The organism is Brucella thiophenivorans (assembly GCF_002252445.1).
Classification (GTDB): domain Bacteria; phylum Pseudomonadota; class Alphaproteobacteria; order Rhizobiales; family Rhizobiaceae; genus Brucella; species Brucella thiophenivorans.
In genome coordinates this window covers 1-51,726 of the sequence record NZ_NNRJ01000065.1, presented here as the reverse complement: position 1 = coordinate 51,726, position 51,726 = coordinate 1, and the positions used below count along the sequence as shown (strand labels likewise).

Sequence of the window (51,726 nt, the reverse complement as noted above, 5' to 3'; positions counted from 1 at the left end):
ACGCTTCTAACTGACTGAAAACTTTGCGACACAACCCCGCTCCATGGAGAATATTACCACAGTTGGGCTCGATTTGGCCAAATCCGTTTTTCAGGTTCACGGTATTACCGAAGAAGGAGCCGTGATCGTGCGCCGGGCACTGCGTCGTTCACAGGTGCTGAACTTCTTTCGCAAGTTGCAGCCTTGCCTCGTGGGCATGGAAGCCTGTGGCAGTGCGCATTATTGGGCTCAGGAAATCCAGGCCTTGGGGCATACGGTTCGGCTGATGCCGCCGGTTTACGTGAAGGCCTATCTCAAACGCAACAAAACTGACGCGGCAGATGCCGAAGCGATCTGCGAAGCAGTTACGCGGCCCACCATGCGCTATGTTCCGGTAAAAACGCGGGATGAACAATCTGCCGGAATGGTGCTCAAGGCACGCGATTTGCTCATTCGTCAACGTACCCAGACGATCAATGCCTTAAGAGCTCACCTCGCCGAACTGGGTATCGTCAGGGCGACCGGTCTGGTCGTAATAATGAGCCTTGCTGCGATAGTACGCGACAACAATGAGAAAAGATGAGAGCGCTCGACGCCTGACGACCATTCCAGGCGTCGGTCCGATTATCGCCGCGACGGTTCCAGCAGTTGTACCAGATCCCACCGGTTTCCGAACCGGGCGAGATTTTGCTGCCTGGATTGGTTTAACCCCACGTACGCATTCCCGCGGAGGCAAAGAGCGGATAGGGTCGATCTCAAAGCGTGGTAACCAGCAACTTCGAACACTACTTGTCGCTGGAGCGACGTCAGTCCTCAAGCTCGCTCGTCGTGGCCTCCAGCCATCACCATGGATAGCGGCCATGATGTTACGCCGCCCGTTCAAAGTTATCGCGGTCGCACTCGCAAACAAGATCGCTCGCATTATCTGGGCGCTTCTTGTTCGTGGCGACACCTATCGAGGAGAGAAGATGATCGAACAGCCCTAGAGATACGAATTTCCGACCGACCAGTCGGAAAGGCAGGCAAGATGCCAATTGTGATGACCCAACGGGACGATATCCCGAAGCAACTCAGACCGTAATATAGCAGGCGCGTCATAACGCGAGAAGCTGATTAGGCGATTTGCTCCGCGGATCTCATCGTGGCCATGGCTGAAAGGCCAGAAAACAGGACGGACATATGACTGCACCGTCCTTATTTGGGAAATGCACGATGAAAGATCTTGCCAAGCGGGCCGTTCCACATATGCTATATTGGGACGGTACCGGGCTGGTGATGGCTTACAAACGGCTGGAGGATACGAGCTTCACCTGGCCTGCCGTCAGAGACGGATTGATGACGTTGAACCATGCGCAGTTCGAGGCGCTTTTTTCCGGGCTCGACTGGCGCAAAGTCAAGGCTCTGGAAGTCAGAACGCCAGCTGCGGCAGAATGAATCAAGTATCTGGATTTACGTGTTTTTACGGGGTTCTGATGGTATCTTTGGCCTATGCAGATTACTCCCGCCCTTGATCTTTCAGCCAATCCTGCCGCGCAACGCGCGGCGGTTCTGGCATTGATGGAAGAGGTTGCGGTGCTGAAGGATATCACTCGGCGGCAAGAGCATCTGATCGCCGAACTCAACCACGCTTTGCATGGAAAACGGTCTGAAAAGCTGTCAGAAGACGAGCGGCAGTTAGCATTCGAGGATCTGTCCATCGCGCTCGCGGAAGTCGAGGCAGAGAAAGAAGCGCGCTCCAATAAAGCGAGCGACGGAACGACGAGGCCAGCTCCCAGACGCACCATCGGCAATTTGCCTGCTACATTGCCGCGTATTGAAGCGATTATCGAACCGGACAGCCTGATTTGCCCCTGCGGGTGTGGCGTGCTGCATAAGATCGGTGAAGATCGCAGCGAGCGTCTCGACATCGTGCCGGCGCAGTTACGCGTCATCGTTACCGTCCGCCCGAAATATGCCTGCCGGATTTGTACCGACGGGGTGACCCAAGCAAGTGCTCCGGCGCACGTGATCTCCGGTGGTCTGCCCACGGAAGCAACGCTGGCCCATGTCCTGGTCAGCAAGTATGCGGATCATTTGCCATTGTATCGCCAGAGCCAGATACTGGCACGGGCAGGTCTTGATCTGCACCGCGCCGTTCTGGCTGATTGGGTCGGCAAGGCTGCGTTCCACCTGAAACCGGTGGTCGACCGACTGGCCGCTCATCTGAAGCGGTCTGGCAAGCTGTTTATGGATGAAACCACCGCCGCGGTGCTGGATCCGGGGCGTGGGACAACGAAGACCGGATATTTGTGGGCACTGGCCCGCGATGACAGGCCATGGGGCTGCGAGGACCCGCCCGGTGTAGTCTATTTCTACGCCCCAGGTCGCGCGGGTGAGAATGCCGAAGTCTTCCTGAGCGGTTTTGACGGCATTCTGCAGGTCGATGGCTATCAGGGGTACAATCGGCTGACCAAACTTTCTCGAAAGGGTGGCAGTCCCATTCGGGTGGCCTATTGCTGGGCGCATGCAAGGCTCAAGCTGAAGGAGGTCTTCGACCGCGACGGCTCTGAGATCGCTGCCGAAGGCCTGCGCCGGATTGCGGAGTTCTACGCTATCGAGGCTGATATACGCGGCATCTCACCTGGCCAGCGCCTGTCTGCCCGCCAGACCCGCACCGCGCCCCTGGTCGCCGCCTTCCGTGAATGGCTTCAGACACAGCGTTGCAAGGTATCCGCCAAATCCCGTCTGGGAGAAAAGCTCACCTATATCCATAACCAATGGGAAGGCCTGCAAACCTTCTTAACGGATGGGAGCGTAGAGATCGACTCCAACAGGGTTGAAAACCTTATCCGGCCTATCGCTCTCAATCGCAAGAATGCGCTCTTTGCAGGTCACGACGAAGGCGGCATCGCTTGGGGCCGCATCGCTTCGCTGATCGAAACCTGCAAAATCAACGATGTCGAACCCTTTGCTTATCTCAAAGCAACACTCACTGCTATCGCAGCCGGGCATCCCCAAAGCTGCCTCGACGACCTGCTCCCATAGAACTTTAATACGTCAAGCTAAGAAACATGTGCAACGCAGCGAACGCTTACGCAAAGACTTGAAATGGCGATTGATTGTCGTTGGCGAATTGGTTCTTGCGGATCATGTGAGCCACTTCGATCCCTGCAATGGCTGTGGCGGAATGGAATGCCTTGAAGCCCATCATCGGTTGGGTGATCCGCTTGATAAACCTGTGGTCGTGTTTAAGGATATTGTTGAGATATTTGATCTGGCGGATTTCAATGATCTCGCGGTACCGCTGATTTTCAGGATTGTGTTAACAGCCTGCAGCCCGGCCAGATTGACTCCGCTCTTGTCAATGACAACCTTCTCCGGAACGCCATCGGTTACGATCACCTTTTTGAAAACCCGACGCGAAGCAGCCAGATCCCGCCGCTCTTACAACCTGAAATCAAGGGTTTGGCCGTAGCGATCTGCGATGAGTAGCGAACGACCCAACGGTTCAAAGTCGTATGGTCGACAGTGATACCTCGTTCAGCTAAAATTTCCTAAAGGTCGCGGTAGGAAACCGGATAGCGCAAGTAAAAGAAAACGGCGTGAAGGATGACAGTTTTAGGAAAATGTGCTCCTTTGAAATCGACCGTCATCAGAATCTGCCTTATTCAATTCTACGCAATAACTGTGACATAGCTCAGCAGATGTGAAAATTTGCAACACAACCTTTCAGGGACGTGTAGGAAATTACACGTCCCGTCAAAAACTTATAGATAAAGCGCAGATCAAGATGAATTTACTGTCACATGAGATATCGAAGCACCGTATCTTTCCATTCCCGATGACAGATTAATTTTTCATCCTCGAATGCCTCCAGCTTAGCTTCCAGATAAAAATTTTCAGCATCACAAGTCATATTGGTAGTAAGATCAATTCGCGTCATCCAGCCTTCCCGACCAAGAGTGAATGATTGCACGATGCGGCCCTGTGCACTGAGGGGGTCGTGGTCATTAATCAACATTTCACGCGTGAGCGAATGGTCAACAAGTGTGTCAATGTCGTCAAATCGGAAGATACCTTCACCAAACACACCACCTTTCCCATCAGCAACATAGCTCGTGTCGCCTGTTATCAGGTCTTGAGTAGCTCGTCGGCTTAAAAAGCCGTCCTCAATCATTGTTTGCGGTGTGCTTACTCCGTGGATCGGAGGGGAAAAAGACACTTCATCGTCTTTCGTGTCTATTCTGCGTACTGGCAGGGAAAGTTTGCTGATGCCGCCGCGAAGTGTCAAGGTTGCATGATAGGGCGCTGGCCATGCGATAGGCCAATAACTCGTTGAGATTGAAATTCGGATGCGGTGCCCCTTTTTGAACAGATGCCCGCAGTCATTAAGCTTAATCGTTGTGTCCTCAAATTTTCCGATATTAAGCGACTGAGGGGCCTGATGTCCGTTGCGATGTGTAAGGTTCATCAACTGATAGCTAACTCTTGATACGCTCCCATCAGGATGAACATCATTAAGACGGACACAAATCTGGGCGACGGGACTGTCTGAAGCCAATGTGAGTTGCAAATCAGGTGCGCCAAGTACTTCAAAATCTTCAGCTATGATTGCTGAATCGAAAACCAGTGATCCTGCGTCGTCGACTCTTTGATCTCCCGGCCTATCGCCATCGCAACCCGCACCCATCCAGTCCCCTGCGGATTTGCCTGTACTCATCGGCGAACGGATTGACAATTCGCAGGTCTCCTGCGGTCGGTCGGCGAGGTTTCCGCAAGCTGATAGATAAAAATCGCATTTAGCGATTGATGCCGATGGCCAACGCGCTTCGCTAACCCAACGGCCGCTTGCCTCATGTCTTGTCCCTGTCGGCTTATGAGGTGCTTCGACATATGCACGCAACATCGGCTCATCCATGATGCCCGTTTCATGACCTTTTAGGAAGTGATCCCAGAAACGCACGGCCTCTTGCAAAAAACCTATTGCCGGTGTCGGTATGCCATCATGCGGATAAATGTGTGCCCAAGGTCCCACTATTGCAAGGCGCGGGCCTGATAGCTTTTCCAGTACTCTGAACACGGCGTTGGTGTAGCTATCGGCCCATCCACTAATGGCAAGCACAGGTACTTTTACAGCACTGTAGTCTTCGCAAATAGACCCGTGTTTCCAAAAGTCGTCGTAGGTTTGGTGCTCAAGCCAAAGATGTTGAAAATGAGGTAATTGTTCCAATCGTTCATGCCAGCGCCTACGCCAGTCATCTCCGATGATTTCAGGGTCAATGGCGCGGGATTGAAAGGCCATCATGATCGACCCCCACCACAAATTGTCATTCAGCAAGCATCCGCCCATATAATGAACGTCATCTGTAAAGCGATTATCCGTGAAACATACCGGTAATATAGCTTTGAGTGCAGGGGGCTGAAGAGCGGCCACCTGGAGGCAATTAAACCCCCCCCATGATTTGCCCATCATACCGACATTGCCAGAGCACCAATCCTGATTTGCTATCCAGGCTATTACCTCCAAAGCATCAATTTGCTCCTGCGGAAGATATTCGTCACGCATAATACCATCGGAGTCACCTGATCCACGCATATCCACCCGAATGGCGACATAGCCCTGTTTGGCAAAATAACCATGCATGGGCTCGTCGCGCTCGCGTGTTCCATCGCGCTTGCGATATGGAATATATTCAAGAATGGCTGGTACGGGATTGATCTCAGCATCTTCAGGCATCCAGATACGAGCAGCCAGTTTGCAGCCATCACTCATTTCGATCCAAATATTCTCTTCGATCTTTATTGGCACGGGTCTACTCTTTCAGACATTAGAAACTAAAGGAAAATGGCAGGTGTAGCTGCCGTGTTGCGCTGTTTGCACACGCTCAGGCACCTCGGATTTGCAGCGATCCTGCGTAAAAGGGCATCGGGTGTGGAACTCACAACCGCTCGGTCTGGCCAAAAGACTGGGAACCTCTGCGGGCAACATGATGCGTTTCGAAAGGTCTGCATGCCGGCCAGGATGCGATGACAACAGGGCGGCGGTATATGGATGGTGAGGAAACTTATGGATCTGAGCGGTCAACCCTTGCTCGACCAATCGCCCCAGATACATGACTGCCATGCGCTCACTCACCCGTTTTACGACTGCCAGATTATGTGTGATTATAAGAACTGACAGACCGAATTTATCGCGCAAATCACGTAAAAGATTAAGAACTTCACCTTGGACCGAGACATCAAGACCGGCAGTTGGTTCATCCGCGATGATGAGTTTAGGATCAAGGGCCAGAGAACGTGCAACGCCAATACGTCGTGCCTGCCCGCCGGAAAGCTGATGCGGATAGCGATTGGCAAACTCTAAAGGCAATCCCACGAGTGAGAGCAGTCGCCGCACTTCGGCACGTAAATTGACACCTTTAATGCCGTGAATGCGGAATGGCTCGGCCAACAGGCTGCCGACTTTCATTCGCGGACTAAGCGATCCTGTTGGGTCTTGAAACATCATTGAAATATCGCGCCGAACAGACTTCATTTGTCGATCCGAAAACCCCGAAATATCCTGTTGTAGAAAGCGTACACTTCCAGATGACAGTTTTTGAAGGCCAACAATAGAACGCGCCAAAGTGGTTTTGCCAGAACCACTTTCCCCAACGAGAGCCATTATTTCACCTTCATCCATAGAAAGTGAAGCATCAGCGACACCTTCAATGTAATGAGGTTTTCCGCTTAATCGAGAGAGCAATCCGCCGGTGCGAAACCGCACGGTGACATTGTCGACACTGAGAAGACTGCTCATAGTCTGTCTCCTTCATCAGCAAAACGGCAACGCGCTACACGTCCAGGCGCAGGTCGTATCACAGGCGGTTTTCCAATAAGGCAATCTGAAATTACAAGATCACAGCGTGAAGCAAAAATGCACCCATGAGGCCGGTTCCGCAGGTCGGGAATCTCTCCGGCTATGGTGTTCAAACGCAGACTGATATCATCCTCCCACGCTGGATCGCACTCAAGCAGCATTCGTGTGTAGGGGTGACGAGGATCATCGAAAACAGCCGATACATGGCCTTTTTCGACAACTTCTCCGGCATACATAATGATTACTTGCTCGCACAGTTCAGAAATCACACCGAGATGGTGAGAAATGAAGAGAATGGCGCAATTCATTTCTGACTGAATATCCCGCAGCATTTCGATTGTCGCCAATTCAAGCGTTGCATCAAGTGCCGTGGTCGGCTCATCAGCAATTAAAAGCTGGGGTTCCAACAACAAGGCCATTGCAATCGCAATGCGCTGCTTCATCCCGCCTGAGAACTCATGAGGGTACTGGCGCAATCGGCTCTCTGCGTCGGGCATACGTACTTTTTGTAGCATAGCGACAGAACGTTTATCTTTCTGCCGGCTACTGGCTTGCAAACGATACTGAATATCCCGCATTTGTTGGCCAATTGTGCGGACGGGATTGAGCGCGTTCATCGGATCCTGAAAGACCACCGAAATATCAACGCCTCTTATCGACGTCATCTCAGTCGCATTTTTCTTTCGCAGATCTCCAAGCCCCTTGAAGAGAAGTTGACCGTTGCGGATATGTCCATTCGAAGGCAAGAGCCCCAATATGGCATTGATAAGGGTTGACTTCCCACAACCGGATTCCCCCACAATCCCTATAATCGAGCCGGGTGGCACATCGAAAGAAACATTGCGCAGTGCCTCGACCACACCATACGCTGTTCCAAAATCGACCGAAAGATCGCGTACTGATAAGATATTATCGTTCTGTATCATCTGGATTTCGATCGCGGATCAAAGATATCGCGCATCGCCTCGCCAAGAAAAGTAAACCCTAGGGTTGCCACAATTATGGGCAGCCCACCGGCGATCGCCGGCCATGGTGTTTCACGGATGTAAGTAAAGCCATCGTTCAGCATCGATCCCCATGAGGGAATTGAAGGAGGCATACCTAGTCCCAAAAAGCTCATCCCCGCTTCGATGCCGATAACAACCGGAATGTCCATGGAAGCCAGAATAAGGACCGGACCAATTACATTGGGAAGTATGTGTATGAACAGAATTCTCATGGAACCTGCCCCCATAGACCTTTCAGCAATTATAAATTCACTTGATTTCAAGGAAAGTGTCTGAGTGCGAACTATTCTCGCATAGGCTGGAGCACTAACCAAAACAACGATTGTAATAATGGCCTCCGCACTCGCCCCGAAGAGTGAAACATAAGCAAGGGCTAGCATCACAGTTGGAAACGATTTGATAGTATCAAAAACGACGAGAAGGACGTTATCCAGCCATTGTGGAGCATAACCTGAGATTAAGCCCAAAACGATACCGATTATTAGCGAGATCGTCGTTGCAGAGAGTGCAACCAGAAGTGCCGCCCGTCCGCCATAGAGCATGCGTGCAAATAAATCGCGCCCCAGATGATCTGTCCCCAACAGATGGCTCATGCCAGGGCTAGCGAACCGCTCCCGTATTGAAATTGCGCCGGGTTCATATGCAGACAAATAGGGTGCAAATATCACTGCGAGAACCACAACAGCTACAAGAATAAAACCTGCAATGCCCAACGGTTCGCCAGCAAGATGATAACGGAAAGTGCGCCAGTATGAATGTTGTTCTCTAGCGGCGGGTATAGGAGTCACGGACACGGGGATCGAGCCCTCCTGTAATTAGATCGGCGACAAGGTTTGCCAACACGAAGAAAATAGTGGTCAACAGGAGACCGCCTGTAACCAATGGAATGTTGCGCGCGATGATGGCATCATAAACAAGCTTGCCTATCCCCGGGCGTGCAAACACAATTTCAATGAATACAGCGCTGGATATCAATTGCCCAATGCCAATGCCCAACAAGGTGATGGTGGGCAGTATGGCGATACGTAGCGCATAATTATAAATTACCGTGCGCTCACGGAGGCCGAGACCACGGGCGGTGCGAATATGCGACTCGCTCAGGACATCGAGCATGGAAGCCCGCACCATACGTGCGAGGTATCCCACCCATCCAATACCGATTGCGAGCGACGGCAAAATCAGATGGCGTATAACGGAAAGCGGATCATCATATTGGCCCGCACCAACAGCCGGCAACCATCGTAAATGAACAGCAAAGAGCAGAAGCGTATAGATCGCAACAACAAAAGATGGAATGGCGATAAACGAGACAGAAAGCACCCCGACGACGCGATCAAAAAGTGAACCTGGACGTGCGGCTGCCATCGTGCCAAGTGGAATACCGAGAAGAATTGACCATATCATACCAGCCACTATCAGAAGCAAGGTATGTGGCAACTGTTCCATCAGGATTGTAAGCACCGGACGGTTTGATAAAACCTCTTGCCCGAGATCACCCTGCACGGCTGCACTGACAAAATTTAGAAACTGTTGCCAGAGTGGCAGGTCCAGTCCCATTTTCAAGCGAAAAGCTGCCAGCATGTCCTGCGATGCCCGCGGACCCAGCGCGACACGCGCTGGGTCTCCTGGAACGACGTGGATCATAGCAAAGAGCAGGCCTGTTGCGACGATCACAATAAGAGCCGCGAGTACACAGCGCCGAAGCGTGTAACCCATCATGATCAAGCCTTTCTGAAGGCAGGATACAACACTGTTCCAGCCGGCGTGAGGCCTGGCTCAACATCAATCCGCGTCAAAATACCGCGAACTTCATGGGTGAGGAAAATATAGCAACCGGATTCGTCCATCAAATCCTGCATCTCTTTATAAATTTGATCGCGTTTGGCTCGATCAAACTCAACGATACCCTTTTCGTGGAGGCGTCCGAATTCCGGTGAAATCCAACGTTCCCAATTCCAAATTCCAACCTGCTCAGGCACGAACCATAAAGTGGCCCAGCTCGGATCAGGCTCCATGGAAAAGCGGGTTATATACATCTGCATGGTTTTCCAGGTCTCGCCCGCTTCTTCCGAGCCGATTGACCAGAAACTACCGGAGTCATGTTGGTTGATTTTAAGATCGATCCCGATAGCAGCGAGGTTTGCCTGAATTATCTGCGCTGCGGCGAGGTATTCACTTGTTGCTAGAATATCGATAGAAAGCGGAATATTTATACCTCCAGCTTCGTCAATAAGCTGTTTGGCTTTTTCAGGGTCGTAGTCATAACGCACATAATCACGATTGCCGGGAAGACCCGGTGCTATGATGCCATATGAAATTTCAGCCCCGCCTAGAGTGTAGGCATCGACAACCATTTCTCTATCAATAGCATGCTGCATCGCACGCCTGATTTTTGGATCATTAAATGGCTCGGCGTCCTGATTAATCCCCATCCAGACATAGCTGAGCGGAGGCTTTTCGATCAGTCTCGCATTATCTGGCAAGTTATCTCGAAGTCTTGAAACCGAGCCTGACGATGCGATTGTGAAATCCAGATCGCCCGCTTCAAAAGCACGTTCTGCGGACGCTGAATCTTCGATCGGCAGGATCTCAATGCGGTCATAGGCGGGTTTGTCACCTTTCCAGTCCGCATTAATCTCCAGGATCGTACGCTGTTTTGGCTTCCATTCTTTAAGCATATACGGCCCGCTTTGACCGGGGGGGGTTGTTTCGAAGCGCCCACCTACGGCTTCGACCGCTTTCTTCGACAAGATAATGCCGCTGGTGCCCGGCAAGGTGGAATTCCAAAGCGGAGCAAAAGGCTTTTTCAAATGAATGAGACCAGACAATTTGTCTTTAACCTCTACATGATCAAGCAAGGCCCAGTCATCTTTATAGGGCGAATCCATTTTCGGGTCGGCAATTCTCTCGATAGAAAACTTTACGTCCTCAGCAGTCGCTTGCCCAAATCCGTCTGAAAACTGAATGTCATCGCGCAACGTAAAACGAATTGTTTTGTCATCAAGTTGGTCAATGCTGCTGGCGCCCATAGGCTGCCAACCCCAGTCGTCACCCGATTTGCGCATGACAAGTCCTGAAAAAATGCAGCGCGCAATATCAGCATCGGGTTCAGAAACACGGTAAGCAGGATCAAGCACCTGTAGATCACCATAGGATCTGAGAACTAAAGTTCCACCTGGCCTGGCAAATCCGTCCTTTGGCCAAATAAGCGTTGCAATTGACGCAGCGCCGACAGTTTTAAGCATTGTTCTGCGTGAGAGAGTATAGGACATAATAATAAGGTTCCCAAATGTTGATTTTAGTTCGACGTTGCTTTTGCGGCCCCGCTTAACTGTCAAAGGCAATCTTAGCCGGTCAGTTTGTGTGGTAGACACTGACGGCGTGAAACCCTCAGTTCAGTGATGCCGCGATGCTGCAATCGCATTTTGGGAACATAAGTCCCACGTTAGAAAGCAAGTTACAATTAAACGAGTTTATATGTTTTTACGCTATTTTGTGCTAATTGAATTGCAAAGATAATTTTATCGCTCAACGAAATCCGGAGTCCGTTCGTCCAATGCCTCATCCCGTGGCCAGAAACTTACGTTACATATGCGCCCAGGAAGGCTCGGTGTCCCACGTTTGCCGGAGCCTTGGATTTAATCGCCAGCAGTTTGCACGCTACATTCAAGGCAAAAGCTTGCCATCGGCGCGCAACATGATCAGAATATGCGAGTATTTTCAGATAGATGAGGATAGCTTAGCGCTACCTCATAATGAATTTCTCATGCGCCTTCGGGCCAGCCATCCTGTTTCTCCAGCCGTCGCGCCCAATTCGCCTTTTTATTTGCTTCCGGGTTCTGGACGCCAGTTACGCAGCTTAATTGGTACCTATCATGCCCATTATCTGTCACCTTCGAGGCCCGGACGTATAATCAAAGCCCTAGTGCAGTTTGCAGAACATGACGGGCGGTTCACATCCCGTACAATCGAGAGATTGCGTGATCCCCACACGGGTAAAATGCTGACAGCTCGCTACGAAGGCATTTTCTCGGAACGCGACAATAATATTTTTGTTATTGAATGGGGACGCTCGACAGGCGATATATCGGAGACAATAATCTCACCGCTTTACCGCAATTTGCCCAATTATCTGAATGGCATGACCCTTGGTCTTTCATGGCGTACCAAGGGTCCATTTGCCACGCGCACTATCTGGAGCCGCATTCCCATGAAGGTCAGTGCACGCGATGCGATTTCTCAATGTGGATCTTTTCGGCCAGACAGTCGGGCGCTTGATGAGACAACACGGCGGTTCTTCCAAGATCTCGAAACACGAACCCTACACCTCTTACACCAGGACGATTGAATCATGTTGCGTAATGATCCTGCAACAAAGATTGAAATCTGCGGATAAGAGGTTGTGAATCCAGTTTACTTCCGGTGGCCTCTAGGAGAATTTCATCGCGATTGTAACGTCTACCATGGCACCAGACATTCTTATTCAACCACTCAAAAAGCGGTCGATAATCAGCATTCTGAATGGCGAGTTCGATAGAACCGTCGCGACATGCTGCCTCATAAAGTTGTGCCGCTGCGATGTTTCCGATGGTATAAGTACAAAAAGATCCGAACGCGCCGGCCCCCCAATGCATATCCTGTAATACGCCGTCGCGATCATTTTCCGGCTCAAAACCAAACATTGTTTTCATTCCGGAGGCCCATGCATCGCGAATGTCGCGTACTTCAAGGGTCCGCTCCATAAGTCGTCGCTCAATATCTACTCGGAGCGCGATGTGTAAATCATAACTAAGTTCGTCCGCATTAGTCCGGATAAGTCCTGGACGCACTATATTAACGGCGTGCCAAAGTTGCTCTGGCGTAACATTCTCTAGCTGCTCAGGAAAGAATTCGCGCGCTTTGCTTAAATGTAGCTCCCAAAAAGGTAAGGACCGCCCAATCTGGTTTTCCCATAAACGTGATTGAGATTCATGCATTCCAAGGCTGGTTCCTCCGCTTGCCAGAAGCACTATCAGATTGGTATCAAAGATTCCGCGCACGAATTTGTTCGATATGTTCTGTTCGTAGAGGCCGTGCCCCGTTTCGTGGAGCAATGAGAAAATGCTGTCCTCGGGAGAGTATTCATCAAACCGAATTGTAAGTCGGACATCTTGGCGCGTGAATGAATATTCGCAAGGATGGGTCGCCGTATCGAGGCGGCCACGGCTGAAATCATATCCGACAGACTGAGCTAATTCGCGAGCAAGCGCGCGCTGGCCTTCCAAGGGGAAATAATGTTGCAAAAATGATTTATCTGGTGTGGGCATTTGCTGAACATGTACAAGTGCACGCGTGCTTTCAGTCACTAAATTGTTGAGCAGCTTCACCAGTTCTTCAGTCTTTTGACCTGGCTCGTGCAAATCCAGAATGGCATCATAAGGATGATCGGTGTAGCCAACACACTCAGCTAACTCGCGGTTCAGATCCACAGTTTCAATTAATATAGGTTCGAAGCTTTCATAATCATTTGTTGCACGTGCATGGGCCCAAACGTCTTGACCAAGAGAACCAAGTTCTGCCATTCGTGCTAATAATTTTTCCGGCATATTCACATGCCAAGCCAATGCAGTTACGACTTGCTTCAAGGCTGCATATTCGTCCGATAGACAATCCGTCACTTCTAATTGGGCGGCATCCACCAGTAATTTCGTCTCTTTGGAAAGCAAAAGATTACGGGCCTGAATTGTCAGCGTTGAAATCTGCCTTGCACGATTTTCCGATCCGCCGACGGGCATTTGAGTGCGTGCGTCCCAATCTAAGACTGAGCGCGCACACGCCAAATCATTAATCTGAGCAATATGCATGCTAAGCTTTTGAAAGGCACTGAAATGCAAGCCTGTTTTCCTTCCCTGCGTGTGAGTCGATCTCAAGAAATTTATTTATTATGGTGCAGTTTTAAACGAATTCTCTTTCGAAAAGACTCAAAGTATTTTTATAGTGTTGGCAATTATGATTCAGCGACAATCATACAATGCAATATTTTCGACACAACAGTTAACCACATTGCCACGTTGAATTAGCACAACCTCAACGACCTTGTGGATATAAAGTGGCTTATCTAACAAAATACGTTCTCGCTTAATGAATAGTCCTAGAGTTCTCTACAAGTAGGACTACAAAATTGGTCTCATGATATTTAGCTTGATAGAAAGGCGCTTAGAAATGCCGTAAGGTTTTCTCCAAGCGTATCCGAAAGATATCCCCCTTCCTGAACAATAACGGTCGGCAAATTTATGCTGCCGCAAGCCTCCCCAATCCGGGAGAATCCATCCTTGGTGACAGTCAAGCCACCAAAGGGATCTTCAGACGACGCATCAAGTCCCAATGCTATTACCAGTGCATCAGGTTGAAATGCATAAATGCGAGCGATAGCCATTTTTAGTGCATCCAGAAAAACATCGTCGCCCGATCCCAAACTCAGCGGAATATTCAGATTATAGCCAAGCCCCTCACCTTCTCCGCGTTCGCAGGCATGTCCCCAGAAAAACGGATAAAATGATGTTGGGTCAACATGGACTGATAATGTGAGAACGTCCTTACGATTATAAAATACGCCCTGCGTTCCATTCCCGTGATGCAAATCTACATCAAGTATAGCGACGCGTTCACATGTCTGACGCAACTGTTGGGCAGCAATTGCCGAATTGTTTAAGAAGCAGAAGCCTCCCGCCATGTCATTGAATGCGTGATGGCCCGGCGGGCGACAAAGCGCATAAGCACAGCCGCTGCCACTCTGGACGTGACGCGCAGCTTCAACCGCAGTTTGTGCGCTCCAATAAGCCGAATTCCAGGTGTCACCGGATATTGGGCATGACGTATCTGCCATGTGATAGCCAGCGCGCCCCAGCCACGAAAGAGGATAAGAAATGTCACGCCTAGAAGGATGAATATTGGGGATCACCTCGTCTGCCGCACCTGGAAATTTGCGCCATTCATCGTGAATATTCTGCAAAAAATGGATATATTCTGGCGTGTGGATCGCCGAAATCGGCCCCATTCCATAATCAGCAGGCTCTTTTGGCGTTAGACCTGCAGACTTTGCGCCCACTAATAATCGATCAATACGCTCTGGAACTTCGGGGTTTTGCTTACGGGTGCCTGCGGATAGAAAGTGGCGCGGATCATGGTAACGTTGAGCTTCAGAGAAGATAAAATTCATCGATCAAGCCTGATAATAGTGTCAATTACATGCGAGAAAGTGCGGGGCAAGGCATACCAAACCATTAAAAAATTGCTTTCTAATTTTCAGATTTTGGAATCAATGCACAATCACGACCGCGTATAGCCGCATTTAATACGCAGTCTTTTTTGAACGGCACACGATCAATTGTGTTGAGTGCCTCATAGGTTTTGCCGCCGGAATCGAGAAAATAGCGCGCAATCTGACCTTGATAATCGACATCTGTCACGCGGGCTGACAGTTGCAGAATATCGTCTTCAAGTGGCGTCGGAGCGTCGTTTTCTGTGAGATAAAGTCGTTCGGCACGGATCACGACCAATGCCTCGTCTCCCTCACAAAGCGCCCCACATCGCGCAACCTCAATTGGCAGTGTTCCAATTCCTTCAATATCAGCCATGAAGTGCGATCCACGTTTTTCGACTATTCGGGCAGGCACAAGATTTGAGTTGCCCAGAAAATTGGCCACAAACTCAGTTCTGGGTTGATTATATACTTCTTCAGGCTCGCCGACTTGTTCCACATAGCCTTTCCGCATCACCACAATTCGATCAGACATCGCCAGCGCTTCTGCCTGATCATGCGTCACGAATACTGTGGTGATGCCCAGCTCTGATTGGATTCGCTTAAGTTCAACGCGCATATTCTCGCGAAGATTAGCGTCAAGCGCAGAAAGCGGTTCATCGAGTAGCAATACATCCGGCTCAATCACAATCGCACGGGCTAGCGCGATGCGTTGCTGCTGGCCCCCGGATAATTGTGCCGGAAACCGTTCTGCAACATCCGGTAACTGCACAAGTTCTAGCGCGTCACGGACCTTCCGCACAATCTCAGCTTTAGCGATGTTGCGATATCTGAGTCCAAAAGCAACATTATCGAAAATTGTTCTATGCGGAAACAATGCATAGTTCTGAAAGACAATGCCAAGATTACGCCGATGGATAGGTGTGGTCGTGACATCCTTGCTCTTAATTTTGATGAGGCCAGAGCTTGGCGAAAGTAGTCCAGCGATCATACGCAATGTCGTTGTCTTGCCGCAGCCAGAGGGGCCAAGCAAGGTCACGAAACTTCCTTCTTCGATCTCCAGACTGATTTCGTGCACAGCAGTCACATCACCGAAATGCTTTACGAGTTTATTGAGTTCAACAGCAACTTGAGGTGTATTCAACGCGATACTCGCTTGATCTTGGTTCTACGGGAAAACATCAGCGGTGACGGAGCTTGCTGCCCCGCCCGTTGCATTCAGTCAGAGCGCATCCCGAAAAGTGTGAAACGGTTTTCGGACTAAGATGCGCGATAAAATATATCGTTAGATCGAAAAGCCCTCTAATAACCCGCCTCGACACGACTATAGGCTTTTGACCATTTGGCTTCATTTTCGTTCCAATAGTCCGGATTAAAGAAATTGAGCGACGTCAACTTTCCTTCGGGATCGAAGGCTGGCAGCGTCGGCACCACTTTTCCAAGATCAACTTTTTGCGGATCAAGCGCCGGTGGATAGCTTTGACCTTCTGCAACCGCAATTGCGACCTCCGGTTCCAGCATGAAGTTCAACAACTCCTCGCACGCCTCCATCGGACTTCCTTTCAAGACAAAGAGGCACTCCTGCCAGCCAAGCCCGCCCTCCGGATCAAGGTAGCCCAGATCATGGCCCTGATCCTGCAAAGCACGAATACGTCCGGACCAGCCCTCCGTTGCGTAAATTTCGTTTCCAGCCAAAAGGCTCATCAGCTCAGCGCCCGAACTCCAATACTTAAGGACGTTGTCTCGGCTGGTACGAACGCTATTCCACATGATATCTTCGTCTTGGATATCGTTTGGATCCTGCCCGGTTTGCAAAGCGGCGTACCAGATCCGGGTTTTCCATTCGCTCCAGCCACCGAGCTTACCTTTATAGGCCGTATCAATAAGAAGCTTTGCGCCTTTTTCTCTGGCCTCTTCATCGGAAATGTGTTTCCGGTTGTAAGCAATGCTGGTGGTACCATAATTGTAGGGGACGGCGGATAGTTTACCGCCTGTTATTGGGCGCAGCGCGTCCTGCAATCGAACAATGACATTTGCAAGATTTGGAATGTTCGCCTCGTTGATTTCCGAGGCCAGTCCTTGCTGTTTGTAGCGGGCATAATCGAAAACGCCGGAAAGATGTGCAATGTTAAACTCGCCCTGACGTCCGGCCTTCACCCGAGCCAGATATTCATCTGCACCGCCAAATGTTCCATCCACAACCTGAATTTCGGTCTTTTCAGTATAGGGCGCAAATGCATATTTCCGGAAGGCATCGGAAACTACCCCGCCCCAACCATCAAAGCGAACTTCATCGGGTTTGGCGGCGAATGCATAGCCGACAAAGGGTTTGCCCATTACGCCTAATGCTGCGGCAGATGCACCTATCAAACCTAAAAATGTACGACGCTTGATATCGCCATGGCGATACCGATCCAACAAGCGTTCGTACCGTTTCGTATCATCCATTGATATTCCCCTTTTTCGCTTTTTATTTAACAATTCTATTTCGATAAGAGCATCGTCGACAAAACGACTTACATCCATTCGTCTAACTCAGCAGAATTCAAACCCGCTAATTTCGCCGCATTGCCAGCCAACGTGCGAAAGCGAGGCCAATCACCGGAAGAGTGACAGTCACGATTATCATCACCGTTCCCAGCGCATTTATTTCTGGTGAAATCGAGTTGCGAAGCATTGCAAAAATCTGGGTGGGTACGGTCTCAATCCCCCCCGGCTTCCAAAACAAAGTGCCAGTCACATCATCGAATGAAATCGTGAAAGCAAATAAAAGCCCAGCAAAAACTGCAGGCATTAGCAATGGCAGAGTGATAACGAAAAAAGTTTGAATCGGTCCTGCGCCAAGGCTCATAGCCGCTTCTTCATACTCGCGCTTGATGCTTGCAAGCCGTGCCTGAACTACAAGGAGAACGAAAGGCAGCGTAAACACGACATGGCCCAAGAGAAGCAACGGAAAGCTCTTTGGCAGATCCAGCCACCTCAGAAACAGTAGTAAGGCAACCGCAAGAACCACTTCCGGCACTAAAATCGGAGCAATCAGCAGAGTTGTTATGCCCTCTTTACCCTTAAAGCGGTATCGAACGAGACTAAGCGCGGCAAGTACACCGAGAGTAGTCGATATAATTGCAGTCAATGATGCCAGCAGGAGCGAAACCCGAAAGGCACGCATGATCGCGTCATTTTCCCATAGACGGATAAACCAGCGCAGGCTTAACCCTTCAATCGGAAACGTGCCGAACTGGTTCGCGTTAAATGCCAGCAGCACAACAACGACGATCGGCAAGAACATGAAAAGATAAACAGCGATTGTATAGAGCCGAAGCCAGAATGATGTTGTCATTGCGGCCTCACTGAAAAGTTTTTGCAAGCTGGCCAATGCCAACCAAGCGATTATAAATGACAACGACAACGCTCAGAACAATGAGCAGGATGATGGAAAGTGCGGAGCCCAACGGCCAATCGAGCTGCGTGATGACAGCATCAAAAACCAGATTGGCAAACATGGCATCACGCGGACCGCCGAGGATAGCTGGTGTAATATAGGTTCCAGCACTCAACACAAAACAAAGCAACCCACCTGCGGCCAAACCTGGCAGAGATAGCGGCAAAGTTATTTCCCGAAACGCTTGAAAGCTCGTTGAGCCAAGTGAACGCGCTGCATCGACAAAATTACGATCAATGGCTTCAACACTTACATACACATTGAGTATCATGAATGGCAGCAGGTAATGCACTAGGCCGAGAATGACCGTCGCCTCATTATAGAGCAGGCGCACCGGCTCATTGATCAGTCCCACCCAGAGCAGCACAGAGTTAATTGCCCCGCCAGCACCAAGAATATTGATCCAGGACATAGTCCGGATAATGTAGCTGATCCAGAATGGAAGTATAAGCAACAACAGTAACAACGGCTTATAACGACTCTTCGACGTGGCAATGTAATATGCCGGTGCATACCCTAATATTGCACAAACGACCGTCGTCAGAAATGCGATACGCAGTGTCTTGAAGAGTATGTCTCTGTAGAATGGGTCCGTTAAGACCTCGCTCCAGTTGTCGAGATAAAAGCCAACCGCATCCGTCCCCGTACTTGTGCGTAGCCAGAATGAATAGACGATGATGAACCCGACAGGTATGACGAGCAACAATGCGACCGTTGTTAAGGCCGGCGTTAATAAGGCCCATGGACGCATCCAAGAAACGCGGTCCTGCATATTTCAGATTTCCCCCACATGTGGTTGTGGTTAATTCAACTTGCATTGTGATATGAAACCGGGTCATTTTCAAAATAGATAATGAAAATGTTTGCCATAGATTCAGAGAATGCCATGTTTTCCGCTGAACCCTCCTCATCCAACCGTATCAAAAAGCTTCCCTGGGAACTTGATTGGAATTTGCTGCGGACTTTTATTGTCATCGTGGAAGAGAGGGGTATCACAGCGGCAGCAAACCGCTTGAGACTTAAACAGCCTACTGTATCCAACGCTTTGAAAAGACTAGAAGACAGACTTCAAAAACGATTGATTGATCGTGCAATGGGCCGATTTGAAGTTACAGCTGCTGGCCTGCTTCTATATAAAGAAGCGGTTGGAATATTCGGGAGTGTTTCCCGACTTGATGTTCTCATCCGTGACATGAAAGAGGAGATAACCGGGCATGTCACCATTGCTCTAGCCAGCTATGTGGTCTCTCCAATTTTTGATGAAGTACTCGAAAATTTCCATCGCGAAAATCCTGAAGTGACATTCAGCATAGAAGTCATGACAAGCAGTGTCGTGACAACGAGCGTTTTCCAAAAGCAAGCGAGTATCGGGATTTGCCTCGTTCACAAGCAGCATGATAAACTCGAATATGTGAGACTTTTTCGTGAATATTTCGGCTTCTTTTGTGGACCGTCTCACCGCCTCTACGGACTTTCCGATCTGAAGCTAAAGGATCTGCGTGGAGAGGCTTCAGTATCATTTAAAACTGATATGCTGACAGACGCCTTGCGACCGGTAGCTATTTTGCGTGAAGAAGCTCAACTAAATTCACGGATTACTGGAATGTCGGCAAATGCTGAAGAGGTTCGACGGATGATCGTCGCAGGATTAGGGATAGGAGCGCTGCCTCTTCACGTTGCTCAACCCGATGTTGATGGAAACCTTCTCTGGCGGCTGCCACCATATGAAAGTCCCCCAGCAATTGACATTTATGTGGTTCATAATCCCGACACGACTCTTAATCGCGCAGAACAAAAATTTCTGTCCGCGTTGCATCAACGGATTAGTGAAGTTCCCCTCGGTCAGAGAGATTATAAATAACTGCCTTGCGTTACTTTTGCGTGAGGGTGCGCTAAGTGTTTAAAACACAAAAATTCAATTGTATTGAAATCCCAAATGCAGAGCGAAAAGACTGTGGTTCCGCGCCAACCACATCAATTCGATACAACCAGTCTGATGACTAGGTGAATCTTCCATACTAATAACGTCGTTAGGTCGCATTTGCTTCAAGAGCGCATTATCGACACACGCTAATGCATCACCGTCTAACCCGCACGCCCCCTCAGCGGTTCTCTCAATCATCTTCCGTGACTCCGGACTGGCACTCAACAATGAGACGGCACTATGTATTTAACTTATCCAATCTTTCAATTCTACTTCAGCTCGCTCCAGAGCGCTATAATTTAGGAGCTTGCGCAGAAGGGCAACGGTCACGGCACGCGAGCGCAGGTTGAAACTGCCTTCGCTTGGTTCACCTTTTTCTTGGTAGACGCCCAGCTTTTCATAAAGTTGCTGTAATCTGTTCTGAACACTTCTAAGCGACAGGTTGCGTCGGCGTGCAATTACGCGGTCCGTCAACCCAAGAGCAATATCAATCAGAATTTCATATTCGCTTTCGCTGAAACCGTTAGCATGGCCAAGGCTCTTTTGCTGCAAGCCGCGCACTTCGCGATCAATGACGCATTGCGCTTCGACAAAAATACTGCGCAATGCCAGCCGCAACTTATCATCGGAAGCCGATTTAAGTACATAGCCATAGGCTGCTCCTTCCGGCACGATGCGCGAAACACCACGCACATAGGCTTCATCGGCATAATTCGACCAGAACAAGATGCGCGTTTCAGGATTTTCCTTCCAGATGGTGCGCGCAGCTTCAATACCATTGCGCCCGCTCATTTGCAGATCCATCACAATATGCGCGGCGCGATGCATACGCGCCAGCTTCTCTCCCGCTGAACCATTTTCCGCTTCCAGGACATCGCTGCATTCTGGCAATGCAGCACGAATTGCTTCAACCAGATAGGTGCGATGCAACGGATCATCTTCCACGATCAAAACCTGCATCTTACCCTCCATTGCACTCACATATTTCGGGCGGCAGATGGACCGTCACGCTCGTGCCACTGCCTTCCGTATTTTTTCTGATAACAAAACTCGCGGATATGAGACGTGACCTTGTGCGCATATTATCAATGCCATGTCCGATGCGTTGCGCCTGACGATCCATACCAATACCGTCATCAATGACTTCGACCAGCAGACGCCCACCTTTGTCCCTGAGCCGGACCCGGATTTCTCCGGCAAGTGCATGACGGATTGCATTGTTGATAGCTTCCTGCACAATACGGAAAAGCGAGGTCGCGACCGTATCTTCAAGCCTATCGGTCATTCCGTCGCTCTGGTCCTCCAGAAACCATTCAATCGCAGCGCCGCTTTCGCGGATCGAACGGTCAAGATGGTTTTCCGTAGCCTGCGCGAAGCCGAAAAGCTGAAGCACGGAAGGTTTCGCCTCTTCGATGATCTGACGTAAATCTTGCATACAATGCTGCAAGCCACGAAAGAGGGGTTCAAGCTGTTCGCCCGAAAGATCTGGTACGCGCGTCAGCCGCTCCACATGACGCGCAAGACGTGTAAGATCAGCGAGCGTCTGATCATGCAAGTCCATACCAATGCGATGGCGTTCCGTCTCCAGCGCCTCGGTGAGTTTCAGTGCACCAAAGCGCAAACCTTCTTCACGCGCACGCGCTTCCGTCTCGACAATCGCCGAGCGCTTGGCTTGTTCTGCCGCACGGATTGCAAAGAAATAAGGTGCCAGAAGATCGGCAATTGATTGAGCTTTTTCCACGTCGCGCATCGAATAGCTGCTTGTTTGCAGGCTTGAACAACTCAGTGCGCCAATAATGTCGCCCTGTGCTTTCAGTGGCACATGCAACCGGCCTTTAAGATCATGCTCGATGATTGGCGTCGAAAACGCGCCGTCAAAATGAAACCGCGGGTCGGTCCGCGCATCATCGGTGAGCAGATATTCAGCTTCACCCGACAAAACCGTACGGATAGGACTTCCAGACAGAAGAGCCGGCGGGTTTCGGCTCCATGCTGTCTCAATTCCGCTTTCATAGGCGATGTGAAACTTGCCATCGACCATCTTGATACAAACATCGAGATGGTCATAAGGCAGAATGTGATTAATCTCGGCAGCAACAGCCTGAATGATGGAATCAAAATCAAGCTGGCCAGCCAGCAATCTGGTGATATTCAGATAATGGTCCAGCAGGCGCGCAGGCGCTAATTCCAGCAAGCGACTCTCCTCCTCAAGACAGATTGCTAAGTCTAATAATACGCCGCTTCTCCACCGGCGTGTCTTGCGGGATCCCGCAATTTTGCTGCGTTAAATCGCATGTCGATTGCTTTGATCAGCCTTCACAGCGCAGCGCATTTATTTCATTCTCGCTTGACCAGAAAATTGTCCGCAACACAACACAAAAATGTCTTGGGCGGGCTGGTGTCGTTGAGGAGCGACGGTACGGGAGGTTTCGTGCCACATTCAGATTCAGACAAACCGACGCGTTTTGCTGCGCTGCGGACAAATATTTTCAACTGGGAGGAATGGAAATGAAGCTTGGGAAAATTCTTTTGGCGTCTGCCGCGCTTGCTGCACTGATGGCAAGCGGAAGTGCATTTGCTGACACATCGTTGAAAAAGATTGCTTTCTCCAACAATTATGCCGGCAACTCATGGCGTCAGGCGATGTTGCAGAGTTGGTATAAGGTGACCAAGGAAGCCGTAAGCGCAGGCGCAGTTTCTGCAGCCGATGCTTTCACCACCGCTGAAAATCAGGCCACCGAGCAGGCAGCGCAAATCCAGAATATGATTTTACAGGGCTATGATGCGATTGTCGTTAACGCTGCTTCACCAACAGCATTGAATGGCGCAATCAAGGAAGCCTGTGATGCGGGTATTACCGTTGTTTCGTTCGATGGTATCGTGACCGAGCCTTGCGCGTGGCGCATTGCGGTTGACTTCAAAGCCATGGGCGAAGGTCAGGTTGAATATCTCGCAAAGCGTCTGCCAGAAGGCGGCAATCTACTCGAAATTCGCGGCCTTGCAGGTGTGTCGGTCGATGATCAAATCCATGCAGGCATCGAAGAAGGCGTCAAGAAACATCCAAACTTCAAGATCGTCGGTTCGGTCCATGGGGACTGGGCAGCTGACGTTGCACAGCGTGCAGTCGCAGGCATTCTGCCAAGCCTGCCGAAGATCGACGCCGTGGTAACCCAGGGTGGTGACGGTTATGGTGCTTCACAGGCATTTGCCGCTGCAAAGCGCGAAACTCCGATCATCATCATGGGCAACCGTGAAGACGAACTGCAGTGGTGGAAGCAGCAGAAAGACGCCAACGGTTACGAAACAATGTCGGTTTCGATCGCGCCGGGCGTTTCCACACTCGCTTTCTGGGTCGCTCAGCAGATTCTGGATGGTAAGGACGTGAAAAAGGATCTCGTCGTTCCATTCCTGAGTGTTAGCCAAGACACGCTCGACGAGGAACTTGGTAACACCCAGAAGGGTGGCGTTGCGAATGTCGAATATTCGCTTGAAGACGCGCAGAAGGTCATCGCGGAAGCGAAGTAACCTTTCTCCTAGGGGGTGGACATTTCCTGTGTCCGCCCCTCCCTTATCTCCAATACAGTTCGGATGTATGTCTCATTCAATCGACAACGGCGAGGTCGTCGCCGCACGCAATATTTGCGTGCAGTTTGGTGCTGTTAAGGCACTGGATGGCGCTGAACTCGTGATCCATCAAGGTGAATGTGTCGGACTTGTCGGCCACAATGGCGCAGGCAAATCCACCATCGTCAACGTCATCAATGGTGGTCTCAGCCCGCATGAAGGCAGCCTCTCCTATCATGGCGAAGAGGGCCATGGCGTGGTGACGGCGCGTAAGCACGGCATCCGCTGCGTGTTTCAGGAGCTGTCGCTTTTCGCCAATCTGACAATTGCCGAAAATGTGCGCATTATGCAGCGCGACCTTACGGGCGCGAACTGGCGCGGTAAGGCTGTTGATCTCATTGCAAAAAAGCTCAGCGAGATTTTTCCCGGTCACAAGATTGATTGCTCTGCAACAGTCGATGAACTAGCTATCGCCGAACGGCAGATGGTGGAAATCGCCATCAATTTTACCGCCCCCAGCACCGCACCGAAGCTTGTTATTCTTGACGAACCCACGTCATCGCTTGATGCAGGCATTGCTGCACAGCTGATGGCCTATGTCCGTCGCTTTGTCGGCACAGGTGGTTCGGTGATCCTCATTTCGCATATGCTTGGCGAAATCCTCTCAACATCAGACCGTATTGTCGTGATGAAAGACGGCAAGGTTGTCGCCAATCGCGCCGCAAGTGAATTTACCAATCGTAGCCTTGTCACAGCTATGGGCAGCGTCGAACGTGAAAAAGCGACGCGCAGCGTGGCAAAAGCCGACACGACGGGCCCAGCTGTTCTCTCTACAAAAAAGCGCCCCCTTGACAGCAAGCCGTTTCAAGCTTTCAAGGGCGAAGTTATCGGCCTAGCTGGGCTTGCCGGTCATGGTCAGACGAAAATGCTGCTTGATCTTTATTATGCACGTCGGCCGAACTGGTTGCTTGCGCGCAATTGCGAAATCGCCTTCGTGGCCGGTGATCGCAGCCTTAATGGCACGTTTCCGCTCTGGAGCATCCTGCACAATCTCACAATTGGTTCGCTTGATCGCCTCTCATCGCTGAAGCTTGTCGATCAATCGCGCGAGAATCAGATTGGCGGGCAGTGGAAAGACAAGATCCAGATCCGCACACCGGATATGGGCAATCGCATCCTTTCGCTTTCCGGCGGCAATCAGCAGAAAGTTCTTTTTGCCCGTGCGCTTGCCACCACTGCCAACGCCATTTTGATGGACGATCCCATGCGCGGCGTGGATGTAGGCACCAAGCAAGAAGTCTATGAAATCCTGCGCCATGAAGCTGAAAATGGCCGAACCTTTGTCTGGTATTCCACCGAAATGGACGAGATCGAACTATGTGATCGTGTCTATGTCTTCCGTGAGGGTGCAATCGTGACAGAATTGGTCGGCGACGAAATCACGGAAAAGAACGTGCTTGCTGCATCCTTTGAGGGAGGACACGAATAATGCGTCTCTCCGCTTCATCTCTACGCCTGCTTACGCCGGTTTTCTCGCTCGTGTTACTGCTGGGCGCTGTTTTCTACATGCAGCCGCGTGCCATGAGCTATACCGGCCTCAATCTTCTGTTTAATCTAGCCGTGCCGATTGCCCTCGCAACCATTGCGCAGATGCTCATCATGGCGGTCAACGATCTCGACCTTTCGATGGGAACCTTTGTAAGCTTCGTGGTCTGTGTGGCCGCGACCTATCTCAATACCGATCCAATCATCGGCGTTCTGATCTTGGGTGCTGCAATCGCGACTTATGCTGCACTGGGTGCTATTATTCACCTGCGCAATTTGCCATCTATTGTGGTCACACTCGGTATGAGTTTTGTCTGGGGTGGATTGGCCGTGTTGTTGCTACCATCGCCCGGTGGTCAGGCACCTGACTGGGCGCGTTGGATCATGACAACGAAGCCCCCATTTGTGCCGATGGCTATTGTCGCAAGCATTCTCATTGCCGTCGTGACCCATTTCATCGTCATGCGTACAACATTTGGTGTGCTGATGCGTGGCGCAGGCGGCAATGGCCGTTCCATCGAACGTGCAGGCTGGTCTGTCACCACAATCCGTGCCGGAACCTATGCGCTTGCAGCTTTCTTTGCAGTGCTTGCAGGTATCGCGCTTGTCGGTCTCACCACCTCGGCAGATGCAAATATTGCGCTGCGCTATACGCTGCTCTCCATTGCCGGTGTCATTCTTGGTGGTGGTGAATTTGTTGGCGGGCGCATTTCGCCTATTGGTGCTGTCATAGGCGCGCTGACGCTTACACTTGCAGGTTCATTCCTCTCCTTTATGCGTATCTCACCTGATTGGCAGATCGGTGCGCAGGGCGGAATCCTCATTCTGGTGCTGGCACTCCGCCTCTTCCTCAACCGTCTCGACCGCAAGGGGAAAAAGCAATGAGCGCTGTCTCCGTTCTCACAAGCCGGCCATGGATCTGGTCGTTTATCGCCACTATTGCGGTCTGGATCATCACCGTAGCATTTACCGGTGGCGCGGGTGCCGCAGGGCTTTCTCATGCGGCCTTCACCTTCGCATCGTTCTCGGTGATTGTCGGCCTCGGGCAGATGTTCGTCATCACGCTCGGACCCGGTAATATTGATCTCTCGGTTCCGGCTACCATGACGCTTGCTGCAACATTGGCTTTAAAACTGATGGACACGCAGGACGGGATGGTGCTGGTAGGCCTCGCTGTTGCACTCCTGATCGGCCTTGGTATCGGCATTTGCAATTATGCACTGATCAAGCTGCTGCGTATCCCGCCAATTATCGCGACCCTTTCGATGAGCTTCCTGATCCAATCTACGGCTATCTGGAGCAATCGTGGTCTGCGCGTAAAGCCACCAGAAGTTCTGGCACAGTTCACCACCTCGTCTGTCTTTGGCGTTCCCAATGTGGCAATCGTCGCGCTGCTCCTCTCGGTCTTAGGCTGGGTGCTTCTCAAGAAGAGCATTTATGGTCGCTGGATTTCAGCAATCGGACAGAACCCGTTTGCCGCGCGCATGGCAGGCATTCCGGTTGATGGAACACGCTTCGTCACCTATCTGCTCTGTGCGGTTCTGGCTTCGCTCTGTGGCTTCCTGCTTGCCTGCTTCTCGGGCGGCGCAGCGCTCAACATGGGTACAGAATATCTTCTGATGTCTATTGCAGTCGTCATAATTGGCGGGACGGCGGTTGCAGGCGGCGATTCCAATATCCCCGGCATCTGGGGTGCGGCACTCTTCATGTTCCTCATCGTATCGATGCTTAACACCTATGGTTTTGGCGCCGGTGTTCGTCTGGTCTTGACAGGGCTAACCATCATTGCGGTGATTTTCTTGGCGAGCAGCCGCAGGCCACAGCGTTAAAAAGGCATTCCCGGAGTAATTTCTTTGTCTCAGAATAATTCAATTTATGAAGTCCACGACGAACGCTTTAAACATCTGATCATATCAAGCGCCGATCTCGATGAACTTTACAGCGATTGTCGCTGGGCCGAAGGTCCGGTCTGGTTTGGTGATCTGAATTGCCTCCTATGGAGCGACATTCCCAACCAACGTATTTTGCGCTGGGTGCCGGATGGAGGCGTATCGATTTTCCGTCAACCTTCGAATTTTGCCAATGGCAATACGCGCGATCGTGAGGGAAGGCTTGTTTCCTGTGAACATGGCGGACGCCGTGTCACTCGTACTGAATTGGATGGTAGCATCACAGTGCTTGCCGACAGCTATCAGGGCAAAAAACTCAACGCACCCAATGACGTTATCGTGCACTCGGACGGTTCCGTCTGGTTCACCGATCCGACATACGGGATCATGGGTGATTATGAAGGCTACAAAGCAGAGCCTGAACAGCCGACCCGCAATGTCTATCGTCTTGATACGAAAAGCGGCGAACTGACGGCGGTGATAACCGACTTCCGTCAGCCGAACGGCTTAGCCTTTTCACCAGATGAAACAAGGCTTTTTGTGGCCGACAGCGCCTTTAGCCACGATGAAAAAGCACCGCGCCATATCCGTGTTTTTGACCTGATCGACGGCGGCAATCGCTTGACCGGCGGTAAGATTTTTTGCACGATTGATAATGGCCTGCCGGACGGCTTCCGTTTTGATACAGACGGCAATCTCTGGACAAGCGCGGGCGATGGTGTGCACTGCTTTTCACCGGAAGGAAAACTTCTGGGCAAAATTAAAACGCCGCAAACCGTCGCCAATGTCACGTTTGGCGGCGTGCGTAGAAATCGACTTTTCATCACAGCGACCAAATCGCTGTATGCGATCTATCTCACCGCATCAGGCATATGAAAACAAACCCTATGATTCTCATTGCAAGAAAACTGGAAAAGCTATCCGAAGTGCATCATGCCTATGGTGAAGGATCAATTTGTAGATATCGGCTCCTACCAAACCGTAGTTATTGGTTTCCCGATCTGGGGAATCACAGCACCGCCAGTAATCCCGTCGTTCCTTTCAATGCATGATCTTTCAGGCAAGCTCATCATTCCGTTCATCACTCATGGCGGTTACGGCTTGGGCAACAGCTTAAGTTTGATCGGCCAACATTCTCAGGGCGCGGAACTTGTCGAAGGGTTTTCAATGGAAGCCCCCACAAGAGCGTCTGACAATCAAGCAGGTTATGGGATGGCTCGATGCTCTTCGTGACTAGAGGTGAAGAATAGGTTACTGCGGAGTCGAGCAGATCGCAAAAACCCATGTGGCATGATGGTGGCGATATCCCTATGAGTGCCACAAGCATTTTGTAAATGTGTTGGTGTCAGACTACGGCGTGTGATTGACTGGCAATGAATACATCGCCCAATTACAGGGGCCATTGGTTCATATCCCTTCAAGTGTTTTACAGACCATGTTGTCGACGGTAAGGAACACCTGCGAATCTCGACTGCTTACAAGCATATCTTCAGGCATTATATAATCGGCTCACTGCCGCTATTTAAGGCGATGGACCAATCCAGACATCTATTCAGCAATATTTGTTAGCCTTTCCGGAGTACCGCCTTAACCCGGTTGCTCAATACGGCCTTATCAGATGGCGAAAATGACCTTGACCGCGCGGATATCGATCGTTCACAAGATGTCGCATAGGTTAGAACTTCAGGAATATCTCTGGAAGTTTTAAGCCAAGCCTTAAGGACGTTGTCATGCATGAAATCATCTGCCCTCATTGTAACAAAGCTTTTAAGATCGATGAGGCCGGATATGCGGACATCCTGAAGCAGGTTCGTGACGGTGATTTCGAAAAGCAACTGCATGATCGTTTGGAATTGGCCGAACAGGACAAGCGCAAAGCAGTTGAACTGGCACAGGCTAAGGTCGCCAGTGAATTGCAGAAAACTACTTCTGCTAAGAATTTTGAAATCCAGGAATTGCGCGCAAAGCTTGATGCAGGTGAAGTAGCGCGGAAACTTGCGGTCGCAGAGGCTTTGAGTGAGATCGAAAAGCAGCGCGACAAGCTGGTGAACGAACTTGATAACGCTAAACGCGATCAGGAAGCGATGTCCAAATTAGCCGAGGCCAAGCTCAGTTCTGAATTACAGAAAGCTGCATCAGCGAAGGATGCCGAGATCCAGAGCCTGAAGGCGAGGATCGACGCGGGGGAGCTTTCCCAGAAACTCGCAGTCACTCAGGCGGTCACTGCGATTGAAAAAGAGCGCGAAGAGCTGAAGAACGGTCTTTCTCGGGTAGAGCTCGAAAAGAAGCTGGCTGAAACAGCTCTTAAAGACAAATATGAAACACAGCTCCGTGATCGCGATGACGCGATTGAACGTTTGAGGGATATGAAGGCGAAGCTGTCGACAAAGATGATCGGCGAAACACTCGAACAACACTGTGCCACCGAGTTTGACCGTCTTCGGGCGACCGCTTTCCCGCGCGCTTATTTTGAAAAAGACAATGACGCGCGCAACGGTAGCAAGGGGGACTTTATCTTCCGCGATGTCGATGACGGAGAGTCTGAAATCGTTTCTATCATGTTCGAGATGAAGAATGAGAACGACGAGACCGCTACCAAAAAGAAGAATGAAGATTTTTTCAAAGAGTTAGACAAGGATCGCAGCGCTAAGGGTTGTGAATATGCAGTGTTGGTTTCATTGCTGGAACCAGAGAGCGAACTCTACAACACAGGAATCGTAGACGTATCTCATCGTTATCCGAAAATGTACGTGGTACGTCCGCAATTTTTCATCCCAATCATCACGCTACTACGAAATGCGGCGATGAATTCGCTGAAATACAAGACAGAGTTGGCACTGGTGAAAGCGCAAAACGTTGACATCACCAACTTTGAATCTCAGCTCGACGATTTCAAATCAGCGTTCGGGCGAAACTGGCGTCTGGCTTCCGACGGTTTTGAAGAAGCAATCAAGCGTATCGACGAAGCAATCAAAGATTTGGAAAAGACGAAAGAAGCGCTTCACAAGTCAGCCAACAATCTTCGGCTTGCAAATGACAAGGCTGAGGACCTGACTGTCAAGCGCCTCACACGTGGTAATCCGACCATGGCTGTGAAATTTGCTGAACTCCAGTCCGGAGTCACGGAAGGTGATTGAGAGAGCCGCCGATTCTTGACTGCTATCCGCCAATATCATCCTTTGTAATTTCATGACCATTTCGCGGGATTAGCAGACATTACGCAAGTTCACGGAGTACTTCTTCCGGCTTAAACGGCTTAAACGGCTTACATCCAGTGACCGAAAATGCTTAATAGCAAAAATGACACAACCTACACTCGACCAGATCGAACAACTTGCTGTTGCGTTTGAGCGATTTACCCGCCGCTTCAAGGTCGCGGAGGCTGCGGCAGCGATGCAAAATTCGCTCAACGCCCTAGACATTCAGGCGCTCATTTACATCGATGAGCATCCTGGCTGTAATTTGGGAGATGTTGCTCGGCACCTCCAGGTGGCTCTGACAACAATGTCGTCTTCAGTCGACCGGTTGGTTCGTCGGGAGATAATTGAACGGCAGCGGCCCGAGACGAACCGCAGATCGGTTGCCTTATTTCTTACCGATAAGGGGCATCAAGTAGTTGCAGGCTATATTGGTGGATATCGGGCTTCTTGCAAGGCAATGCTTGAGGCGCTCGATCCGTCTGACCAGACCAGTTTTTTGCGACTGACGCAGCAAATTGCAAATTACGACATTTGAATAATACGAAATTCGTAATATACCCCTGTCATCGAAACGATCAAGGACTTTCCGATGACATACACATCGCCTATCGCTCTCATTACCGGAGCAAATAAAGGGATTGGTCTCGCCATTGCGCGGCAACTAGGCAAAGCCGGACATATTGTTTGGTTGGGTTGTCGGAACATTTCAGGCGGTGAGAAGGCCGCTCGCGAACTGCGTGACAATGGGGTTGATGCTCGTGCTGTACAAGTTGATGTTACAGACGGTGTAAGTGTTTCCAACGCCGTAAAAGCTGTCGAGAGTGAGGCAGGCCGTCTGGACGTATTGGTCAACAACGCTGGCCTCATGTTCGGCTCACCGCCTTCACTTGCCGAGGAGTCAATTGATGAGATGCGGCGAATGTTCGATACTAACGTATTAGGGGTGATGCGGGTCACTCAAGCTTTCTTGCCATTGTTGCGCAAATCCAGGGCTGCCCGGATCGTGATGATGAGCAGTGGCCTTAGTTCGTTGACAGATGCCCTCGACATGCGGAGCGAAACGTGGACGGTTGGCTTTGGCGGGTATTGCGCCTCCAAAACAGCATTGAACATGCTGACCGTCAAGCTCGCGAAGGAGTTGGATCGGGAAGGGATCAAAGTGAACGCAGTGGACCCTGGTCTAACGTCGACCGACATGACAGGAAACGGACTCGGGCATTCTCCTGAAGAGGGTGCACGCCCTGCTGTAGCTCTGGCAACAACACACGCATATGGGCCCACAGCAGGTTTCTATGCTTGCACGTCATCGGGAGAAATCATTCAAAAGAGCTGGTGATACCTGTCTTGCCATACTAAGAGGCGCCGCCGCTAGTTCGGCGTCTCATTCATTTTACTGACACCTGTGCGTCGCTGTGGCTGGATGGTGAACTTGTCCGGATGCATGATCTCATTTTGCATGACGCGGGGCGCGATCTTCGTTCCTCCAGTCACGCTCTGACCATTGCCCGTGATGTGTTGCAGACCCGCCGACGCATTGTAGAGCAGGTGCCAGACTGGGCGCTCAGCCCGAACGGCTTGCGCAGTTAGGAACAGGCGGAGCAAGCGTGCCCTACATCTGTGCGCATCTGTCTTATGCAGCGTGACGATAAATCAAAGCTGGTAAATCGCGTAATCGCATCCGCAATCCGAAGCCACCTCAGTCAGACCGGACAACGCTCCAATAAGTTATATAAGTTCTTTGTCGATAAAACATTTAATAATTACAATTATTTCGATATAAACAATCCTGTGACGAGCACATAATTGACTGACGGCGTTTAATCAATGTGCAAAAGAAATTATCAATGAAAGTTTAAATGATGAAAAAAAGAAAATCTTTTAAAATTATATCTTTGAATGTATTGATATTATCTTCATTGTACTCGAATGCGTTTGCTAGTTATGGTTTTTATGTTGGAAAAAATCTGACTGAAGATGGATCTGTACTGATTGGCGGTACAGGTGAGGAAGTTTCTGGACATTGGTTGACTGTTGTGCCAGCTAAAGACCATCCTAAAGGTGCGACAATGTCTGTAGGAGCAACTGATAAGGCCTATATGCCAGGCAAACTCATTGAAATTCCTCAGGTTCCTGAAACTTTCAAATACATAAACATGAATTATAGCGATTTCGAAGGCTTTCCAGCACCGCTGACTAATGGTGGTTTGAACGAGTACGGCGTTGCAGTGCGGGATATCTGGTCGAACTCACGCGACGAACTGGTTGAAATGACACCAAACCCGCAAACGGGTCCACAATACAGCGATCTGGCACGCATTGCTTTGGAGCGTGCTAAAACGGCGCGTGAAGCCGTCGAGATTATCGGCGATCTTATCAATAAGCATGGTTATACGACTTACGGCGGTAACTCGCACCTGACTGCCGATAAGAATGAAGGTTGGGTAGTGTTGCAGTTCGCGGGCGGCAAAGGCTTATGGGTCGCTGAGCGCTTAGGTCCAGATGATGTGCGCGTTTCATATCCTGGTTATATTGGCGATATTCCAGCCGACATCACTGACAACAAGGACTACATGGCTTCCCCGAATTTTTATGATTTCGCCATCGAGCAGGGTTGGTGGAAACGTGATGGCGATAAACCGTTTAATGTTCATGCCGTCTATAGCGAACAAGACCGCCCTATGCGAACCGGTCAAAAGCACTGGACAATTGAAACCGTGGAAAAAGAACTCCACGATATGGCGCCGGTCACACTGAAAAAAATGATGAAACTGGTCCGTGATCCGCGTGTATCAACTGAGCGTTCCGGTTATGGTGAAGTTGCTCAGCTGCGTGATACAACGCATTCAGGTTTGAATTTGCTGTGGGTTGCACCAACAGGTTCGGTGACAGCGCCCTTTGTGCCTTACCATATAGGTATCAACAAGGTCATGCCAGAATATGGCATTCATCGATACCTGTTTCGCGATGCTGGTTCCACTTTCCTGAATGCCGAATATCAGTCGCAGGAAGCGACACAGTTTGCGGGACGCTTGTTTAAGCGGATTATGTACCATGCGTGCGCAAATCCAGAAACATTCATGCCTGAAATAACCCAAGCCCTTGAAGCCTTCGAAGCTAAGCAAATCGATGACATTCCTGAAGTTCAGGCGACAGCTGACATCCTTTACACGGCTGAAAAGCCCGAGCTGGCTTCTAAATATTTGACCGATTACAGCGTTAGTCAGTCAGAACGAGCATTAGATCTTGGTGAAGCACTGCTTGCGTCAATCGAAGCGCGTTCGAAACTCCTCTACGGCATTGAAACCGCTGAAGGCACTGCTATCAATGCTGAAGGTACTGACATGCCATGCCGTAAAAAGTAAATTCCACCAACCGAACAATACATTAAAACTGATGCACGGACCTTTTGACGGTTCGTGCATTCTTAGCTTTCGTCAAAAAGTCGAACGATTAGTCTCAACATCTGGTTCGTAAATTAAACTACAGCTTTTTAGACGTTCGTTAGCTTCACTCTCATAGATCAACGCGTACTATTGAACGAAAACGCATAACTTGGATTCAAGAACGGTCGTAAAGCAGCCGAAATCAAGGTTCCAAAATACCAGGGATTTCCGTAGTTCAGTACAGAGATATTTTCATGGGTTTGTTGGCGGTTTAGTAAGAGGATTTTCAAGAAGCCATAACCAGTTCTGTGCGGGCGTTGAGCTGCGGATGCCAATACTCGGAGGTTTTTTTGCAAGTCCATAGTCATTGCTGAGCTAAGTTCTGCGCCTACTTTGGCAAAGCTACCCCAAGTGCACTATTCACGCTCATTAAAATATTCTTGATTGGCAATCAGTACGTCGGCCAATGATAGGGACGAGTGGATCTTATCGCTCCAAGGCGGAAAATGCGGTGACTTGGTGCATACAGAAATTTTCTATAGACTATGTAATTCATATGAATTACAAATAAGCTTTAAGTTGGAGAAACTTATGGCTTCTAACGCACTCGTTCAAACTCGCATTGATGCCGAAGTTAGAGATCGTGCCTCTGCGGTGCTTGAAAGTATGGGTCTTACGGTGTCGGACGTAGTTCGTATCTTACTCACACGGACGGCGAATGAGGGGGCATTACCGCTCGAACTTATATCAGGCAGCGAAGCGCACGATGCTTGGTTTCGCAGCAAGGTTCTTGAAGCGCTTCGCGACACGCGACCCGACGTGCCGGATGATGAAGTCACGGCTCATTTCGAAAGACGACGGGCGGCAGCGCGCCTTAAAGCAGCGGCGCTCAAGTCGTGAAGCTCACCTGGTCCGCATTTGCGTTATCAGATCGAGACGCCATCTTCACTTTCATTGAGGCGGAGAATCCCTCATCTGCAATCTTGGTCGACGAACGGATAGTCGCGGCTGCTCGTCGCTTAATTGATTTTCCGGCGAGTGGTCGGGTTGGCAGAATTGCCGGGACGCGGGAACTGGTGATAAACGGTACCCCATACGTCGTGGCTTATGCTGTAACACAATCGGCCGTTCGTATCCTCCGCGTACTTCATGGCGCACGGGAATGGCCAGATATGATTCCTACGAGCTAAGCTTCAAACTTTATTTCTGGGATCAACGGGGCGCCAATTCGCTTCTCTCCAAGATAGACGGGCGATATTGCCGTTGAGGAGGGCAATCAGCAAGAATCTTGGCTGGTTATCAATGTTGTCACCCGGTTGAATAATTGAACGGTAGAGTTCAAAACCCGTGAAACGCCATATCGAGCGCGGATACGATCTCGTCATGTGAAGCAGAAAGGTTTGTGACTGGGTTCTTTAATACCGGCACCGGAATTGCCGACATAAACTGTGTGACCAACACATGCTCGTCTCCTTCAATCTCGAAGCTCGGATTGAGCCGCTTCGCCGGGATGGGAGCCATCGCTTTAAGAATTAGAGGCTTTTCCATACTCGACCGAGGCTAAAGCGGGTTTCCAATGATGTCTTGTGGCTGTACTAGGTGTGTTATATCGAGCAATCTGATGGGTTATACGCATGCGCCTTCAGTCTCCATGGACTCCTCGTCTTTCAGATAATGGCAATACCCCCGCAAACAGGCTGGTAGAAGCTTTGTCAGAAGACATTCTCTCGGGGCATTTGCTTGGCGGCGACAGACTTCCTGCCCATCGGGATTTGGCCTGGAAACTGAACCTCGGAGTAGGCACAGTTACGAAAGCCTATGCGATGCTTGAGCGGCGCGGATTGGCGCGCAGTATAAAGGGCAGTGGTACATTCGTCGCCGTCTTTGAATCACGAAAGGGCCCTGCAATTGATTTCTCGGTCAATCGCTTGCCCGTTATGTTAAGTGATAGACTGTTGGCTGGTACACTTTCTGCAATTTCAAGAAAAATAAATTCAGCCCACGTCAATCTTTATCCCCCACCTGCAGGCCACGATGAGCATCGGCGTTTGTTGGCACGCTGGCTCGAAACCCTGAGCATTGAGGCGGAAGCAAAGAGGATCATATTAGCTGGAAGCGGGCAGCAGGCACTGTGGCTTGCTTTCGATATTCTGTGCGGTGGCAATGGATTGATTGTCACAGAACGTCTCAGCTATTCGGGAGCTATTGCACTTGCGCGCTATCGCGGCCATCCAATGCGGAGCGTTAATATTGATGACCAGGGTATGGTGCCGGATGATCTCGATCGTGTGCTATGCGAAGAAGAGAACAGCGGGCGCCGTCGCCTTGTTTATCTAACCCCTACGCTCCATAATCCTACGACGATTTCTATGGGAGCAAACCGGCGAAAGGAAATTGTGGACGTCTGCAATAAGCGAAACGTCCCGATTGTCGAAGATGGTGTCTATACACTGGGCGCCTCTCCCAATCTTCCTCCACTCGTCACCCTGGCACCGGATCGCGTCTTTCATGTAACGAGCCTCTCCAAGTCACTCAGTCCAGGATTGCGACTGGGCGTTCTGGTGTTGCCTTCAGGCTGGGAGGAATATGCCGAGGAAGCCTTACGTGCGCTGCCACTGTCTTCTTCGCCAGTAGACTATGCGCTTCTTGAAGAGTGGTTTACCAGTGGAGTTATGGAAACGGTGAGGGGCACTTTGCGTGCCGAGGCGCGGCAAAGAGCAAAACTGTCCCGGTCATTCTTCGATAACAGGACAATCATGACCGATGACTGTGCTTTTCATGCGTGGCTGCCAATGCCTCATACGGAAGCCGAAGCCTTCGAAAAGGCAGCGGCTACGCTTGGCGTTGTTGTTACAGAGCCGGACGCCGTGCGCGCTGATCGAAACGATAATGCGACGGGTATCCGGCTATGTCTGGGCGGGCTTGGTATGGAAGACCTCACCACAGGTCTAACATTGCTCTCGCGGTTGAAAATAGGGGATCATTCTTAGAAATAGACGTTACTCTGTAATTCCTAACAGCCCTTAAATCGGTCTCACCATTTAAAGCTGGAAGATACCATAACCTCTCTGCCATCTCCGTAAAGACACTTTGCAAATTCGCAAATAGCGTATTCTTCCTTGAAGAGGTTTGTGGCATTCAATGACAAGGTAATGTTTTTGGTCACTTCATAGCGAACCATTGCATCGACAAGCGTGTAGCCTGGTATTGGCTTATCTATGCCTGATGCGCTGGTCGATCCGGTGTATCGTACACCACCTCCAACGATCAGTCCGTCGATGCCCAACTGAGTTACATCATAAGTCATCCAGAGAGCAGCCTGATGATAGGGTGTGTTTTCACTGCGTTGGCCAAGTTCCAAAAGTTCTTCACTCTTGGTGATCCGGGCATCTGTGTATGAATATGAGCCCACCATGGTCAGATAATCAGTCAGCTCGGCTTTGGCTTCAAGCTCAAATCCACGCGCACGCCGCTGACCGATCTGTGTGAGCTCATCTGCGAGTGTACGGGTGACGATATTGTTCTGATCAAGCTGATAGACGGCTGCGCTGAACAACATATTCGTGCCGGGCGGCTGATAACGAATGCCGGCCTCAATCTGTTCTCCCGTCATAGGAGAGAAATTCATGTCTTCGACATATTCAGCCACAGAAATCGGGAAGAAGGATTGTGCATAACTCACATAGGGAGCCAGTCCATTCTCAGCTTCGTAAACCACCCCAGCGCGCCAAGTTGTTTTTTCAGAATTGCGGCTGATCGACTGGTTGTTCGCGTGATAGCCGAAATCCTGATCAGCCCAGTCGTGTCTTACGCCAAGCAGTACGTTCCAGCGTTCATCAAAGGTGATTTTGTCTTGCAGATAAATACCATGCTGTACGGTTGTTGTTTTCGCACCACGGTTACGAGCAGGGTCACGATTTACTGTGAAGCTTGCACCATAGACGGGATTGTTCAGGTCGATTGATGGAGCAGCTGCGCGAAAATTATCTGAATCATATGTTGTGTCGTAAAAGTCATAACCGACGAGCAATGAATGTGAGAGTGGACCTGTATCCACATCGAATGCAACATTCATATCATGTGTGAAGCCCTTCGCACGATCATGACGGTCGCTGTACTGGCGAGCCAGTATGCCTGTCTGTGCGACCTGATTAACGGCCTCGGCGCTCGTCTGGGCCATCATATAACGCCAGTCCAGGTCGGATTCGTAATAGCGTGATTTTGCCGAGAACCGAATATCATTGTCGAAACGATGGGTAAATTCGTAGCCCAGCGCACCCATATTAGTTTTCATCCGGTCATAGTCCGGCTCGCCAATAAAAGTGTCGCGGTCGAGGATGAATGGGCCATTACCGATGCCTTCCACAATCTCGTAGGGTAAGGCAGCGGGGAAACGTGTGCTGGTCTTCTGGTAGAAGCCAAGCATGGTCAGCGATGTGTCTTCATCAGGCTTCCATTCCAAAGCCGGGGCGATATAGATGCGGTCATTGTTCATGTATTCGACGTTGGTGTCGCTGTCGCGACCAAGAAAAGTCAAACGATATGACAATGTGTCGGTTATGGCATCGCTGAAATCTGCAGTAAGCTGTTTACGGTTATGAAGCCCGCCCTGAACCGAGACTTCACGCAGAGTCTCGGATGTCGGGCGTTTGCTGACGCCATTCACAAAGCCGCCCGGCGAAAGCTGGCCATAAAGAACCGAAGCCGCACCGCGTACAACATCGACGCGTTCAAGACCAAATGGCTCCTGCGTACCATCATAAGAGTTGTTCTGCAGCCTCATCCCGTCGCGCAGCATCCCACCGGTACCCGATTCGACGTCGAATCCACGAATTCTGAACCGGTCAGCGACGCGCGAGAATGGGCCGGGCTGTGCCGTGAAACTTGGTGTATAAGCAAGCACGTCAGCAAGAGTTTGCGCTTCGCGATCTTTGATTTCGGTAGCTGAGACTACCGACACTGATTGGGGCGTAAGCAGGATAGGTGTATCCGTTTTCGTGCCACTGCTGCTGACCTTAGCCACATATCCCTTAACAGATTCGGTTGAGCTGGCGTTATCCTGCACGACAATCGTTTGTAGCTGAATTCCAGCATTCGTTTCCTGTGCTGAAACACTGCTGGCTGCAAGCGCCATCATCGCGCAAGCGAGTGGAATGCTATATGGCAATGCTGACATGTAGGGCAGCCTGCCGATATTCGATTTCAGATGGTTTACCGGCATAGAATTCCCCAATAGCGATGCATGAATTAGTGGAGGCTGGGAGGCCGTCGCATAAACATGACAAGTACAGTCAACAAAGATATGCTCTCGCTATCATGTGATTCACTTTGAATAAATTAAAAAAGTGTCACAACACACTAATTGCAGCGCGCTCACTGTCGCGCGGATGATATGACGCGATTGGAAGAGCCTGTCAGAGCCGCTTCTTACAATTGCGCACGGAGTGCTGGCTATGTTCGAAATGAAGCGAGTGAACGTTTATCGTGGCACTCAGCATATTCTCCATGACATTGATCTGAAAATTCTTCCGGGGCGTTTTACCGCTTTGATCGGGCCGAACGGCTCTGGCAAGTCAACGCTTCTGAGCAGCATGGCGAACACGGTCGCGATACAAAGCGGTCATGTAGAGCTTGGATCTAAGCAGCTTGTTTCATACTCGAGACGCGAACTGGCCCGGCAAATGGCGTTCTTGCCGCAACATGTCCATACGCCGGTCGGAATGAGTGTGCGTGAACTACTTGCACAGGGACGGTTTCCGTGGAGAAGCTGGCTCGGTGGCTGGTCAAGTGAAGACGAAGACGCTGTCTCGCGTGCCGTTGCACTTTGCGGCATTGAACAACTCATCGACAGACCATTGCAGAGCCTTTCAGGTGGCCAGTTGCAGCGGGCATGGATTGCAATGACTTTGGTTCAGGATACACCAGTTATTCTGCTCGACGAGCCAACGACATTTCTGGACGTTGCAAACCAGTTAAGCCTGCTTGATCTGCTGTCGGTCTTGCGCGATGCAGGACGCACAGTGGTTGCAATCCTTCACGACCTCAATCAGGCGGCACGTTATGCAGATCAACTTGTCATGCTGAAAGATGGGCGGGTGGTCGCAGAAGGCGCGACACAGCACGTTTTCAATGTGCCTAATATAGATAAAGTGTTTTCGGTGCGATCAAGAATGCTGGATGATCCGGAAACGGGAATTGCAATGTGCATTGCTTCTTCCTGGGCGTGAAGGGTAGATCCTTTGTCAGTTTATCTGCGTTCTTTTCAGTTCCTCGTCCTTTTTGTGCTGCTAATCGTGGCTGCAATCCTTCATCTGAAGTTCGGTGCGCGTCAGCTTGACTGGAGCGTGGTCTGGCAAGCACTTGTCGCCTATGTTCCGGCAGACCCATTGCATAATATCGTGATGGAAATGCGCATGCCTCGTTTGATCAGTGCTGTAATCGTCGGTGCAACCCTCGGTCTTGCAGGCGCGTTAATGCAGGCGGTCAGTGAAAACCCGCTTGCAGATCCTGGGCTGATGGGGGTGAACAGTGGTGCTGCCTTCTTTGTCGTTTTCGGTTTGCTTGTGCTCCCCGGTAATACGCTTGCCATGATACCGCTTCTCGCCTTTGCGGGGGCGATTGTTGCAGCAGCGATCGTTCTTCTGAACAGCGGATCGGACCCCAATCCGGTTCGCCTCGTTTTGTCTGGTGTGATGGTTGCGGCCCTGTTCAGTGCCCTGACCTCTATGGTTCTTTTGCTTGACCAGCAGGGGCTTGAAACTTTGCGGCGCTGGCTTGTTGGTTCGCTTGCTTTTGACAGTTCAGTGGCCCGCTGGCAGACTTTTCCATTGATCCTTCTCGCTGGATGCGTTGCAGTAGCGAACATTCCCGCACTTAATCTCCATCGATTGGGATCGCAATCGGCGGCGCTGATGGGGCTGAATGTATTGAGGATGCGGCTTTCATCACTTCTGGCGATCGTGCTTCTGGCCGGATCATCTGTTGCAATAGCTGGTCCTATTGGCTTTGTCGGTCTTATTGCTCCGCATATTGGGCGTATTTTTTTCGGTAATGACTATCGGTTCCTCGTCCCCGCAGCACCTCTGATAGGTGCGCTGCTTATTGTTACCGGTGACATCGTATCACGCACGGCATTGCGTCCACTGGAGATCAATACGGGTATTGTGACTGCCATTGTGGGCGGGCCCATTTTTATTGCTCTCGTTCTGGGAAGAGTGAAATAATGGCAGTGCAAACCCATATCACCAATTACACCCGCAATCGGTTTTCGCGTGGCCGGTTCATTCTGATTGCTGCCGCTGTGTTTCTTGTTATAGCCGGATTATTGGCAATAACGCTCGGCAGCTATCCTGTTGTACTAACTGAAATAATCGAGGCAGTTATAGCGCCCCAAAGCACTGATAGTATTTTGCGTAACATCGTGTTTCACACGCGTCTGCCACGCATATTGCTTGCCATTTTTTCTGGTATGGCGATGGCTCTTGCCGGAGTGATATTACAGGTACTGACACGCAATTCACTGGCTGCACCCGGATTGGTGGGGGTTGAGGCAGGGGCTGGTATCACAGTGCTGACTGCGCTCATTCTCTGGCCATCTGCGCTGGCTGTCGAGCTTTATCCGCTCGCGGCTTTGCTTGGTGGGCTGCTGGTTGCGTTGTTTGTTATCGCTCTTGCCTGGAACAAAGGGGTTTCGCCCTTGCGTCTCATTCTGGTAGGTGTTGGTGTAACAGCGATGCTCAGTGCATTAGCAGACCTGCTTATCACCTACGGTCGGATCGAGCATGTTGAATCGGCTTTGCTCTGGCTTGCAGGCAGTCTGCATAGGGCAGGGTGGGAAAATGTGCGGGGGCAATTTTTGTGGCTGCTTCTTTCCGGTGTTCCCATATTGTTGTTTTCCAGCCAGTTTGATCTGTTTCAGCTTGGAAACGCGGTTGCAGCAAGTCGCGGCCTGAATGTTGCGCGCTTTCAGATCATCGCACTTTTGCTGAGTGTGATGCTCACTGCTTCTGCGGTCGCGAACGTTGGTACAATGAGCTTTATTGGCCTCTTAGCCCCTCATGCTGCAAGGCTTCTGGTAGGGGAAAGGCATAGATTGCTTTTGCCTCTGTCTTCATTGATTGGCGCAAGTATTGTGCTTGTCAGTGACACAATCGGCCGAACCGTTTTCGCCCCGCTTCAGATTCCGGCGGGACTTGTGGTTGCAGTGATTGGCGCGCCCTATCTTCTTTATCTGCTGTCGCGAAAAGGAACGACCCGATGACCAGAACAGCGTCAGCTTTGTTTATTCTTATATGCAGTTTCGGCTTTGTTGTTAGTGTTCATGCAGAAGAAACAAGAACATTTACCAATCGTTTCGGCTCGGTTGAGGTGCCAGTTCACCCACGCTGTGTGGTGTCATTGCACGATTTCAGTCTGACAACGCAGTTGCTGGAATTTGGGGTTGTGCCTTGTGGTTCATCGGGCCGCAAGCGCTTGCTTGCGGATACAATTTATAGGGGGGCATCGCAGAGATACGATACGTCAGAAATCCAATATATCGGAACACATCAGGCTCCTGATATTGAAACAATTGCGGCATTGAAGCCAGACCTGATCGTAGGGTTGTCTTATCACGCAGCGCTTCGCGATAAGCTTTCAGCAATTACGCCCGTTGTACTGCTGCCTTTACGTGAAGAAGGCATATTAACCTATTCAGAGCAATTGGCTGATCTTGTTGGTAAGCGTCATCGCTATGATGAATTACATCGGGAATATCAGGATATAGTCGGTGAATTCGGAAGGCGCGTAGAGAAACCCGCTTCAATCACAGTGACACCGATGGAGATCTATCGCGACGGTTTCAGGATTATCGGGCGTGGTGGCATGGAACAGGTGATAAAAGATTTTGGTCTTGGTCATGTTCCCGCTTATGAGAATAGCGAAAGCGATATACCCTATAGCTTAGAACGCCTTTCCGACTTTGACAGTGATATCATCATCGACACTTACGAAGAAATGCTCGACGAAGAGGCAGAAATGCGCGCCTTCCGGTCGACTGTCCAGTGGCGCAATCTGTTTGCTGTTCGTAATCGTCAATTTCTGTATTTTAATCGTAGTCGCTACGGCGAAACGATGGAAGGCCTGATTGGTTCTGCGACTTTGCTTCTATCGCATATCGGCGAGCGGGAAATCCTCCGGCAGAAGCCTTAATAGGTTGTCAGGTCAACGGCGTAATTGAAACTGCACTCCAGCGTTCAACCTGATCCCTATTGCCGTCTGGCTCTAGCGTGCTGCAGCGTGTATTGACGTCAAACTGATCCAGCCTCAATTTGATCAGCAACTGTTGAGATTGAGTTGAGGCAATAATCTCAGCTTCAACTTCATTCGTGTTCCCTGCTTTGCGCTCAAGAACAACTTTCTCCTGTGGTCCAATCTCATTCCAAAATGAAAGCGCGGCGTGCTCGGCGACCTGTTCAAAGGCGTCGAGTTCAGGATTGCCTCTGTAAGCAGGCAGGAATGGAACGCCTTTGCTAAGGCATGACAGGAAATCGGAAACGTCTTTTGGTTCGAGACGGCCATATCTGGCGCGCTGTGGTAAAACGAGCAGCGACGCGGCAAAGCGACATCCGCCGATGTGCGTTGACTGTAGAACCCGGAAAACTGTCGGGTCTGCCTGATCACGCAGCGCTTTCCAGGTAGCAAAGCCATAACGTGCGCAGCAGGGATCCTGCTTTCCATCTGTACAGCACAGGATGGTAATGCGCTCATCGCGCTCTCCGCAGAGTTTACCTCCCGATGCCAGAACCAGCAATTGCTCGGTTAGGATGTCAGTCGTGGCTATTCTTAAAATAATGTTGTCGCATGAGAGAGCGATCTCATCTCCCTCTACGAGAGCCACATGGATACCAGCCTGATTGGCAGTCATCATTGCCTGAGAAAGTGCTTTGGACATGTCAAACGCATTCGTTCTTGGAACACGCCAGTGGCGTCGGGGCCAATGGAGGAGCGCGTAACGTGGCGCGGTCCCACCAGCCCCCAGCATAGGCTCACCACGTTCCAGACAGACGTCGCGACAAAATTTATGAGAACTCATTTTTAGCCAAGTTGTAAAAGTTCCTCACACGGCCGACGGTTGGGTAATCCAAAAGACACGATTGAGCTGTTCATACACATTCATTGTGCTTTGTCGCAACGATTAACCAACAGACATCTGAAAACGGTTAGTACTAGTCGCGAATTTCTGACTGGCACTCTGAAACCTTCGCCCGAAGTCTTTACCAAGAAGGGCGGGTTTCTGGCTATGGCAATTGGCTTTGTATTATATTGGCTGAAATGTAATAGGAAGCATTCTATTAGTTTCTGCATAGGCACTACGAGACACGTAGCCACACGATATTGCAGAGAATACTATAAACTTATTTTAGCCAAATCTTCAGCCATCTTTAGTTGAAGCCAGTCGCATATATCCAAGATCATGGCAGAACTTGCTTTGTGTTTAGGAACGATAAGACGGTGCATTCGCCCAGTCTTAAGTGGTTTACTTGAGGCAGCAACAAGCATTTTTTCGTTAAGGGCGCTTGCAATTACGCTGATCCAGCCCAGAGCAACGCCTTTGCCTTGAGTTGCGGCCTGCAAAATCACTGCATAGTCAGAAAACTGGTTCCACGTCCCGACTTCGCCGGTATTGAGAACGGTTTCACTTAGGAAGGGAGACCACTGGTCTCGTTTATGGTCGATTAAATGCAAAAACACTTGTTGTGACAGAGAGGCTATATCATCCACAGCGCCGCACCGTGCTAAATATTGCGGGCTGCAAACAGGCATGATGATTTCTGGCGCAAAATCCCATATCGCATAACGGGGATCATTATCTTCGACGATACGGGTGGCTATGTCGACGTCATTTGTGATCTCTCGCATCATTCCTGAAGCAAGCTCAAACCTTAAATCGACGTTGGGAAAAGCCTCGTTAAAGTCACCGAGCCTTGGAATAAGCCAGTGGGTTGCGAACGAGCTGGACATCGACATTGTTACAGATCGTTTACCTGCATTTTCCTTAATTCTTTTAATAACATTACCCATAGATGTCATGTTCTCACGCACAGAAGCAACTAAGAGTTGCCCTTCACGTGTGACGATCAATCCTTTGGAGTGGCGCTCAAAAAGCTGAAAACCTAACTCATCCTCTAATTGCGCAATAATTCTGCTTATGGATGGTTGGGTAACGTTAAATTCGACGGCGGCGCCTGTGAAGCTTCCATGTCTGGCCGCAGCTTCAAATACGAGCAGTGCGCGAGGTGATGGGATCATACGAGATAGAATTTCTGTCATGCGCTCAGCGTATATCATGAATACGTTTTTTCAAGCTACACAACATTAAATTTTCATTGAGAATAGAGCTAGGCAGGCTCCCTATAGGGTACTCACCCAAAACTGGCATGTTTGATTGTCATAATCAGAATGCAGTTCGGAGTTGCTACTGAATTTGAATGGAGCAAGTCCGTGAGTGTCGTGTCGATGACTGAACTGTCCCAGGACGCCGTGATAAACCGCGATCCGCTGTTGCAGCCTTTCCGATTAAAAAATCTGGTTTTGAAAAACCGTATCATCAGCACGTCACACGCATCCATGATGGATGATGGAGGAATGCCTCTTGAGCGCTATCAGCGCTATCATGAAGAGAAGGCAAAAGGCGGAGTTGCGATGACAATGATCGGCGGCTCCGCTATGTCCTCACGTGATTCCAGTTGGGGTGGTGGTCAGCTCAACGTACATTCTGACATTATCATCCCTCATCTGACAGCAATGGCCGAGAGAATTCATAAACACGGCTGCGCAATCATGTCTCAGGTTTCACACTTGGGCCGACGCGCTACGGCTTTCACGAGCGCTTGGTTGCCTGTCGTAGCACCATCACGTATTCGCGAAACGCGAAACCGCAATTTTCCGCGAGAAATGGATCAATACGACATCAAGCGGATAATTGCGGATTATGCGGAAGCCGCTCGCCGTTGCCGTGATTCAGGACTTGATGGAATTGAAACCGTAACTGGCGGCCATCTGATTGGTCAGTTTCTTTCGCCTCTCACGAATACGCGTTCTGATGATTTTGGCGGCTCTTTGCGCAACAGAGCCCGTTTTGGCATTATGGTTCACGAGGCAATCCGGGAAGCTGTGGGTGACGATTTTATTGTTGGTATAAGACTTGTTATCGACGAAGGCGGTGCAGGCGGCCTGACTGCAGAAGATTGCGCGAAGATTGCCGAAATTTTCGAAGAAGAAGGCCAAATTGATTACTTCAATAGTGTTTATGGCCGTATGGACTCCGATCTCTTTTTATCTGAACACAATATGCCCGGTCTCTTTCAAAAAAGCGCTCCATTTTTGAAAGAAGTGGAAGCATTTCGCGGCGCGGTAAAATTGCCACTTATACATGCGGCAGGTGTCCGTGATGTAGCGACAGCCCGGCATGCCATACGCGAGAACATTGTCGACCTCATTGGAATGACGCGTGCGCACATAGCGGACCCGCAAATTGTGAACAAAATTCTGAGGGGAGAAGAAGACCGTATTCGTCCGTGTGTTGGCGCATCTTACTGCCTTTATAAAAAGGTGCACTGTGTGCATAACCCGTCGAGCGGACGCGAAACCATTTTGCCGCACGAATTAGTCAAAGCGGAAATAATTAAGAAGGTGGTTATTATCGGTGGTGGGCCCGCAGGCTTAGAAGCAGCGCGAGTCTGTGCGGAACGCGGCCATGAGGTTGTGCTTTTTGAGGCAGCTTCTGAGTTGGGTGGCCAGATACGAATTGCGGCAGCGGCACATGAGCGCCGCGATCTCCTTGGTATTGTTGATTGGCGTACTGAGGAACTTGATCGTCTTGGTGTTGATGTACGTCTTAATTCCTATGTCGAAGAAAGTGATGTGCTTAGCGAAAATCCAGACGTGATTATCGTAGCAACGGGTGGCATTCCCGACACCGAATTTATTGAAGGTGGCGATCTCTGCACCAGTTTATGGGATATCCTGACCTCGGCAGTACCTGCCGCTGATGATATATTGATTTATGATGGAACGGGACGCCAGGCCCCCGCGTCCTGCGCACTCAACCTTGTCTCTAAAGGCAAGAAGATTCATTACGCTATGCTTGATGAAATGCTCGCGTTTGAAATGTCATATACCGACAAGTCTGGCTATCGTAAGAAGTTCGCTGAGCTCAACATTCCGAGAACCGTCGATGTTCGACTTATCAAAGTTGAGCGAAAAGATAATGGTTTGCGCGCTCATTTCCAGAATGAACTCACAGATGAACTGACAACCCGTGATGCGAAGCAGATTGTGGTCGATAATGGCACGCTACCTCTGGCTGATATGTTCATGGCGTTAAGAGATCAGGCATCAAACCTCGGTGAGACGCATTTCGACAGTGTCGTAGCGGCAAACGCCAATGCCATTTTGTCGAAAGATGCTTTCGAAATACACCGCATTGGCGACGCTATTTCCAGCCGAGATATATATTCTGCAATTCAGGATGCATTTCGGCTTAGCGTCTCGCTATAAACTTCAAAACAAAAAGAGAGGGTGAATTAGATATGTCGAAATTTGAAACGTCTTATGAGAATTTAAGTGTAAATGATAAGATCAAACTTGATCAAGATTTACGTTCGGGAGCATCTCGTCGCGATGTTCTGAAAATGCTTCTCGCGTCAGGTTTGGCTGCGACGGCTGCAGGTTCGATAGTGACGAACGCCACGCGTGCATATGCTCAAACACCTAAAAAGGGTGGTAAGGTTCGCGTCGCGACTTATGCCAGCAGTACAGCTGATACGCTTGATCCGGCTCGCGCTATCTTTAACATTGATTATATCCGTGTAAACAGTCTCTATAGTGGGCTTACACGTCTTGATGATACACTAACGCCACAAATGGAACTCGCTGAATCTTTTGAAACGAATGACGCTAAGAAGTGGGTTATCAAATTACGTAAGGGTGCGACATTCCACGATGGCTCAGATTTCACCGCCGACGATGTTGTGTTTTCATTGCAGCGGCATAAAGACCCTGCAACTGCGTCAAGCGGGAAATCTGTTGTTGACCAGATAAAGTCGATAACAAAGACCAGCGACTACGAAGTTACAATCGAATTAAATGCGCCGAACGCCGATCTACCTGCGCTTTTGGGAACCACGGCATTCTTGATCGTAAAAAATGGCACTGATAATTTCAACAAGGGTATTGGCACCGGTGCGTTTAAGTTAACAGAGTTTAGTCCCGGCACCCGCTCGCTTATGGTCGCTAACGAGAATTACTGGAAGCAAGGCAGCGGTCCTTATGTTGACCAGATTGAAATTTTCGCAATTCAGGATGAAACTGCACGCCTCAATGCATTGCTCGCTGGCGATGTGGACATTATCGCCAATGTAAATCCGCGTGCGACGACACAAGTAACCGGTGCAGGGCATCAACTTCTTCGTACGGTCGCAGGGCAGTATACAAACCTTATCATTCGTCTTGATCAGGATCCTGGCGTAAACTTCAATTTTGTCCAGGCAATGAAGCACCTTGTCAATCGCGACCTTATCAATAAGGCGGTATTTCGCGGTTTTGGGCAAGCGGGCAACGATCAACCAATTTCCCCATCAAGCCGCTTTTATCGCAAGGACTTGATGCCTACTGCCTACGATCCTGAAAAAGCAAAATCGCTTCTTGCTGACGCTGGACTTATTGGCAAGGCCATCCCAATTGTAGCTTCGACTGCGGCACAACAATCTGTAGAAATAGCTATGGTATTGCAACAAGCCGCCAGTCAGATTGGTCTTACGCTTGATGTTCAGCGCGTGCCTTCGGATGGTTATTGGTCAAATTACTGGAATAAAGCGCCAATATGTTTTGGGAATATCAATCCACGTCCTACGCCTGATGCAATGTTTTCGCAGTTCTATAAATCGGACGCGGCATGGAATGAGAGTAAGTTTAAAGATGAGAAATTCGATGCCTTGCTAACTGAAGCACGAGGCATTACGGATGACGCCAAGCGCATGGATATTTACGGCGAATTGCAGGGCATAATCAGCACTAAAGCCGGAACAATTATTCCTAGTTTCTACGAAGGCCTTGATGCGCACAATTCAAAGGTCAAAGGTATCCGCCCGATGCCGAGTGGAAATTTGATGGGTAATTCGTTTGCTGAGTACATCTGGTTAGATGAAGCTTGAGGCCTGAGAGATAGCTGCTCGGACTTATAACGCCCTTCAGTTTCAAACCAAATCGGGAACACTTCATCAGAGCCAGTAGATATCTAATTCTCATCTGGTGTCGTGTTGGTCGGCAACATAAGATTTATGTTGCCGACGTTTGATGTTGACACATTTAATTTGAATATTCGAGGTTTGTCATGAAATCTGTCATCGTCAAACCACTCGCTAAACGCCTCGTCGTTGCATTCTTTACGCTGCTCATTGTTGCGTTCACTATTTTCTTTGCAACAGCGATGCTTCCTGGTGATGTGGCTGAAATTCTTCTGGGGCAGGCAGCTACACCGGAGGCTGTTGCCGGACTTCGTCACGCCATGAACCTCGATCAGCCAGCGTTCTTGCGCTTTCTTTATTGGCTGGGAAATCTTTTGACCGGCGATCTTGGTGTATCCTATGCCAATAATGTGCCGATTTCTGATCTCATTGGTAACCGGCTCGTTAATTCGTTGAAGCTTGCCGGTGTGACGGCGGCGATTTCGGTTCCGATTGCATTGTTTCTCGGTATCACTGCCGCCATCATGCGCGGCACGATCTATGACCGGGTTGTTTCCATCATCACAATCTCGGTCATTTCGGTGCCTGAATTCATGGTCGCGACCATCGCCGTGATCGTGTTTGCTGTTTATCTTGGCTGGTTACCAGCACTGTCGATGGCCAATGAGGTGACATCGTTCTGGGGGCTTCTCAAGGTTTTTGCGATGCCGGTTATTACTTTGAGTTTTGTGATTTCAGCACAGATGATCCGCATGACACGTGCAGCCGTACTTGAAACGCTCAACACACCTTATGTTGAAATGGCGCTTCTCAAAGGCGCATCGCGCTCGCGCATGGTGATGGTTCATGCATTGCCAAATGCGCTTGGACCAATCGTCAATGCGGTAGCACTTTCATTGTCCTATCTGCTGGGCGGTGTCATCATTGTCGAAACCATCTTCAATTATCCCGGCATAGCCAAGCTGATGCTTGATGCGGTTGCAACGCGCGATCTTCCTCTGATCCAGACCTGCGCGATGATCTTCTGCTTTGGCTATCTCCTGCTCATTACGATAGCGGACATTATCGCCATCGTTTCCAACCCGAGGCTGCGATAATCATGACCGTTTCCGTTTCAAGTCAGCGAAAATCAAAGTCTCCGCGCTTCGGATATCGGGTTAATCTGGTTGGCACTGTGTCCTTCCTGATTATCTTTGGCTGGGCGCTCGTTGCGATATTTGCACCGTGGATTGCACCGCATCCTATTGGCGAGATTGTGGACTTCGACTTCTTCGGCCCGATGAGTGCGCAGTTCCCGCTGGGGACAGATTATCTTGGTCGCGATATGCTCTCGCGCATCATTTATGGCGCGCGCTTTACCGTTGGCATTTCGCTGGCGGCGGTGGTTCTCGCCTGCTTTTTCGGTGTAACACTCGGCATGATGGCAGCGGTTATCGGCGGTTGGTTCGATTCAGCGCTTAGCCGCTTTCTCGATGCCTTAACATCCATTCCAAGTAAGATTCTGGCACTTGTGATTGTCGCGGGCGTTGGCTCGTCCATTCCGATCCTGATCATCACCATGGCAGTTATCTATACGCCCGGTAGCTATCGCTTTGCGCGTGCACTGGCGATTAACATCAACACCATGGATTATGTGACGGTCGCCCGCGCTCGGGGTGAAAAGATCGGTTACCTTATTCGTTCGGAGATTCTGCCGGGGATTATCGGCCCGGTTCTGGCCGACTTTGGTCTTCGCTTTGTCTTTATCGTGCTGCTTCTGTCGAGCATGTCGTTCCTTGGTCTTGGTGTGCAGCCGCCATTTGCCGATTGGGGTGCTTTGGTAAAGGAAAACATTGGTGGTCTGTCCTTTGCAGCTCCTGCCGTTGTGTTTCCGTCTATCGCGATTGCAAGTCTCACGATCAGCGTCAATCTGCTGATCGATAATCTACCGCAGAAGATCCGCGACAGGAGTGAATGAATGAGCAATCTTGTTGAGATCAAAAATCTGCGTGTTGATGCAAAGACCGATTCAGGCCGCACCGTAGAAATTATTCGTGACGTAAGCTTTGAAATTGCGGAAGGCGAAATCGTTGCCCTTATCGGCGAAAGCGGTTCTGGCAAGACGACGATTGCTTTGACGCTGATGGGCTACACGCGGCCGGGTTGCCGGATCGTTAGCGGCAGCATCGACGTTGCGAAACAGAATATCGTTACGCTTTCCGAGCGCAAACGTTCAAAAAAGCGTGGTACCGAAGTGTCCTATGTGCCGCAAAGTGCTGCCGCGTCCTTCAATCCTGCGCATCGCATCATGGATCAGGTCATCGAAGTGACCAAAATCCATAAGCTGATGTCAAAGGATGAGGCGCGTAGAAAGGCGATTGAACTGTTTAAGGCGCTGGCCTTGCCAAATCCCGAAACAATCGGTGACCGCTATCCGCATCAGGTTTCGGGTGGACAGTTGCAGCGACTGTCGGCGGCAATGGCGCTTATCGGTGATCCTAAGCTGGTG

At 50.1% G+C, this 51,726-nt stretch carries 44 protein-coding genes and 3 pseudogenes; 28 read left to right on the top strand and 19 right to left on the bottom strand.

Translation table 11 applies throughout. From position 1 onward, the window contains the following. Nucleotides 1-43 precede the first annotated feature (43 nt). The 3 genes and pseudogenes from CEV31_RS19595 to tnpC all read left to right on the top strand — a co-directional run bounded on the left by CEV31_RS19595 (nucleotide 44) and on the right by tnpC (nucleotide 3,003). Nucleotides 44-965: pseudogene (locus CEV31_RS19595) on the top strand (IS110 family RNA-guided transposase). Between the two features lie 193 nt (nucleotides 966-1,158). Further along, complete coding sequence (tnpB, locus tag CEV31_RS19590) at nucleotides 1,159-1,413, top strand: IS66 family insertion sequence element accessory protein TnpB (RefSeq protein WP_094509736.1); 255 nt, start codon at nucleotides 1,159-1,161, stop codon at nucleotides 1,411-1,413. Between the two features lie 54 nt (nucleotides 1,414-1,467). Beyond that, nucleotides 1,468-3,003 (top strand): IS66 family transposase, encoded by a 1,536-nt coding sequence (gene tnpC / locus CEV31_RS19585; protein ID WP_094509734.1) that lies wholly within the window; start codon nucleotides 1,468-1,470, stop codon nucleotides 3,001-3,003. Nucleotides 3,004-3,049: 46 nt separating this feature from the next. Here tnpC and CEV31_RS19580 read toward each other — a convergent pair. From CEV31_RS19580 to CEV31_RS19550, 7 genes and pseudogenes are all read right to left on the bottom strand, one after another. Next, nucleotides 3,050-3,611: pseudogene (locus CEV31_RS19580) on the bottom strand (IS6 family transposase). Nucleotides 3,612-3,760: 149 nt separating this feature from the next. Further along, the gene (locus CEV31_RS19575) at nucleotides 3,761-5,767 is read right to left on the bottom strand and encodes a CocE/NonD family hydrolase (protein ID WP_094509732.1); all 2,007 of its coding nucleotides are present in this window, start codon (nucleotides 5,765-5,767) and stop codon (nucleotides 3,761-3,763) included. 12 nt (nucleotides 5,768-5,779) lie between these two features. Further along, nucleotides 5,780-6,757, bottom strand: coding sequence for an ABC transporter ATP-binding protein (locus tag CEV31_RS19570; protein ID WP_094509730.1), 978 nt, complete (start codon nucleotides 6,755-6,757; stop codon nucleotides 5,780-5,782). After that, nucleotides 6,754-7,743 carry an ABC transporter ATP-binding protein gene (locus CEV31_RS19565; RefSeq protein WP_094509728.1) on the bottom strand — a complete coding sequence of 330 codons (990 nt, stop codon included), beginning with the start codon at nucleotides 7,741-7,743 and terminating at the stop codon, nucleotides 6,754-6,756. The genes CEV31_RS19570 and CEV31_RS19565 overlap by 4 nt, the downstream gene beginning before the upstream one ends. Then, nucleotides 7,740-8,618: an ABC transporter permease gene (locus tag CEV31_RS19560; RefSeq protein ID WP_235818196.1), complete on the bottom strand. Its 879-nt coding sequence runs from the start codon at nucleotides 8,616-8,618 to the stop codon at nucleotides 7,740-7,742. The genes CEV31_RS19565 and CEV31_RS19560 overlap by 4 nt, the downstream gene beginning before the upstream one ends. After that, nucleotides 8,590-9,543 carry an ABC transporter permease gene (locus CEV31_RS19555; RefSeq protein WP_094509726.1) on the bottom strand — a complete coding sequence of 318 codons (954 nt, stop codon included), beginning with the start codon at nucleotides 9,541-9,543 and terminating at the stop codon, nucleotides 8,590-8,592. Before CEV31_RS19555 ends, CEV31_RS19560 begins: the two co-directional genes overlap by 29 nt. Nucleotides 9,544-9,545: 2 nt before the next feature. Further along, nucleotides 9,546-11,096 carry an ABC transporter substrate-binding protein gene (locus CEV31_RS19550; protein WP_094509724.1) on the bottom strand — a complete coding sequence of 517 codons (1,551 nt, stop codon included), beginning with the start codon at nucleotides 11,094-11,096 and terminating at the stop codon, nucleotides 9,546-9,548. Nucleotides 11,097-11,590: 494 nt separating this feature from the next. Between CEV31_RS19550 and CEV31_RS19545 the strand changes: the two genes are divergently transcribed. Then, a complete protein-coding gene (locus CEV31_RS19545) occupies nucleotides 11,591-12,172 on the top strand; it encodes a hypothetical protein (RefSeq protein ID WP_094509723.1) in 582 nt (193 codons plus the stop codon). A gap of 1 nt (nucleotide 12,173) precedes the next feature. Here the strand turns inward: CEV31_RS19545 and CEV31_RS19540 are convergent, their stop codons facing one another. From CEV31_RS19540 to CEV31_RS19515, 6 genes are all read right to left on the bottom strand, one after another. Next, entirely contained in the window at nucleotides 12,174-13,697 is a 1,524-nt protein-coding gene (locus CEV31_RS19540; RefSeq protein ID WP_143850994.1) for a carboxypeptidase M32, read from the bottom strand. A gap of 302 nt (nucleotides 13,698-13,999) precedes the next feature. Next, on the bottom strand, nucleotides 14,000-15,022 hold the full coding sequence (locus CEV31_RS19535; RefSeq protein WP_094509718.1) for a histone deacetylase family protein: 1,023 nt from the start codon (nucleotides 15,020-15,022) through the stop codon (nucleotides 14,000-14,002). 79 nt (nucleotides 15,023-15,101) lie between these two features. Continuing rightward, entirely contained in the window at nucleotides 15,102-16,208 is a 1,107-nt protein-coding gene (locus tag CEV31_RS19530; protein WP_094509716.1) for an ABC transporter ATP-binding protein, read from the bottom strand. Nucleotides 16,209-16,366: 158 nt separating this feature from the next. Continuing rightward, nucleotides 16,367-17,590, bottom strand: coding sequence for an extracellular solute-binding protein (locus CEV31_RS19525; protein ID WP_235818195.1), 1,224 nt, complete (start codon nucleotides 17,588-17,590; stop codon nucleotides 16,367-16,369). A 28-nt stretch (nucleotides 17,591-17,618) separates the two neighbouring features. Continuing rightward, the gene (locus tag CEV31_RS19520; RefSeq protein ID WP_094509712.1) at nucleotides 17,619-18,404 is read right to left on the bottom strand and encodes an ABC transporter permease; all 786 of its coding nucleotides are present in this window, start codon (nucleotides 18,402-18,404) and stop codon (nucleotides 17,619-17,621) included. A 7-nt stretch (nucleotides 18,405-18,411) separates the two neighbouring features. Beyond that, nucleotides 18,412-19,278: an ABC transporter permease gene (locus CEV31_RS19515; protein ID WP_094509710.1), complete on the bottom strand. Its 867-nt coding sequence runs from the start codon at nucleotides 19,276-19,278 to the stop codon at nucleotides 18,412-18,414. 87 nt (nucleotides 19,279-19,365) lie between these two features. On the opposite strand from CEV31_RS19515, the gene CEV31_RS19510 reads away from it, so the two are divergent. After that, nucleotides 19,366-20,367 carry a LysR family transcriptional regulator gene (locus tag CEV31_RS19510; RefSeq protein WP_235818194.1) on the top strand — a complete coding sequence of 334 codons (1,002 nt, stop codon included), beginning with the start codon at nucleotides 19,366-19,368 and terminating at the stop codon, nucleotides 20,365-20,367. A gap of 309 nt (nucleotides 20,368-20,676) precedes the next feature. On the opposite strand, the gene CEV31_RS19505 is transcribed toward CEV31_RS19510, so the two are convergent. Beyond that, the gene (locus CEV31_RS19505; RefSeq protein WP_094509708.1) at nucleotides 20,677-21,390 is read right to left on the bottom strand and encodes a response regulator transcription factor; all 714 of its coding nucleotides are present in this window, start codon (nucleotides 21,388-21,390) and stop codon (nucleotides 20,677-20,679) included. A 1-nt stretch (nucleotide 21,391) separates the two neighbouring features. Further along, on the bottom strand, nucleotides 21,392-22,624 hold the full coding sequence (locus CEV31_RS19500; RefSeq protein ID WP_094509706.1) for a GAF domain-containing sensor histidine kinase: 1,233 nt from the start codon (nucleotides 22,622-22,624) through the stop codon (nucleotides 21,392-21,394). 314 nt (nucleotides 22,625-22,938) lie between these two features. Between CEV31_RS19500 and CEV31_RS19490 the strand changes: the two genes are divergently transcribed. The 13 genes and pseudogenes from CEV31_RS19490 (at nucleotide 22,939) to CEV31_RS19430 (ending at nucleotide 35,201) form a co-directional block, all read left to right on the top strand. After that, nucleotides 22,939-23,955 carry an ABC transporter substrate-binding protein gene (locus CEV31_RS19490; protein ID WP_094509744.1) on the top strand — a complete coding sequence of 339 codons (1,017 nt, stop codon included), beginning with the start codon at nucleotides 22,939-22,941 and terminating at the stop codon, nucleotides 23,953-23,955. Between the two features lie 67 nt (nucleotides 23,956-24,022). Then, on the top strand, nucleotides 24,023-25,483 hold the full coding sequence (locus CEV31_RS19485; protein WP_094509702.1) for an ATP-binding cassette domain-containing protein: 1,461 nt from the start codon (nucleotides 24,023-24,025) through the stop codon (nucleotides 25,481-25,483). After that, nucleotides 25,483-26,424, top strand: a complete 942-nt coding sequence (locus tag CEV31_RS19480) for an ABC transporter permease (RefSeq protein WP_094509700.1) — start codon at nucleotides 25,483-25,485, stop codon at nucleotides 26,422-26,424. The genes CEV31_RS19485 and CEV31_RS19480 overlap by 1 nt, the downstream gene beginning before the upstream one ends. Continuing rightward, nucleotides 26,421-27,368, top strand: coding sequence for an ABC transporter permease (locus tag CEV31_RS19475; RefSeq protein ID WP_094509698.1), 948 nt, complete (start codon nucleotides 26,421-26,423; stop codon nucleotides 27,366-27,368). Before CEV31_RS19480 ends, CEV31_RS19475 begins: the two co-directional genes overlap by 4 nt. A gap of 24 nt (nucleotides 27,369-27,392) precedes the next feature. Next, nucleotides 27,393-28,304, top strand: a complete 912-nt coding sequence (locus CEV31_RS19470) for an SMP-30/gluconolactonase/LRE family protein (RefSeq protein WP_094509696.1) — start codon at nucleotides 27,393-27,395, stop codon at nucleotides 28,302-28,304. Between the two features lie 57 nt (nucleotides 28,305-28,361). After that, nucleotides 28,362-28,661 (top strand): flavodoxin, encoded by a 300-nt coding sequence (locus CEV31_RS19465; RefSeq protein ID WP_235818193.1) that lies wholly within the window; start codon nucleotides 28,362-28,364, stop codon nucleotides 28,659-28,661. A 497-nt stretch (nucleotides 28,662-29,158) separates the two neighbouring features. After that, entirely contained in the window at nucleotides 29,159-30,565 is a 1,407-nt protein-coding gene (locus CEV31_RS19460; RefSeq protein WP_094509693.1) for a DUF2130 domain-containing protein, read from the top strand. A 163-nt stretch (nucleotides 30,566-30,728) separates the two neighbouring features. Then, nucleotides 30,729-31,163: a MarR family winged helix-turn-helix transcriptional regulator gene (locus CEV31_RS19455; RefSeq protein ID WP_094509691.1), complete on the top strand. Its 435-nt coding sequence runs from the start codon at nucleotides 30,729-30,731 to the stop codon at nucleotides 31,161-31,163. A gap of 54 nt (nucleotides 31,164-31,217) precedes the next feature. Next, a complete protein-coding gene (locus tag CEV31_RS19450) occupies nucleotides 31,218-31,964 on the top strand; it encodes an SDR family oxidoreductase (protein ID WP_094509689.1) in 747 nt (248 codons plus the stop codon). 47 nt (nucleotides 31,965-32,011) lie between these two features. Further along, a pseudogene (locus CEV31_RS19445) lies at nucleotides 32,012-32,212 on the top strand (RHE_PE00001 family protein); the annotation flags it as partial. A 272-nt stretch (nucleotides 32,213-32,484) separates the two neighbouring features. Next, a complete protein-coding gene (locus CEV31_RS19440) occupies nucleotides 32,485-33,990 on the top strand; it encodes a C69 family dipeptidase (RefSeq protein WP_210190963.1) in 1,506 nt (501 codons plus the stop codon). Between the two features lie 612 nt (nucleotides 33,991-34,602). Beyond that, entirely contained in the window at nucleotides 34,603-34,911 is a 309-nt protein-coding gene (locus tag CEV31_RS19435; protein WP_094509687.1) for a type II toxin-antitoxin system RelB/DinJ family antitoxin, read from the top strand. After that, nucleotides 34,908-35,201 (top strand): type II toxin-antitoxin system RelE/ParE family toxin, encoded by a 294-nt coding sequence (locus tag CEV31_RS19430; protein ID WP_094509685.1) that lies wholly within the window; start codon nucleotides 34,908-34,910, stop codon nucleotides 35,199-35,201. Before CEV31_RS19435 ends, CEV31_RS19430 begins: the two co-directional genes overlap by 4 nt. A 148-nt stretch (nucleotides 35,202-35,349) precedes the next feature. Here CEV31_RS19430 and CEV31_RS19425 read toward each other — a convergent pair whose 3' ends face one another. Beyond that, on the bottom strand, nucleotides 35,350-35,559 hold the full coding sequence (locus CEV31_RS19425; protein WP_235818192.1) for a CcdB family protein: 210 nt from the start codon (nucleotides 35,557-35,559) through the stop codon (nucleotides 35,350-35,352). 86 nt (nucleotides 35,560-35,645) lie between these two features. Here CEV31_RS19425 and CEV31_RS19420 point away from each other — a divergent pair, with 86 nt between their 5' ends. Continuing rightward, the gene (locus tag CEV31_RS19420; RefSeq protein ID WP_094509683.1) at nucleotides 35,646-37,001 is read left to right on the top strand and encodes an aminotransferase-like domain-containing protein; all 1,356 of its coding nucleotides are present in this window, start codon (nucleotides 35,646-35,648) and stop codon (nucleotides 36,999-37,001) included. A gap of 44 nt (nucleotides 37,002-37,045) precedes the next feature. On the opposite strand, the gene CEV31_RS19415 is transcribed toward CEV31_RS19420, so the two are convergent. Continuing rightward, on the bottom strand, nucleotides 37,046-39,187 hold the full coding sequence (locus tag CEV31_RS19415) for a TonB-dependent siderophore receptor (RefSeq protein ID WP_235818191.1): 2,142 nt from the start codon (nucleotides 39,185-39,187) through the stop codon (nucleotides 37,046-37,048). A 277-nt stretch (nucleotides 39,188-39,464) separates the two neighbouring features. Here CEV31_RS19415 and CEV31_RS19410 point away from each other — a divergent pair, with 277 nt between their 5' ends. The 4 genes from CEV31_RS19410 to CEV31_RS19395 are packed head-to-tail and all read left to right on the top strand — an operon-like array spanning nucleotide 39,465 to nucleotide 43,200. Beyond that, nucleotides 39,465-40,238 carry an ABC transporter ATP-binding protein gene (locus tag CEV31_RS19410; RefSeq protein ID WP_235818190.1) on the top strand — a complete coding sequence of 258 codons (774 nt, stop codon included), beginning with the start codon at nucleotides 39,465-39,467 and terminating at the stop codon, nucleotides 40,236-40,238. 12 nt (nucleotides 40,239-40,250) lie between these two features. Next, the gene (locus CEV31_RS19405; protein ID WP_094509679.1) at nucleotides 40,251-41,234 is read left to right on the top strand and encodes a FecCD family ABC transporter permease; all 984 of its coding nucleotides are present in this window, start codon (nucleotides 40,251-40,253) and stop codon (nucleotides 41,232-41,234) included. Then, entirely contained in the window at nucleotides 41,234-42,271 is a 1,038-nt protein-coding gene (locus tag CEV31_RS19400) for a FecCD family ABC transporter permease (protein WP_094509677.1), read from the top strand. Before CEV31_RS19405 ends, CEV31_RS19400 begins: the two co-directional genes overlap by 1 nt. Then, a complete protein-coding gene (locus CEV31_RS19395) occupies nucleotides 42,268-43,200 on the top strand; it encodes an ABC transporter substrate-binding protein (RefSeq protein ID WP_094509675.1) in 933 nt (310 codons plus the stop codon). The genes CEV31_RS19400 and CEV31_RS19395 overlap by 4 nt, the downstream gene beginning before the upstream one ends. A gap of 7 nt (nucleotides 43,201-43,207) precedes the next feature. Here CEV31_RS19395 and CEV31_RS19390 read toward each other — a convergent pair whose 3' ends face one another. Next, complete coding sequence (locus CEV31_RS19390) at nucleotides 43,208-43,942, bottom strand: sucrase ferredoxin (RefSeq protein ID WP_235818189.1); 735 nt, start codon at nucleotides 43,940-43,942, stop codon at nucleotides 43,208-43,210. A 455-nt stretch (nucleotides 43,943-44,397) separates the two neighbouring features. Then, nucleotides 44,398-45,321 (bottom strand): LysR substrate-binding domain-containing protein, encoded by a 924-nt coding sequence (locus CEV31_RS19385; RefSeq protein ID WP_094509738.1) that lies wholly within the window; start codon nucleotides 45,319-45,321, stop codon nucleotides 44,398-44,400. A gap of 186 nt (nucleotides 45,322-45,507) precedes the next feature. Between CEV31_RS19385 and CEV31_RS19380 the strand changes: the two genes are divergently transcribed. From CEV31_RS19380 to CEV31_RS19360, 5 genes are all read left to right on the top strand, one after another. Beyond that, nucleotides 45,508-47,550, top strand: coding sequence for an oxidoreductase (locus CEV31_RS19380; RefSeq protein WP_094509671.1), 2,043 nt, complete (start codon nucleotides 45,508-45,510; stop codon nucleotides 47,548-47,550). A gap of 32 nt (nucleotides 47,551-47,582) precedes the next feature. After that, nucleotides 47,583-49,205, top strand: coding sequence for an ABC transporter substrate-binding protein (locus CEV31_RS19375; protein WP_094509669.1), 1,623 nt, complete (start codon nucleotides 47,583-47,585; stop codon nucleotides 49,203-49,205). Nucleotides 49,206-49,384: 179 nt separating this feature from the next. Beyond that, nucleotides 49,385-50,335, top strand: a complete 951-nt coding sequence (locus CEV31_RS19370; RefSeq protein WP_094509666.1) for an ABC transporter permease — start codon at nucleotides 49,385-49,387, stop codon at nucleotides 50,333-50,335. Nucleotides 50,336-50,337: 2 nt separating this feature from the next. Beyond that, nucleotides 50,338-51,195, top strand: coding sequence for an ABC transporter permease (locus CEV31_RS19365; RefSeq protein WP_094509664.1), 858 nt, complete (start codon nucleotides 50,338-50,340; stop codon nucleotides 51,193-51,195). Then, nucleotides 51,196-51,726 (top strand): ATP-binding cassette domain-containing protein (locus tag CEV31_RS19360; protein ID WP_143850993.1); only part of this gene is annotated, 531 nt, incomplete at its 3' end.

Excerpts from the sequence above, each read along its gene's own strand:
- tnpB (WP_094509736.1), top strand. The coding sequence starts at position 1,159 with ATGACTGCACCGTCCTTATTTGGGAAATGCACGATGAAAGATCTTGCC.
- tnpC (WP_094509734.1), top strand. The coding sequence starts at position 1,468 with ATGCAGATTACTCCCGCCCTTGATCTTTCAGCCAATCCTGCCGCGCAA.
- CEV31_RS19570 (WP_094509730.1), bottom strand. The coding sequence starts at position 6,757 with ATGAGCAGTCTTCTCAGTGTCGACAATGTCACCGTGCGGTTTCGCACC.
- CEV31_RS19565 (WP_094509728.1), bottom strand. The coding sequence starts at position 7,743 with ATGATACAGAACGATAATATCTTATCAGTACGCGATCTTTCGGTCGAT.
- CEV31_RS19555 (WP_094509726.1), bottom strand. The coding sequence starts at position 9,543 with ATGATGGGTTACACGCTTCGGCGCTGTGTACTCGCGGCTCTTATTGTG.
- CEV31_RS19550 (WP_094509724.1), bottom strand. The coding sequence starts at position 11,096 with ATGTCCTATACTCTCTCACGCAGAACAATGCTTAAAACTGTCGGCGCT.
- CEV31_RS19545 (WP_094509723.1), top strand. The coding sequence starts at position 11,591 with ATGCGCCTTCGGGCCAGCCATCCTGTTTCTCCAGCCGTCGCGCCCAAT.
- CEV31_RS19535 (WP_094509718.1), bottom strand. The coding sequence starts at position 15,022 with ATGAATTTTATCTTCTCTGAAGCTCAACGTTACCATGATCCGCGCCAC.
- CEV31_RS19525 (WP_235818195.1), bottom strand. The coding sequence starts at position 17,590 with ATGGATGTAAGTCGTTTTGTCGACGATGCTCTTATCGAAATAGAATTG.
- CEV31_RS19520 (WP_094509712.1), bottom strand. The coding sequence starts at position 18,404 with ATGACAACATCATTCTGGCTTCGGCTCTATACAATCGCTGTTTATCTT.
- CEV31_RS19515 (WP_094509710.1), bottom strand. The coding sequence starts at position 19,278 with ATGCAGGACCGCGTTTCTTGGATGCGTCCATGGGCCTTATTAACGCCG.
- CEV31_RS19510 (WP_235818194.1), top strand. The coding sequence starts at position 19,366 with ATGTTTGCCATAGATTCAGAGAATGCCATGTTTTCCGCTGAACCCTCC.
- CEV31_RS19505 (WP_094509708.1), bottom strand. The coding sequence starts at position 21,390 with ATGCAGGTTTTGATCGTGGAAGATGATCCGTTGCATCGCACCTATCTG.
- CEV31_RS19490 (WP_094509744.1), top strand. The coding sequence starts at position 22,939 with ATGAAGCTTGGGAAAATTCTTTTGGCGTCTGCCGCGCTTGCTGCACTG.
- CEV31_RS19485 (WP_094509702.1), top strand. The coding sequence starts at position 24,023 with ATGTCTCATTCAATCGACAACGGCGAGGTCGTCGCCGCACGCAATATT.
- CEV31_RS19480 (WP_094509700.1), top strand. The coding sequence starts at position 25,483 with ATGCGTCTCTCCGCTTCATCTCTACGCCTGCTTACGCCGGTTTTCTCG.
- CEV31_RS19475 (WP_094509698.1), top strand. The coding sequence starts at position 26,421 with ATGAGCGCTGTCTCCGTTCTCACAAGCCGGCCATGGATCTGGTCGTTT.
- CEV31_RS19465 (WP_235818193.1), top strand. The coding sequence starts at position 28,362 with ATGCCTATGGTGAAGGATCAATTTGTAGATATCGGCTCCTACCAAACC.
- CEV31_RS19460 (WP_094509693.1), top strand. The coding sequence starts at position 29,159 with ATGCATGAAATCATCTGCCCTCATTGTAACAAAGCTTTTAAGATCGAT.
- CEV31_RS19455 (WP_094509691.1), top strand. The coding sequence starts at position 30,729 with ATGACACAACCTACACTCGACCAGATCGAACAACTTGCTGTTGCGTTT.
- CEV31_RS19450 (WP_094509689.1), top strand. The coding sequence starts at position 31,218 with ATGACATACACATCGCCTATCGCTCTCATTACCGGAGCAAATAAAGGG.
- CEV31_RS19440 (WP_210190963.1), top strand. The coding sequence starts at position 32,485 with ATGATGAAAAAAAGAAAATCTTTTAAAATTATATCTTTGAATGTATTG.
- CEV31_RS19435 (WP_094509687.1), top strand. The coding sequence starts at position 34,603 with ATGGCTTCTAACGCACTCGTTCAAACTCGCATTGATGCCGAAGTTAGA.
- CEV31_RS19425 (WP_235818192.1), bottom strand. The coding sequence starts at position 35,559 with ATGGAAAAGCCTCTAATTCTTAAAGCGATGGCTCCCATCCCGGCGAAG.
- CEV31_RS19420 (WP_094509683.1), top strand. The coding sequence starts at position 35,646 with ATGCGCCTTCAGTCTCCATGGACTCCTCGTCTTTCAGATAATGGCAAT.
- CEV31_RS19415 (WP_235818191.1), bottom strand. The coding sequence starts at position 39,187 with ATGTCAGCATTGCCATATAGCATTCCACTCGCTTGCGCGATGATGGCG.
- CEV31_RS19410 (WP_235818190.1), top strand. The coding sequence starts at position 39,465 with ATGTTCGAAATGAAGCGAGTGAACGTTTATCGTGGCACTCAGCATATT.
- CEV31_RS19400 (WP_094509677.1), top strand. The coding sequence starts at position 41,234 with ATGGCAGTGCAAACCCATATCACCAATTACACCCGCAATCGGTTTTCG.
- CEV31_RS19395 (WP_094509675.1), top strand. The coding sequence starts at position 42,268 with ATGACCAGAACAGCGTCAGCTTTGTTTATTCTTATATGCAGTTTCGGC.
- CEV31_RS19390 (WP_235818189.1), bottom strand. The coding sequence starts at position 43,942 with ATGTCCAAAGCACTTTCTCAGGCAATGATGACTGCCAATCAGGCTGGT.
- CEV31_RS19385 (WP_094509738.1), bottom strand. The coding sequence starts at position 45,321 with ATGACAGAAATTCTATCTCGTATGATCCCATCACCTCGCGCACTGCTC.
- CEV31_RS19380 (WP_094509671.1), top strand. The coding sequence starts at position 45,508 with ATGACTGAACTGTCCCAGGACGCCGTGATAAACCGCGATCCGCTGTTG.
- CEV31_RS19375 (WP_094509669.1), top strand. The coding sequence starts at position 47,583 with ATGTCGAAATTTGAAACGTCTTATGAGAATTTAAGTGTAAATGATAAG.
- CEV31_RS19370 (WP_094509666.1), top strand. The coding sequence starts at position 49,385 with ATGAAATCTGTCATCGTCAAACCACTCGCTAAACGCCTCGTCGTTGCA.
- CEV31_RS19365 (WP_094509664.1), top strand. The coding sequence starts at position 50,338 with ATGACCGTTTCCGTTTCAAGTCAGCGAAAATCAAAGTCTCCGCGCTTC.